This is a genomic window from Azospirillum agricola (genome assembly GCF_020005195.1).
GTDB lineage: Bacteria > Pseudomonadota > Alphaproteobacteria > Azospirillales > Azospirillaceae > Azospirillum > Azospirillum agricola.
Map to the genome: position 1 here is coordinate 374,014 of NZ_JAIFZR010000008.1, position 55,390 is coordinate 429,403.

The 55,390-nt window shown below is 69.6% G+C and carries 54 protein-coding genes (1 of these 54 cut by a window edge); 35 read left to right on the forward strand and 19 right to left on the reverse strand.

The genetic code is table 11. From position 1 onward, the window contains the following. Positions 1-90: 90 nt before the first annotated feature. Together JN22_RS34045 and JN22_RS34050 are read left to right on the forward strand one after the other, a co-directional pair. Positions 91-933, forward strand: a complete 843-nt coding sequence (locus JN22_RS34045; RefSeq protein WP_085558307.1) for an IclR family transcriptional regulator — start codon at positions 91-93, stop codon at positions 931-933. Positions 934-965: 32 nt separating this feature from the next. Beyond that, positions 966-2,165 (forward strand): alpha-hydroxy acid oxidase, encoded by a 1,200-nt coding sequence (locus JN22_RS34050; RefSeq protein ID WP_085558308.1) that lies wholly within the window; start codon positions 966-968, stop codon positions 2,163-2,165. Positions 2,166-2,171: 6 nt separating this feature from the next. Here JN22_RS34050 and JN22_RS34055 read toward each other — a convergent pair whose 3' ends face one another. The 3 genes from JN22_RS34055 to JN22_RS34065 all read right to left on the reverse strand — a co-directional run bounded on the left by JN22_RS34055 (position 2,172) and on the right by JN22_RS34065 (position 5,671). Beyond that, positions 2,172-2,807, reverse strand: a complete 636-nt coding sequence (locus JN22_RS34055) for a YitT family protein (RefSeq protein ID WP_085558309.1) — start codon at positions 2,805-2,807, stop codon at positions 2,172-2,174. A gap of 28 nt (positions 2,808-2,835) precedes the next feature. Further along, a complete protein-coding gene (locus tag JN22_RS34060; RefSeq protein ID WP_085558310.1) occupies positions 2,836-4,008 on the reverse strand; it encodes an amino acid aminotransferase in 1,173 nt (390 codons plus the stop codon). A gap of 190 nt (positions 4,009-4,198) precedes the next feature. Then, positions 4,199-5,671 (reverse strand): NAD-dependent succinate-semialdehyde dehydrogenase, encoded by a 1,473-nt coding sequence (locus tag JN22_RS34065; protein WP_179166335.1) that lies wholly within the window; start codon positions 5,669-5,671, stop codon positions 4,199-4,201. Between the two features lie 286 nt (positions 5,672-5,957). Here JN22_RS34065 and JN22_RS34070 point away from each other — a divergent pair, with 286 nt between their 5' ends. Beyond that, the gene (locus JN22_RS34070) at positions 5,958-9,344 is read left to right on the forward strand and encodes a PAS domain S-box protein (protein WP_085558311.1); all 3,387 of its coding nucleotides are present in this window, start codon (positions 5,958-5,960) and stop codon (positions 9,342-9,344) included. Positions 9,345-9,557: 213 nt separating this feature from the next. Further along, entirely contained in the window at positions 9,558-10,574 is a 1,017-nt protein-coding gene (locus JN22_RS34075; protein WP_085558312.1) for an aldo/keto reductase, read from the forward strand. Positions 10,575-10,661: 87 nt separating this feature from the next. Here the strand turns inward: JN22_RS34075 and JN22_RS34080 are convergent, their stop codons facing one another. From JN22_RS34080 to JN22_RS34105, 6 genes are read right to left on the reverse strand one after another with little or no spacing between them, the layout of a single operon-like run. Next, complete coding sequence (locus JN22_RS34080; protein ID WP_085558313.1) at positions 10,662-11,324, reverse strand: flagellar hook assembly protein FlgD; 663 nt, start codon at positions 11,322-11,324, stop codon at positions 10,662-10,664. Between the two features lie 15 nt (positions 11,325-11,339). After that, positions 11,340-12,752 (reverse strand): flagellar hook-length control protein FliK, encoded by a 1,413-nt coding sequence (locus JN22_RS34085; protein WP_085558314.1) that lies wholly within the window; start codon positions 12,750-12,752, stop codon positions 11,340-11,342. A 5-nt stretch (positions 12,753-12,757) separates the two neighbouring features. Then, positions 12,758-13,492, reverse strand: coding sequence for a MotE family protein (locus JN22_RS34090; protein ID WP_085558315.1), 735 nt, complete (start codon positions 13,490-13,492; stop codon positions 12,758-12,760). Positions 13,493-13,494: 2 nt separating this feature from the next. Beyond that, complete coding sequence (locus JN22_RS34095) at positions 13,495-14,187, reverse strand: DUF6468 domain-containing protein (protein WP_085558316.1); 693 nt, start codon at positions 14,185-14,187, stop codon at positions 13,495-13,497. After that, entirely contained in the window at positions 14,168-15,388 is a 1,221-nt protein-coding gene (gene fliM / locus JN22_RS34100) for a flagellar motor switch protein FliM (protein WP_223678038.1), read from the reverse strand. Before fliM ends, JN22_RS34095 begins: the two co-directional genes overlap by 20 nt. A 41-nt stretch (positions 15,389-15,429) precedes the next feature. Further along, positions 15,430-15,939: a flagellar basal body-associated FliL family protein gene (locus tag JN22_RS34105; RefSeq protein ID WP_085558317.1), complete on the reverse strand. Its 510-nt coding sequence runs from the start codon at positions 15,937-15,939 to the stop codon at positions 15,430-15,432. 224 nt (positions 15,940-16,163) lie between these two features. On the opposite strand from JN22_RS34105, the gene fliF reads away from it, so the two are divergent. From fliF to JN22_RS34150, 9 genes are all read left to right on the forward strand, one after another. Beyond that, entirely contained in the window at positions 16,164-17,897 is a 1,734-nt protein-coding gene (gene fliF, locus JN22_RS34110) for a flagellar basal-body MS-ring/collar protein FliF (RefSeq protein WP_085558318.1), read from the forward strand. Further along, a complete protein-coding gene (locus JN22_RS34115) occupies positions 17,897-18,565 on the forward strand; it encodes a FliH/SctL family protein (RefSeq protein ID WP_085558319.1) in 669 nt (222 codons plus the stop codon). Before fliF ends, JN22_RS34115 begins: the two co-directional genes overlap by 1 nt. 175 nt (positions 18,566-18,740) lie before the next feature. After that, entirely contained in the window at positions 18,741-19,055 is a 315-nt protein-coding gene (gene fliN, locus JN22_RS34120) for a flagellar motor switch protein FliN (RefSeq protein WP_085558320.1), read from the forward strand. A 28-nt stretch (positions 19,056-19,083) separates the two neighbouring features. Then, positions 19,084-19,905 carry a flagellar type III secretion system pore protein FliP gene (gene fliP / locus JN22_RS34125; RefSeq protein WP_179166355.1) on the forward strand — a complete coding sequence of 274 codons (822 nt, stop codon included), beginning with the start codon at positions 19,084-19,086 and terminating at the stop codon, positions 19,903-19,905. Positions 19,906-19,909: 4 nt separating this feature from the next. After that, complete coding sequence (locus JN22_RS34130) at positions 19,910-20,197, forward strand: hypothetical protein (protein WP_085558322.1); 288 nt, start codon at positions 19,910-19,912, stop codon at positions 20,195-20,197. A 9-nt stretch (positions 20,198-20,206) separates the two neighbouring features. After that, on the forward strand, positions 20,207-21,235 hold the full coding sequence (locus tag JN22_RS34135) for a flagellar motor switch protein FliG (RefSeq protein WP_085558323.1): 1,029 nt from the start codon (positions 20,207-20,209) through the stop codon (positions 21,233-21,235). Further along, a complete protein-coding gene (locus JN22_RS34140; RefSeq protein ID WP_085558324.1) occupies positions 21,235-21,954 on the forward strand; it encodes a hypothetical protein in 720 nt (239 codons plus the stop codon). Before JN22_RS34135 ends, JN22_RS34140 begins: the two co-directional genes overlap by 1 nt. Positions 21,955-22,105: 151 nt before the next feature. Beyond that, positions 22,106-22,849 carry a response regulator gene (locus JN22_RS34145; protein ID WP_085558325.1) on the forward strand — a complete coding sequence of 248 codons (744 nt, stop codon included), beginning with the start codon at positions 22,106-22,108 and terminating at the stop codon, positions 22,847-22,849. Between the two features lie 4 nt (positions 22,850-22,853). Next, positions 22,854-24,788 (forward strand): ATP-binding protein, encoded by a 1,935-nt coding sequence (locus tag JN22_RS34150; protein ID WP_085558326.1) that lies wholly within the window; start codon positions 22,854-22,856, stop codon positions 24,786-24,788. Positions 24,789-24,851: 63 nt separating this feature from the next. Here the strand turns inward: JN22_RS34150 and JN22_RS34155 are convergent, their stop codons facing one another. Continuing rightward, a complete protein-coding gene (locus JN22_RS34155) occupies positions 24,852-25,313 on the reverse strand; it encodes a hypothetical protein (RefSeq protein WP_085558327.1) in 462 nt (153 codons plus the stop codon). Between the two features lie 388 nt (positions 25,314-25,701). Here JN22_RS34155 and JN22_RS34160 point away from each other — a divergent pair, with 388 nt between their 5' ends. The 7 genes from JN22_RS34160 (at position 25,702) to JN22_RS34190 (ending at position 31,839) form a co-directional block, all read left to right on the forward strand. Further along, positions 25,702-26,523 carry a winged helix-turn-helix domain-containing protein gene (locus JN22_RS34160; protein ID WP_085558328.1) on the forward strand — a complete coding sequence of 274 codons (822 nt, stop codon included), beginning with the start codon at positions 25,702-25,704 and terminating at the stop codon, positions 26,521-26,523. Positions 26,524-26,781: 258 nt separating this feature from the next. After that, positions 26,782-28,575 carry a flagellin N-terminal helical domain-containing protein gene (locus tag JN22_RS34165; protein ID WP_085558329.1) on the forward strand — a complete coding sequence of 598 codons (1,794 nt, stop codon included), beginning with the start codon at positions 26,782-26,784 and terminating at the stop codon, positions 28,573-28,575. Positions 28,576-28,730: 155 nt separating this feature from the next. After that, positions 28,731-29,111: a flagellar biosynthesis regulator FlaF gene (gene flaF, locus JN22_RS34170; RefSeq protein WP_085558330.1), complete on the forward strand. Its 381-nt coding sequence runs from the start codon at positions 28,731-28,733 to the stop codon at positions 29,109-29,111. Next, a complete protein-coding gene (locus tag JN22_RS34175; RefSeq protein ID WP_085558331.1) occupies positions 29,101-29,535 on the forward strand; it encodes a flagellar biosynthesis repressor FlbT in 435 nt (144 codons plus the stop codon). Before flaF ends, JN22_RS34175 begins: the two co-directional genes overlap by 11 nt. A 2-nt stretch (positions 29,536-29,537) precedes the next feature. Beyond that, entirely contained in the window at positions 29,538-29,924 is a 387-nt protein-coding gene (locus JN22_RS34180; RefSeq protein ID WP_085558332.1) for a hypothetical protein, read from the forward strand. Continuing rightward, a complete protein-coding gene (locus tag JN22_RS34185) occupies positions 29,921-30,712 on the forward strand; it encodes a DUF1217 domain-containing protein (RefSeq protein ID WP_085558333.1) in 792 nt (263 codons plus the stop codon). Before JN22_RS34180 ends, JN22_RS34185 begins: the two co-directional genes overlap by 4 nt. A gap of 38 nt (positions 30,713-30,750) precedes the next feature. Then, positions 30,751-31,839: a hypothetical protein gene (locus JN22_RS34190; protein WP_085558334.1), complete on the forward strand. Its 1,089-nt coding sequence runs from the start codon at positions 30,751-30,753 to the stop codon at positions 31,837-31,839. A gap of 100 nt (positions 31,840-31,939) precedes the next feature. Here JN22_RS34190 and JN22_RS34195 read toward each other — a convergent pair whose 3' ends face one another. Continuing rightward, positions 31,940-32,539: a hypothetical protein gene (locus JN22_RS34195; protein WP_085558335.1), complete on the reverse strand. Its 600-nt coding sequence runs from the start codon at positions 32,537-32,539 to the stop codon at positions 31,940-31,942. Continuing rightward, complete coding sequence (fliI, locus tag JN22_RS34200) at positions 32,536-33,894, reverse strand: flagellar protein export ATPase FliI (RefSeq protein WP_085558336.1); 1,359 nt, start codon at positions 33,892-33,894, stop codon at positions 32,536-32,538. Before fliI ends, JN22_RS34195 begins: the two co-directional genes overlap by 4 nt. 123 nt (positions 33,895-34,017) lie before the next feature. Between fliI and JN22_RS34205 the strand changes: the two genes are divergently transcribed. The 8 genes from JN22_RS34205 to flhB all read left to right on the forward strand — a co-directional run bounded on the left by JN22_RS34205 (position 34,018) and on the right by flhB (position 40,535). Beyond that, entirely contained in the window at positions 34,018-34,410 is a 393-nt protein-coding gene (locus JN22_RS34205; protein ID WP_085558337.1) for a flagellar biosynthesis protein FlgG, read from the forward strand. A 32-nt stretch (positions 34,411-34,442) separates the two neighbouring features. Then, positions 34,443-34,862, forward strand: coding sequence for a flagellar basal body rod protein FlgC (flgC, locus tag JN22_RS34210; RefSeq protein ID WP_143269046.1), 420 nt, complete (start codon positions 34,443-34,445; stop codon positions 34,860-34,862). Positions 34,863-34,873: 11 nt separating this feature from the next. Then, positions 34,874-35,263 (forward strand): flagellar hook-basal body complex protein FliE, encoded by a 390-nt coding sequence (locus JN22_RS34215; RefSeq protein ID WP_085558338.1) that lies wholly within the window; start codon positions 34,874-34,876, stop codon positions 35,261-35,263. A 33-nt stretch (positions 35,264-35,296) separates the two neighbouring features. After that, positions 35,297-35,563 (forward strand): flagellar biosynthesis protein FliQ, encoded by a 267-nt coding sequence (gene fliQ, locus JN22_RS34220; protein WP_085558339.1) that lies wholly within the window; start codon positions 35,297-35,299, stop codon positions 35,561-35,563. A 3-nt stretch (positions 35,564-35,566) separates the two neighbouring features. Then, entirely contained in the window at positions 35,567-36,376 is an 810-nt protein-coding gene (locus tag JN22_RS34225; RefSeq protein WP_143269047.1) for a lysozyme family protein, read from the forward strand. A 122-nt stretch (positions 36,377-36,498) separates the two neighbouring features. Beyond that, the gene (flhA, locus tag JN22_RS34230; protein ID WP_085558340.1) at positions 36,499-38,592 is read left to right on the forward strand and encodes a flagellar biosynthesis protein FlhA; all 2,094 of its coding nucleotides are present in this window, start codon (positions 36,499-36,501) and stop codon (positions 38,590-38,592) included. A 91-nt stretch (positions 38,593-38,683) separates the two neighbouring features. Beyond that, complete coding sequence (locus JN22_RS34235) at positions 38,684-39,442, forward strand: flagellar biosynthetic protein FliR (RefSeq protein ID WP_085558341.1); 759 nt, start codon at positions 38,684-38,686, stop codon at positions 39,440-39,442. 10 nt (positions 39,443-39,452) lie between these two features. Beyond that, entirely contained in the window at positions 39,453-40,535 is a 1,083-nt protein-coding gene (gene flhB / locus JN22_RS34240) for a flagellar biosynthesis protein FlhB (RefSeq protein WP_085558342.1), read from the forward strand. Positions 40,536-40,559: 24 nt separating this feature from the next. On the opposite strand, the gene JN22_RS34245 is transcribed toward flhB, so the two are convergent. The 6 genes from JN22_RS34245 to JN22_RS34270 form a co-directional block, all read right to left on the reverse strand. Continuing rightward, a complete protein-coding gene (locus JN22_RS34245; RefSeq protein ID WP_085558343.1) occupies positions 40,560-41,084 on the reverse strand; it encodes an AAA family ATPase in 525 nt (174 codons plus the stop codon). Positions 41,085-41,098: 14 nt separating this feature from the next. Next, a complete protein-coding gene (pflA, locus tag JN22_RS34250) occupies positions 41,099-41,875 on the reverse strand; it encodes a pyruvate formate-lyase-activating protein (RefSeq protein ID WP_085558344.1) in 777 nt (258 codons plus the stop codon). A 3-nt stretch (positions 41,876-41,878) separates the two neighbouring features. Then, a complete protein-coding gene (pflB, locus tag JN22_RS34255) occupies positions 41,879-44,164 on the reverse strand; it encodes a formate C-acetyltransferase (RefSeq protein WP_085558345.1) in 2,286 nt (761 codons plus the stop codon). 92 nt (positions 44,165-44,256) lie between these two features. Beyond that, a complete protein-coding gene (locus JN22_RS34260) occupies positions 44,257-44,478 on the reverse strand; it encodes a hypothetical protein (protein WP_143269048.1) in 222 nt (73 codons plus the stop codon). A 16-nt stretch (positions 44,479-44,494) separates the two neighbouring features. Then, positions 44,495-45,319 carry an aldo/keto reductase gene (locus JN22_RS34265; RefSeq protein WP_085558346.1) on the reverse strand — a complete coding sequence of 275 codons (825 nt, stop codon included), beginning with the start codon at positions 45,317-45,319 and terminating at the stop codon, positions 44,495-44,497. A gap of 42 nt (positions 45,320-45,361) precedes the next feature. Continuing rightward, a complete protein-coding gene (locus JN22_RS34270; RefSeq protein ID WP_085558347.1) occupies positions 45,362-46,555 on the reverse strand; it encodes an MFS transporter in 1,194 nt (397 codons plus the stop codon). Positions 46,556-46,681: 126 nt separating this feature from the next. Here JN22_RS34270 and JN22_RS34275 point away from each other — a divergent pair, with 126 nt between their 5' ends. The 6 genes from JN22_RS34275 to JN22_RS34300 all read left to right on the forward strand — a co-directional run bounded on the left by JN22_RS34275 (position 46,682) and on the right by JN22_RS34300 (position 52,592). After that, positions 46,682-47,581, forward strand: a complete 900-nt coding sequence (locus tag JN22_RS34275) for a LysR substrate-binding domain-containing protein (RefSeq protein ID WP_085558348.1) — start codon at positions 46,682-46,684, stop codon at positions 47,579-47,581. Positions 47,582-47,678: 97 nt separating this feature from the next. After that, on the forward strand, positions 47,679-48,998 hold the full coding sequence (locus tag JN22_RS34280; protein WP_085558349.1) for an ABC transporter substrate-binding protein: 1,320 nt from the start codon (positions 47,679-47,681) through the stop codon (positions 48,996-48,998). Next, the gene (locus JN22_RS34285) at positions 48,995-50,350 is read left to right on the forward strand and encodes a di-heme oxidoreductase family protein (RefSeq protein WP_211099750.1); all 1,356 of its coding nucleotides are present in this window, start codon (positions 48,995-48,997) and stop codon (positions 50,348-50,350) included. Before JN22_RS34280 ends, JN22_RS34285 begins: the two co-directional genes overlap by 4 nt. A gap of 174 nt (positions 50,351-50,524) precedes the next feature. Next, entirely contained in the window at positions 50,525-50,830 is a 306-nt protein-coding gene (locus JN22_RS34290) for a hypothetical protein (RefSeq protein ID WP_085558351.1), read from the forward strand. A gap of 428 nt (positions 50,831-51,258) precedes the next feature. Continuing rightward, positions 51,259-52,425: an ATP-binding cassette domain-containing protein gene (locus JN22_RS34295; RefSeq protein ID WP_179166356.1), complete on the forward strand. Its 1,167-nt coding sequence runs from the start codon at positions 51,259-51,261 to the stop codon at positions 52,423-52,425. Then, positions 52,383-52,592 carry a P-loop NTPase family protein gene (locus tag JN22_RS34300; protein WP_143269049.1) on the forward strand — a complete coding sequence of 70 codons (210 nt, stop codon included), beginning with the start codon at positions 52,383-52,385 and terminating at the stop codon, positions 52,590-52,592. The genes JN22_RS34295 and JN22_RS34300 overlap by 43 nt, the downstream gene beginning before the upstream one ends. Before the next feature lie 27 nt (positions 52,593-52,619). On the opposite strand, the gene JN22_RS34305 is transcribed toward JN22_RS34300, so the two are convergent. Then, positions 52,620-54,629, reverse strand: a complete 2,010-nt coding sequence (locus JN22_RS34305; protein ID WP_085558354.1) for a TonB-dependent receptor plug domain-containing protein — start codon at positions 54,627-54,629, stop codon at positions 52,620-52,622. Between the two features lie 286 nt (positions 54,630-54,915). Here JN22_RS34305 and JN22_RS34310 point away from each other — a divergent pair, with 286 nt between their 5' ends. Continuing rightward, positions 54,916-55,390: the 5' portion of a GNAT family N-acetyltransferase gene (locus tag JN22_RS34310; protein ID WP_085558355.1), read on the forward strand. The gene runs 62 nt beyond the window's last position; only the first 475 of its 537 coding nucleotides appear in the window; its start codon is at positions 54,916-54,918; its stop codon lies off the right edge, out of view.

Sequence of the window (55,390 nt, forward strand, 5' to 3'; positions counted from 1 at the left end):
GGCTTTTGGCCGGCCGGATGCTATGACCAGGACGGGACACGCATCCCCGCCGGCCTTCGGGTGGTCCGGCGACGATGAGGAGAAGGGACGATGCCGAAGCTGAGCAAAGCGACGACCGCGCCGGAGGTGACGGAGGCGCCCGCCAAGGCGGATCCGCGCGACTCCTCCCTGTTCGTCGGTTCGGCGGAGAAGACCTTCCAGATCCTCCACGCCTTCGACGGGCCGCACCGGCAGATGCCGCTGTCGGACATCGCCAAGACGGCCGGCCTCGACCGCAGCGCCGCCCAGCGGATGGTCTACACGCTGGAGGTGCTCGGCTACCTGCGCCGCGTCCACGGCACGCGCAACTACGCGCTGACGCCGAAGATCCTGCAATTCTCCTACAATTACCTGCGCGCCAACGACGTGATCGAGAAGGCGTCGCCCTATCTGCTGGAGATCAGCCGCAGCGTCGGCGAGACCGCCAACCTCCAGGAGCTGGACGGCCACGAGATTGTCTTCGTCGCCCGCTTCCCCGGCCGGCATCTGGTGAACATCGACATCATGGTGGGCAGCCGCCTGCCGGCCTATTTCACCGCTTCGGGCACCGCCATCCTGTCGCGCCTCTCGATGGACGAACGCGAGGAGATCCTGTCCCGCACCGTCCTGCGGCCGCAGACGCCCTACACCGTCTATGATCCCGGCCGGCTGCGCGAGCGCGTGCAGGAGGCGGCCGAGAAGGGCTACGCCATCATCACCAACGAGACGGTGATGGGCGACATCTCCGTCGCCGCCGCCATCACCGACGAGCACGGACGCGCGGTGGCCGGCCTGAACATCTCGGTGCCGACGACCCGCTGGACCCCGGAGCGGGCCGAGCAGGAGCTGGCGCAGCATGTCCAGGTGGCGGCGACCTCCATTTCCATCAACAAGTTCGGCGGCTATCAGAGATAGGCCGCCGGACGATCCATGAGGTTCGGGAGCCCATGCCGCGCTTCGACGCCTGCCTGAACATCGACGAGCTTCGCCGCGTCGCCCGCCGCCGCCTGCCGCGCGGCCTGTTCGAGTACATCGACCGCGGCACCGAGGACGAGGCTTCGCTGCGCGCCCTGCGCCGCTCCTTCGAGGATGTGCCGCTGGTGCCCCGCGTGCTGGTCGACACCAGCGGCCGGACCCTGCGCACGCCGCTGTTCGGCGTCGAGCGGCCGCTGCCGTTCGTGGTGGCGCCCACCGCCGCCGCCGGGCTGGTGCGCCATGACGGGGAGGTGCTGCTGGCGCAAGCGGCGAAGGCGGCCGGCGTGCCCTTCTGCGTCTCCACCCAGTCGATCACCAGCGTCGAGGCCATCGCCGCCTCCGGCGCCGAACTGTGGTTTCAGCTCTATGTCTGGCGCGACCGCACCCTGACCCATGACCTGCTCGAGCGCGTCGCGCGTGCCGGTGTCGGGACGCTGATCCTGACCGTGGACACGGCGGTGTCGCCCAAGCGCGAGTACAACCAGCGCAACGGCTTCGGCGTTCCCATCACGCCGTCGCTGCGCGGCGGGCTGGACGTGGCGAGCCATCCGGTGTGGCTGTGGACGGTGCTGCTGCGCTATCTGCGGACCGGCGGCTGGCCGGGCTACGCCCATTACCCGGCAGAGTTCCACACCCGCATCACCGACGCCGCGGCGAGCGACCGGGTGAAGCTGTGCGACCGGGTGGACTGGAGCGACGTGGCCGAGCTGCGCCGCCGCTGGAGCGGACGGATCATCCTGAAGGGCATCCTCAGCCTCGCCGACGCGCGCCGGGCGGCAGAAGCCGGGATGGACGGCATCGTCGTCTCCAACCATGGCGGGCGCAACCTCGACGCGGCGCCGGCGCCGCTCTCGGTCCTGCCGCGCATCGCCGGGGAGGTCGGGCACCGGCTGACGGTTCTGGCCGACAGCGGGGTGCGGCGCGGCAGCGACGCCGCCAAGCTGCTGGCGGCGGGGGCCGCCGGGGTGCTGCTCGGCCGTTCGATGCTCTACGGGCTGGCGGCCGGCGGACCGGCCGGGGCGGAACACGCCCTGGCGTTGCTGGGCGACGAACTCAGCCGGACCATGGCCCTGCTGGGTTGCCGGAGCGTCGCCGACCTGCGGGCCTGCCGGTTCGGCGCCGTGGAGGCGGCCGGAGAGCCGGCGGTGCGTCCGCTCACGCCCGTCAACTGATGCCCGTCAACTGATGCCGAGGTAGCGGCCCGGCTTGTGGTTGATGGCGAGGATCAGATTGACGATCGCCGCGCCCACCACCGACAGCAGCAGCCGGTCGGGCGCCAGCACGAAGAAGGCTGCCGCCAGGATCCACAGATCGACGGCGAGCTGGAACCAGCCGGCGCGGATGCCGTGGCGCTCCTGGAGATAGAGCGCCAGGATGTTGATGCCGCCGAGCCCGGTGCGGTGGCGGAACAGCATCAGCAGTCCGGTCCCGCACAGCCCGCCGCCGACGATCGTCGCGTAGACCGGGTCGAGGTGGGACAGGGTGATCCAGCTTTCGGTCAGGCGCGAGAACAGCGTCACCAGTCCGACGGCGACGAAGGTGCGCAGCGTGAAGCGCCAGCCCAACCGCTTCCAGGCCAGCGCGTAGAAGGGCAGGTTGATCAGGAAGAACAGCGTGCCGAACTCAAGGCGCGTCATGTAGCTGAGCAGCAGCGACACGCCGGCGATGCTGCCGGTCAGCAGCATCGTCTTGGTGTAGAGCATCATGCCCAACGCGATGAACAGCGTGCCGAGCAGCATCGCCAGCGCATCCTCGTAGAGCCGGTGGCGCTCGCCGGGGGCCTGGACGCCCGGCGCGGTGATCGTGTTGGACATGGGCCGTGCTCCGGGTCGGCGCAGGGGATCAGCGCAGGGCGGCGAACTTGGCCACGACGCTTTCCGCCTCCGCCGTCTTGAGCCCGGCGATGTTCACGCGGCCGGAGGTCGGCATGTAGATCGCGTGCTCCGAGCGCAGCCGCAGCACCTCGGCTTCGCTCAGCGGCAGCAGGGAGAACATGCCCTCCTGCGTCTCGATGGCCTGCAAGGCGGGCGCGACGCCGCGCAGCCCGGCGGCGAGGATGCGCCGCAGCCCCTGGATGCGGGCGCGCATGCCGTCCAGCTCGTCGATCCAGTCGCGGGTCAGCGCCTCGTCGCCCAGGATCGTCCGCACCACGGCGGCGCCGTGGTCGGGCGGCATCGAATAGCTGGTGCGGGCGAGCGCCATCAGGTTGGAACGGGCCAGATCGGCGGCGGCCGGCGCGGCGGCGACGGCGAAGATGGCGCCGGTCCGCTCGCGGTAGAGGCCGAAGGACTTCGACGACGAGACGGCGACCAGCGATTCCGGCACCGCGGCGACCAGGTGGCGCAGGCCGGCGGCGTCCTCGTCCAGCCCGCGGCCGAAGCCCTGGTAGGCGAGATCGATCAGCGGCAGCACGCCGCGCTTTTCCAGAGTTTCGGCGATCGCCGCCCATTGGTCGGCGGACAGCGGGGCGCCGGTCGGGTTGTGGCAGCTTCCGTGCAGCAGGGCGACGTCGCCGGCCCCGGCCCCGTCGAGCGCCGCGATCATGCGGTCGAACAGCACGGTCTGGCTGGCGCTGTCGAAGAAGGGATAGGTCGCCACCTCCAGCCCGGCGGCGGCGAAGATGCCGGCGTGGTTGGGCCAGCTCGGCATTCCGACCCAGATGCGCCGGGCGCCGCCGCGCAGCGCGAGGTCGGCCGCCAGCCGCAAGGCGCCCGAGCCGCCCGGAGTCTGCACCCCGGCGGCGGACAGCCGCGCGCCGGCCCCGCCGCCGACCAGCCGCCACAGCCGGTCGAGGTAGAGGGTGTCGCCCTCCAGCCCGAGGTAGGACTTGCTGTCCTGGCTGTCGAGCAGGATGCGCTCGGCCACCTTGACCGCCCGGAAGACGGGAGTCCGCCCCTCCTCGTCGCGGTAGACGCCGACACCGAGATCGACCTTGCCGGGGCGCTGGTCCTGCCTGTAGAGGCCGATCAGGGCGAGCAGGGCGTCGTCGGGCTGGCGGGTAAGGGCGCTGAACATGGTCGGGTCGTCCGGTCTTGCGGCGGGAAGCGGGGAGGGATCGGTTGCGCCCGATCCTCCACCTTCGGGCGGTCCGCCACAACGTCAATGTTCGCAAAGGCGGATCGCAAAGGGGACGAAGCGGGAGCGGGCCGGGCGGGGCCGCCGCGATGCGGCCCCGCGTCATCCGTCCCTCCGTTCCCCCGTTCTTTCAGGGGGCCGTGTGCAGGTGCGTGACGAACTTGGTGGTCAGGTAGCCGTCGAAGGTCTCCGACCCGCCCTCGCTGCCATAACCGCTGTCGTTCACGCCGCCGAACGGCGTCTCCGCCAGCGCCAGCCCGAAATGGTTGATCGACACCATGCCGGTCCGCAACCCTTGGCTCACCGCGTGGGCGGTATCGGCCGAGCGGGTGAACAGGTAGGCGGCGAGCCCGAAGGGCAGGACGTTGGCCCGGCCCAGCACCTCCTCGGCGCTGTCGAAGGGAGTCACGATGGCGAGCGGACCGAAGGGTTCCTCGCGCATCGCCCGGATGGTCCCGACGGCGCCATGGATGACGGTCGGTGCGTAGAAGAACCCGTCGCCCTCCAGCCGGTGCCCGCCGGTGGCGATGGCGGCACCCTGGGCGCGGGCGTCGGCGACCAGCGCCTCCATGGCCTCGACCCGGCGGCCATGGCAGAGCGGCCCCATGACGTTGCCCTCCTCCAGCCCGTTGCCGACCCTGGCGGCGGCGAGCCTGGCGGCGAAGCGCTCCAGGAAGCGGTCGTGCGCGCCCTTCTGCACGAAGAAGCGGGTCGGCGAGACGCAGACCTGTCCGGCGTTGCGCAGCTTGAACGCGGCCAGCGCATCGGCCGCCGCGTCGATGTCGGCGTCCTCGAAGACGATCACCGGGGCGTGGCCGCCCAACTCCATGGTGGTCCGCTTCATGTGCTGTCCGGCCAGCCCGGCCAGCAGCTTGCCGACCGGGACCGAGCCGGTGAAGGTCACCTTGCGCACCGCCGGATGCTCGATCAGCGTGCGCGACACCGCCCCCGGCTCGCCCCAGACGAGGTTGAGGCAGCCGGCCGGCAGTCCGGCCTCCTCGAACAGCCGGCCGATCGCCATCACGGCCGACGGCGTGTCCTCCGGCCCCTTGAGGACCATGGTGCAGCCGGCCCCCAGCGCCGCGCAGACCTTGCGGACCGCCTGGCTGAAGGGGAAGTTCCAGGGGGTGAAGGCGGCGCACACCCCGACCGGCTCGCGCAGGACCGACTGGCTGATCCGCGGGTTGCGGGCCGGGATGATGCGGCCGTAGATGCGCCGGCATTCCTCGGCGTGCCAGTCGGCGTGCTCGGCCGAGCCGCGCACCTCGGCCAGCGCCTCGGCCAGCGGCTTGCCCTGGTCCAGCGTGATGGCGCGGGCGATGGCGTCGGCGTTGGCCCGCACCAGATCGGCGAAGCGGCGCAGCACCGCCGAGCGGGTCATCGGCGAACTGGTGCGCCATTGGGCGAAGGCGCGCTCGGCGGCGGCGACGGCGCGCTCGAGGTCGGCCGGGGTGGCGTGCGGCAGGTGGCCCAGCAGGGCGCCGGTCGCCGGGTTGACGACCTCCTGCGTGGTCCGACCGTCCGCGTCGAGCCAGGCGCCGTCGATCAGCAGGCCGAGGGAGGGATAGGCGGGGACGGCGCTGTCGGTGTGGGTGTGCGGCACGGGAAAGGATCCTTGTGCGGTCGGGGTGCGGGTCTGGGAAAAAGAGACGCTTCCGGCCGATCTTAACCGATCGCCACCCGATAAAACCGCAGTCCGTTGCCGCCCAAGTGTTTTTTCGCCCCCGCCACGGCGCTTGCCAGCGGGTTCACCACGGTGGTACCGCCGCTCCGCCGCCGCCTCCCCCTGAACATCCGCCGCCGGAAGCTGTTTGTGATCCTGACAGCCCGAAGATTGTCCGTGCGGCCCCCGGGCGCGCCTCCGGGGGCCGGTGGGGGACACCGCGCCGATGAGCCTGCTGATCCGCCTCGTGGTTCTGGTGATCCTGGCGATGGTTCCGGCCGTCGCGATCCAGGTCCACAACGAGCGCGGCCTGCGCCGGGAGCGGGAGGCGGAGATCCACCAGCAGGCCGAACGGCTGCTCGCCCTCATCCAGGCGGAGCAGGCGCGGATGATCGAAGGCATCCGCGCGACGCTGGTGGCGGTGCGTCAGACCCGCTTCGCCCGCGAGGAGGACATTTCCTCCTGCCAGGACTACATGGAGCGCCTGCGGCCCGACTTCCCGGCTCACCTCAACCTTCTCGTCGTCGACCGCGACGGGACGATCCGTTGCGGCACCGCCCCCGGCGCCGTCGGACGGACGGTCGCCGACCGCGTCTACGTCCAGGCGGCGCTGCGCGGCAGCGGCTTCGCCGTCGGCGAGTACATCGAAAGCCGCGCGACCGGCCGGGCGGTGCTGCCCTTCGCCTTGGCGTTGCGGGACGCGGACGGCCAGCCGTCCGGTGTCGTCGCCGCCACGCTCGACATCGGCTGGTTCGAGGAACGCCTGCGCGCCATGCCGCTGCCGGCCGCCGCCGAGATCGTCGTCGCCGACCAGGGCGGGCATGCGCTGGTGCGGCTTCCGGCGCGGCCGGGAACGGCCGGCCGGCCGCTGTCCCCGCCCTATCTGGCGCTGATGACCGCCGCCCCCGGCACGGTGGAGATGGCGGACGAGGACGGCGTGACGCGCATCGTCGCCCATTCCTCCCTCGATTACGCCCCCAAGGAGCTGTACGTCACGGTCGGCCTCGACAAGGCCGCCGTCGCCGCCTCGCTCGACGGCGCGACGCGGCGTTCGGCGGGGATGCTCGGGCTGGGCTTCGCGCTGCTTCTCGCCACCGTCGTGATCGGAAGCCGCCGGTTGATCCTGAAGCCGGTCGCCACGCTGGTCGCGACGATGCGGCGCTGGCGGGCCGGCGACTGGTCGGCGCGCGCGCGGCTGCGGGGCGGCTCGGAGATCGCGACGCTCGGTCATGCCTTCGACGCGATGGCCGACGAGCTGGAGCGTCAGGTCGGCCAGCGCGAGCGGGTGGAGAGCGAGCTTCGCCGCAACACCGAACTGCTCGATCTGGTGATGGAATACATGCCGGCCGGCGTGTTCGTGATGGCGGCGGATGGCCGGATCATCCGGCAGAACGCGGCCGCGACGCGCATCTGGGGCGGCGAGCGCAAGGTCGGCGTCGACCGCTACGGCGAGTACAAGGCCTGGTGGTCCGACAGCGGCGAACCGGTCGCGCCCGACGCCTGGGCGGTCGTGCGGGCGGTCCGCGACGGGGAGACCCGGTTGGGCGAGATCATCGACATCGAGGGGTTCGACGGCAGCCGCAAGACGATCCGCAACTCCGCCGTGCCCCTGCGCAACGGCGACGGCGCCATCGTCGGCGCCGTCGCGGTGGTCGAGGACATCACGGAGAGGCTGGAGGCCGAGCGCCGCCTCGAGCGGAATCTGACGCTGCTCGACACCATCCTCGAATCCTCGCCCGATCCGATCTTCGTCAAGGACCGGGAGGGGCGCTACCTCGTGGCGAACTCGGCCGCCGCCTTCGTGTTCGGCATGAGGCGTCGGGATCTCGTCGGCGCGGCGGAGCGGGATCTCGCGGAGGCCGGAACCGCGAGGACCCTCCTGGAGCATGACCGCCGGATTATGGAGAGCGGGCAGGCCGAGACCATCGACGAAACGGTGTTCAGCAAGGGGCACGGCGGCCTGCGCCATTACCTGTCGACCAAGACCCCGCTGCGCGGGGACGGCGGGCGGGCGATCGGCATCATCGGCATCGCGCGGGACATCACCGCCCGCAAGCTGGCCGAGATGGCCCTGCGCGCCAGCGAGGAGCGCTACCGCGGTCTGGTCGAGACGCAGACGGAGATGATCTTGCGGATCGGCGTCGACGGGCGCCTCACCTTCGTGAACGACACCACCTGCCGGACGCTGGGCCATTCCCGCGCCGAGTTGCTCAACGCCCGCTGGACCGAGTTCGCCCATTCGGAGGACATCGAGACGATCCGGACCGCCATCGAGCGGACGCGGACGGCGCCGGACCACCGCGCCACCGTGGAAGCCCGCATCCGGACGGTGAAGGGCTTCCGCTGGTACGCCTGGGAGGGCTACGCGCTGTTCGACGAGAAGGGCGTCTTCGTCGAGAAGCAGTCGGTCGGTCGCGACGTCACCGAGCGCAAGGCGATGGAGGACGCGCTGCGGCGGACCAAGGAGGAGGCCGAACGCGCCAAGGAGACGGCCGAGCAGGCCAACCTCGCCAAGTCGAAGTTCCTCGCCGCCGCCAGCCACGACCTGCGCCAGCCGATGCAGTCGCTGTTCCTGTTCTCCGCGGCGCTCGCCCCCCATGTGACGAGCGAGCGGGGCCAGAGCACCCTCTCCTTGCTGGAGCGCGGGCTCGATACGTTGAAGGCGCTGCTCGACAGCCTGCTCGACGTGTCGCGCCTGGACGCGGGCGGGGTGCAGCCGCAGATCGCCGACCTGCCGCTCGACCGGATCGTCGAGGACATCGAGGTCGCCTGCACGCCGGTGGCCGCCGCCAAGGGGGTGCGGCTGACGGTCGAGCGCTCCTGCGGGGTGGTCGTCCGCTCCGACCCGACGCTGCTCGGGCGCATGATCCGCAATCTGGTCGAGAACGCGGTCCGCTACACCGAACGGGGGGAGATCCGGGTCGGCTGCGACGTCGCGGGCGGCTGGGTCCGCGTCGCGGTGAGCGACACCGGCATCGGCATCCCGCCCGAGCATCTGGAACACATCTTCGAGGAGTTCCATCAGGTCGGCAACGTCGAGCGCGACCGCAGCCAGGGCCTGGGCCTGGGACTGGCCATCGTGCGGCGGCTGTCGAGTCTGCTCGATCACCCGGTCCACGCCCGGTCGGTGTTGGGCCGAGGGTCGTGCTTCTCCATCGACGTGCCGCTCGGGCGGGCCGGGTCGCCTGGGCCGTCCTCCGGCCCATCGCCCTGCGCACCGGCGGCGGCGGTCGGGCAGGGGATGCTGGCGCTGGTCGTCGACGACGACGCCATGGTGCTGACCGGGCTGCGCACGGTGCTGACCGGCTGGAACTACGAGGTGGCCATCGCCGGGTCGGGGAACGAGGCGCTGGAGCGTCTGCGGGCCCTCGGCCGGCCGCCCGACATCGTCATCGCCGACTACCGGCTGCGCGACGGCGAGGTCGGCACGGCGGTCATCCAGCGGATCCGCGACGCCGTCGGGCAGCCGGTTCCCGGCATCATCCTCACCGGCGAGACCGGCCCCGAGCACCAGCGGGAGGCCGCCCGCCACGACCTGGGGCTGGCCCACAAGCCCGTCACGCCGCGCCAGCTCCACAGCGCCCTGGAACGGCTGCTGGGAGCCGTGCGCTGACACCCGTGTGCCGACACGGGGCCGGCTTGCGGTCCTGTCGCGTTGTCAGGCGGCGAGTTCCGGTTTCCTGCCGAGGGCGCGGGTGGCGCTGCGGCGGCCGTCCACGCCGACCGGCGGCTCGCCGGCGATGGAGCGGCGTATTCCGGAACAGGGATTGCGCGCCACCGCCGGTGCGCGCTTTCATGGCGGCGCGTGAACAGGGGAGGACCGACCATGGTTGAGTACCGATATCTTGGGCGCAGCGGCCTGAAGGTGGCGCCGCTGTCGCTGGGCACGATGATGTTCGGCGGCCAGACCGACGAGGCGACGTCACGCCGCATCATCGCCAAGGCCAAGGCGCAGGGGTTCAACTTTCTCGACACCGCCGACATCTACAACCAGGGCCGGTCGGAGGAGGTGGTGGGGCGCGCCATCACGGCCGACCGCCATGACTGGGTGCTGGCGACCAAGGTCGCCAACCCGATGGGCACGGGGCCGAACCAGTCCGGCCTCTCCCGCAAATGGATCGTCGAATCGGTGGAGAACAGCCTGCGCCGGCTGGGCACCGACTACATCGACATTCTCTATTTCCACCGGGCGCCCTTCGACCAACCGCTGGACGAGGCGGTGCGCGCCGTCGCCGATCTGGTGCGGGCCGGCAAGCTGCGCTATTTCGGCGTCTCCAACTTCCGCTCCTGGCGGATCGCCGAGGTGGCCAATCTGGCCGACCGTTGCGGCATCGACCGGCCGGTGGCGAGCCAGCCGCTCTACAACATCGTCAACCGCACCGCCGAGGTCGAGCAATTGCCGGCCGCCGCCCATTACGGCATCGGCGTGGTGTCCTATTCGCCGCTCGCGCGCGGCGTGCTGACCGGCAAATACGCGCCCGACGCGGCCCCGGCCCCGGATACCCGCGCCGGCCGCGCCGACAAGCGCATCCTGGAGACCGAATGGCGGCCCGAATCGCTGGCCGTCGCCCAGGAGATCCGGCGCCATGCCGAGGGGCGCGGGATTTCCGCGGCCGATTTCGCGCTTGCCTGGGTGTTGAACAACCGCCTGATCACCGCCGCCATCGCCGGCCCCCGCACGGAAGCGCAGTGGGACGCCTATGTGAGGGCGCTCGATTACCGCTTCACCGCCGATGACGAGGCGCTGGTCGACCGTCTGGTGGTCGCCGGCCATGCCTCCACGCACGGCTTCAACGATCCGGGCCATCCGGTCGAGGGACGGGTGCCGCGTTCCACGGCCTGACGTCGGCATCGACTGGAAAACCGCCATGGCGAGCCGGGCGGTAGCGGCGGGCCGGGCTTGCGGCTCCGCCGCGCCCGGCCCGCGGCGTTACGACGCCGATAGGATGGTGTCGGCGCCGACGGTGGCGCCGCTCTTCAGGACGAACTGGGTGGCGCCGTCGACCGCGCGCACCTCGGCCACCGTGTCGGAGATCACGCTGGCGGTGTCGAGCGCCTTGCCCTCCTTGTCCTTCGCCGTGATCCGCACCGTGTAGAGGCCGTCCGGCGCGGTGGCGCCGCCGCTGGTCTTGCCGTCCCAGCTGAAGGTCTGACGGCCGGTCTGCAAGGCGCCGGAGGCGGTCTTGACGACGGCGCCGGCGCTGTTCAGCACCTCGATCTTCACGCTGGCCGGGGTGCCGCTGACGGTGTAGGCGGTTTCGGCCTTGCCGTTGGACAGCGGCAGCGTGCTGGTCGCCGCCTCCACCTTGCGGCCGAGGAAGGCCATGTCCATCCGCATGCCGCTGCTCTTCAGCGTGTCGAGCACCTTGGTCAGCGTGTCGTTGCTCTTCATCGACTGCTCGACCGTGGAAAGCTGGGCGAGCTGCGTCATGAACTGGGTGGCGTCCATCGGCGCCAGCGGGTCCTGGTTGCGGAGCTGCGCGGTCAGCAGCTTCAGGAAGGACTCGTAATCGACGGTCGCCTTCTTCGTATCGTCGGTCGCCGTCTTGGCGGCTGTGCCGGTGAGGGTGGCGGCGGCGCTGGTGGTGGTCATGGGAGCGGTCCCTTATCAGATGGTGACGTCGACCAGCCCGTCGATCGGGCGCAGGGCGCGTTCGGGAGGCGTCTCGGCGGCGGCGTCGGTCAGCGACGAACCGCGCCAGGGGCTTTGCGACCCGCCGCCGTTTCCGCCGCCCTGGCCGAAGGCGGCGAAGCCGCGCGACTGACTGTCGCCTTGCAAGGAGAATTGCAGGTTGGCGTTGTCCAGCTTCAGCCCGGAATCGCCCAGTGCCTTTTCGAGCTGCTGGAGATCGCGGCGCAGCAGGGCCAGCGTGTCGGCGTTCTCGGCCTGGACCGAAAGCGTCACCTGCCCGTTGTTGACGTCGGCGACGACGCGGACCCGGCCCAGCTCGGCGGGGGCGAGGTCGATGTGGAACTCGCCGCCTCCGGCCTCGGCGACGCGGACCAGTGGGGCGGCCAACTGCGCCATCACGGGGGTGTGCGCCGCCGCCACGCGGCTCGACGCGGCGGCGGCGTACTGGGTGGCCGCCTGCCCGTGCAGGGCCGGCAGCGCGTCGAAGCCGGAGGATGCCGCGTTGCCCGGGGATGGGGTTGAGGCGGGAAGCTCGGCTGTCGGGTTGCCGTTCGTCTGAGGCTGTGCGTTGCGCGCGGCCTGTCCGGGCGCCTGCTGCTGGGCCTGCTGCTGGAGGATGGCGGACGGATCGGGCTTGCCGGCATCCGGCGCCGCGCGTCCGGCGGATCGTCCGGCGGATCGTCCGGTTCGGCGTGGATCCGCGTTGCCGTCCGTGGTGGGTTCCGGTGTTTCGGCGGTCTGCGGTGTCGCCGACACGCCGGCTTGCGCCGTCGCGGCCGGGATCGCAGCGGGCGTCGTGGCCGCCACCGCCGCCGGTTGCGCGGCCGCCGATGCGTCCGGCGCGACCGGAGGTGTGGCGGCCTGCGGCGCCGCCGGATTTGCCGGAAGGCCGGCGTCCGGCACGCCCTGCGGCGTTGCGGCGGCCGGCGCCTGTCCTGCGCCGGCCTTGTCGGAAGCCCACTGGCCAAGGGCGTCGGCGAGAATGGCGGGCGGTGCGGCGGGTGTTTCCGGCGCCTCGCTCAACAGGGGCGCGGCTCCGCCGTCCGGAGTGACCGTGGCGGCGTCCGCAGTGCCGGGCACGAGCGTCGGGCTTCCGGTTTCCGGCGGGACGGGACGGAACGGCGCGGCCAGCCAGGGCACCATCACCGGTTCGGTGGTGTCGGTGACCGTCGCCCTCGCGATGCTGTCCGCCCGGGAATCCTTGGGACGGTCCTTGGAGCCGGTGCGGGAGGGGGGATCGTCCGCGGCCTCGTCGCCGGCCGCCTCGTCGAGGAGGTCGGCGAAATCCTTGTCCTGCCGCTCGTCGTTCGCCGATGAAGGCGACGAGGCCGCGGCGGGGGAGGCGGCGGGGCGCGGCGGGGCCTTGATGACCTCGGGCAAGCTGGTCATGGCGCTCAATTCGTCAAAGTGGGGCGTGCCGTGACGGCGGCCGTCGTGGTGGGGGCGGCCTTGCGGTCGCCGGGCAGGGCGCGCCGCTGGAGGATCAGCCGGGTGACCTCGCGCGCCTTGGCGTCGGCCATCTCGGCCAGGATCGGCGCGGTGCGCCGCTCGGCGATGCGGTCGAGGACATCGACGACGATGTCGGTTTCCAGGTCGTTCAGGATGCGGGCGGCGTCGCGCGGCTTCATCGCCTCGTAAATGGCGACCATGCGGCGCAGATCCTCCTGCTGGAGGTTGGAACGCTGGGCCATCAGCGTCTCGACCTCGCGCTTCACCTCGGCGAGCCGCTGGATCTGCGTACCGACGCGGGTCTCGGTGGCGGCCAGAACGGCTTCGGCCTCGCGCAGGCGGTGCTGGCGGGTGGCGGTGTCGGCCTTCTGCTCGCCGATCGCCTCGCGCAGCAGCGGATCGGTGCAGTTGGGCGGCGCCAGCGACACCGGCGGCGGCGGCGTGGTGTCGGCCAGCGCCAGCGCGGGTTGAGACGGCGGCGGCGCGGTGCCGGGAGGCGGGGCGGCGGGGTCGGGCGGAGCGGCGGTCTTCAGGTCGGTCGCCCAGGGGCGCTCATGGCCGCCGAACTCGCGATCGAACTGCTGGGCGATCACCGGGAAACCGTCCATCAGCGCGCCGAGCTTCAACGGCAGCACCATCAGCACGGCGACCAGCGTGATGGGGAGAATGCGCGGGATCATCGTCAACCCTCCGAACCGACGGTGCGCAGGCGCGCGTAGAAGGCGCCGACCGCCATCTGGCGCTGCGGCTCGACCTGGGGCGCCGCTTCCGTGGGCGTCGGGGCGGCCGGGACCGCCTGAGCCGCTGCCGGAGCGGCCATGGACGTGGGGGCCGGCGCGGCGTCCGGCGCCAGGTCCTGCGCGCCGGGACGCTGCGGCAGGTCGAGCGGACGGAACTCCCCGCCTTCGGGTGCGGCGGGAACGTTTTCCGGCTCGTCCAGGGAGGCCACGAGCCGGCGTTCCTCGACCGGCGCCACCGCCGGTGCGGCGGCGGGTGCCGTCGCCGGGCGCGGCCGCGCCGGCCGCATGGCGCCCTCGTCCAGGCGGCGCAGCAGGGCGCGGGCGTGCTGGACCGACTCCTCCATGCGCGTCGCGGTGCGCTCGCAGGACCCGAGGATGAGCGTCATGTCCTCCTTGACGTCCTTGGCGCGGTCCAGCTCGTCGGCCAGCCGGGTGGCGATCTCGGTGGCCGAGGCGACCAAGCGCTTCATCGAGGCGTCGGTGTCGTCGATCGACTTGGAGAAGGTCGTGACCAGCGCGTTGATTTCCGACTGGCCGGTGCGCAGCATCTTCAGCCGCTTGTTGACGACCACCAGATAGACCGTCGCCGTCACCAGCAACACCGCCAGGGCCGCGTCAATGAGAAAGGAGACCATCGATCAGCTCCTGCTTGGTGTCGAGGTCGGTGTCGATCTTCACCGCGATGTTGTCGTTGCGCTGCCCCATGTGGCCGGCGAACAGCGGGATGGTCTTGCTGAAGACCAGCACCGTTGAATCCGGGTTGATGCGCAGCTTCAGCGACTCGCCCTTCTGCCAGGCCAGCACCTCGCCGAGCGGGACCTTGGTCTCCGCCAGCACGGCGACCAGCTCCAGCTTGGAGCGCATCAGCTCGTTCTTCAGGTGGTTCTCCCACACGGTGTCGTGGCCGAATTTCTCGCCCATGAACATCTGCACCAGCTTGCCGCGCACCGGCTCCAGCGTGGAGTAGGGGATGACGATGTCGATGTGGCCGGTGCGGCGCTCCACCTCCACGGCGATGCGCACGCGGATGACGGCGTTGGTGGCGCGCGTGATGGTGGCGAACTGCGGGTTCACCTCCAGCCGGTCGAAGACGAAATCGACCTGGGCCAGCGGGTCGAAGGACTGCCCCAGATCCTGCAGGATGACCTTCATCATGCGCTCGGTCATCTTGCGCTCGATGGAGGTGTAGGCGCGCCCGTCGATCCGCCCCGGCCGCGCCCGCCGGCCGCCGAGCAGCACGTCCATCATGCAGTAGATCAGGGCGCTGTCGATGGACACCAGCATCTGGTTGTCCCACTGCTCGGCCCGCGCCACGCCGATCAGGGCCGGCAGCTCGATGGTGTCCTGGAAATCGGTGTAGCGCAGCCATTCGATGCGCATCAGCGACGCCTCGACGTTGGTCGAGGCGAACTGGCGCAGCGAGGTGTTCAGCAGCCGCACCATGCGGTCGAACACCACGTCGAGCATCGGCAGCCGGTCCTTGTTGACCGTGGTCGAGCTGACCAGCCGTTCGATGGCGCTGAGCGCCGCGTCGTCGTGCGACGGCGCGCCGAAATTCAGCAGCCGGTCGATCTCCTCCTGGTTGAGGGTCTTGGCCTCGCCGGAAAAGCCGGCCAGCGCCGCCTTGGCGGCGTCGGTGTGGGCGATCTCCGGGCTGCTCTCGGCGGGTGCGGCCGACAGACCCCAGGCGGCGTCGAGGTCGGCGTCGGCCCAGTCGTCCTGGCCGTTGGCATCCTGGCCGTCGGCGTCCTGGCGGCCTTGCGGCGGAGCGCTCATCGACGGCTGGTTCGACCCGTGGGTCTCGCCGGGCTGCGGGGTGGCGGGGGGGTTCGTCATCCGGGCCTCTGGGGTTCGCCTCTGGGGTTCGATCGCGGACGCTATTGCGTGAGCAGGCTGCGCAGCAGGACGTCCGCGACGGCGTCCCGGTTGCTGTTCGGTTCGGAGGCGATGAGGTTGAAGCGGCGCTTGATCTCGGTGCGCAGCCGATGGAGCCCGGCCGATCCCTCCAGATCGTCCTGGTCGAGGTTGCGCAGAAACTCCTGAAGGGCGTCGTTCAACTGCGGCATGGCCTTCTCCACCCGCGCCCGGTCGCCCGGCGCCACGGCGAGGCTGAGGCCGATCTTCAGGTAGCGCGACGGGGTGTCCTTGCGCAGGTTGGCGATCACCTCCGGCATGTCGATCACGCTCTGGTCGGTGGGATTGCTCTCGACGGCCGGCGGCGTCCACAGCCGCCGCACCCCTTCGGTGCCGGCGGACATCCAGTAGCCGCCGAGCCCGGCCGCGACGACGGCGCAGAAGGCCGCCGCCCAGGCCAACAGACGGGCGAGCGGCAGGACGAGCACGAGGACGCGGCGCGGCCCGCCGATGCCGTTCAGCATTTCGACCATGCGTTCCGCTCCACTGCTGCAAACCGTGTATTCATCCGGTCATGCCCGTTTGAGATTGCCGAAAATTTTAGTCGTCCCATCAGCTTCTACAGTTTTAGAGACTTTGCTCTTGCCGCTTCCCCGGTTTTTTACTCCGCTTAAAAGTCGCGCCGTTAGCGTGTGTCCGGTGCGCAGGGCGAAGACTAGGCCCCCCGATTTTCGGAAACTTTAAAGGTGCGGCGAACGTGGACAGTCTGCTCGACACTTTGCGGTCGCTGGGACGTGGCCGCCTTCTGGTGCTGGCCGGGACCGGCATCGGCATGGTCCTCGCGGTCGCCGGCATGGCGATGCTGCTGTCGCGGCCGCACATGACCGCGCTCTACAGCGGGCTGGAGCCGGCCGAGGCCGGCCGCATCGTCAAGGCGATCGAGGCGATGGGCATCCCGGTCAACCCGACCTTCGACGGCACCACCATCGAGGTGCCGCAGGCCGAGGCGTCGCGCCTGCGCATGGTGCTGGCGGAGCAGGGGCTGCCGTCGCGCGGCGGCGTCGGCTACGAGCTGTTCGACACCGACAAGCCGCTCGGCATCACCAGCTTCATGCAGCGGATGAACCGCCTGCGCGCCATGGAGGGCGAGCTGGGCCGCACCATCGAGACGCTGTCCGGCGTCGAGGCGGCGCGCGTCCACATCGTGCTGCCGGAGCGCGAGGAGTTCTCGCGCAGCGCGCCCAAGCCGACCGCCTCGGTGGTGGTGCGCATGCGCGGCCGCGCCGGGCTGGAGCGCAAGCAGGCGCTGTCGATCCGCCATCTGGTGTCGGCCGCCGTCCCGAATCTGAAGCCGAGCGCCGTCACCGTGATGGATTCCTCCGGCGAGCTGCTGCTGAGCGAGGACGACGGGCCGGGGCTGGCCTCGGCGCGCACCGACGGGTTGCGCGTCGCCGCCGAGACGCGGGTCGCCCGCGCCATCGAGCAGATGCTGGTGGCGCGGCTCGGCGCCGGCAACGTCCGCGTCCAGGTCGCCGCCGACGTCGAGACCAAGCGCGAGGTGGTGCGCAGCCAGACCTTCGACCCCAACAGCCAGGTCGTCCGCTCCACCCAGACGGTGCAGGAACAGGAGCGCAGCAGCGACAGCAACGGCGAGCCGCCGGTGACCGCCGAGCAGAACCTGCCGCAGCGTGACGTGCGGGCCCAATCGCAGGGCCAGCAATCCTCCAACGACAACAAGCGCCAGGAGGAGACCGTCAACTACGAGATCTCCAACGTCGCCCGCGAGACGGTGGTCGAGCCGGGCGACGTGCGCCGCCTCAGCGTCGCCGTGCTGGTCAACGGCACCTGGAAGACCGCGCCCGACGGCGCGAAGCAGTACGAGCCGCGCTCCCCCGAGGAGTTGCAGCGCCTGACCGAGCTGGTGCGTTCGGCCATGGGCTTCGACCAGCAGCGTGGCGACCGGGTGACGGTGGACAATCTGGAATTCGTCGAACTCGCCCCCGACCTGGGGCCGCGTGCCCTGTCGGACGAGATCACCGAGACGCTCAGCCGCAACATCATGACGCTGATCCAATGGATCATCCTTCTGGTGCTGTCGGCCCTGCTGATCCTCGTCGGCCTGCGCCCGCTGATCCGCCGTGTCTTCCCGGCTCCCGAGCCGGCCCCGGTCGAGGCCGCGGCCGCGGCGCTCGCCGGGCCGGCGGGCGGCGCCATGCCCCAGCTCACCGGCCCGGCCGTGGCGGCGGGCGCCGCCGGGGCGGCCGGCGCCGGCGGTGCCGGCAGCATCGAGGGCGAGGGTGGCGCCCCCGGCCTGGATGCGGCGGCGACGCCGCTCGGCATCGAGGAGGCCATGGACCAGCTCATCGAGCTGCGCACGGTCGAGGGGCGGGTCCGCGCCTCCTCGATCCGGCGGCTCGGCGAGATGGTCGACCAGTATCCGGACGAGGCCATCGATATCCTGCGCTCCTGGCTCTATGAGGAGGCGGCGTGATGAGCGCCTACCCGCGCTATCGCTTCGACCACAGCTTCGGCACCCGCGTCGCGGCGGTGAACCCGCCGCCGGTCGTCCAGGAGCCGCCGCCGGATCCGCAGGACGTTCCCCGCCATTCCGAACGCGCGCTCCAGGCCGCTCTTGCCGAGGCGCGCAACGCGGGGCGGGCCGAGGGGCTGTTGCAGGGCCGGCAGGAGGGCGAGGCGTCGGCGGCCCGGCGGATCGAGGCGGAGACCGCCGCGCTGCTCGACGCGCTGGCGGGCCGTCTCGACGGTCTGGCCGGCGCGCATGATCTGCTGCTGGAGCGGCTGGAGGCGCAGGGTGCCGTGGTGCTGGTGGCGCTGGTGCGCCGCCTGACTCCGCATCTGCTCGACAGCGTGGCCCGCGCCGAGGTCGAGCGGCTGGCCGGCGATGCCCTGCGCGCCGCCGGCGGCGCCCCGGTTCTGCGGCTGTCCGTCCATCCGGATCTGGGCGCGGCGCTGGAGGAGCGGCTGGCCCGCCAGACCGTCTTCAAGGGCCGGCTGGAAATCGTCCCCGACCCGGTCCTGGCGCGCGGCGCGCTGGACGCGTCGTGGGAGGCCGGTGGCCTGCGCCGCGACCCGGAGGCGCTGGAAGCCGCCCTGTCCGATCTGGTCGACCGGACCCTGTCCGTGCTGACGCCGCCATGAACGCTCTTTCCCGCCCCGGGAGAGGGTTCACCGGAGGCGGGGAGGGTGAGGTGTTATCGGTTGTGCGGCTGATCCCCCCGCCGGCCCCTCATCCTTTCCGCTGACGCGGACCCCTTCCCTCTCCCGGAGCGGGAGAGGATGGGCACGCCATCCCGACACCAAGCGAGAACGCACCATGCCCCCCCTGAACCTCGACATCCTGGACGACGACAACAAGAGCCCCGAGAAGGGCTACGACGGCCCGATGAACGCGATCTACAACGTCCCGGTGGACGTCCAGGTCGTGCTCGGCCGCACCAGCATGCTGGTGGCTCAACTGCTGAAGCTCGGGCGCGGCGCCGTGCTGGAACTGGAGCGCAAGGTCGACGAGCCGGTGGAGGTGCTGGTCAACCACCGCCTCGTCGCCCGCGGCGAGGTGGTCATCGTCGAGGACCAGCGCCTGGGCGTCACCCTGACCGAGATCGTGCGCACGGATCTGGACCTGGATTGAGCGGGGTGCGATGAACGGAGACCGGCCGATGACCCGCCGCGCCGCACAAGCCCCGCTGCTTCTGCCGCTCCTGCTGCTGGCCGCCCTTGCGTGGCCCGTGGCGGCGGTCGCGGCGCCCTTCGACCTCAACCTCGACACGCTGGGGTCCTTGGGGGAGGCCGGCAGCCTGTCGGGGCGCATCGTCCAGGGCATCGTCCTGCTGACCGTGCTGAGCGTCGCGCCGGGGCTGCTGATCATGGTGACCTGCTTCACCCGGATCATCGTCGTGCTGTCGTTGCTGCGCTCGGCGCTGGGGTTGCAGCAGTCGCCGCCCAACATGGTGCTGGTCAGCCTCGCCATGTTCCTGACCTTCCACATCATGGGGCCGACCATCGACAGCGCCTGGCAGGAGGGCCTGCGCCCGCTGCTGAACGAGCAGGTGACGCCGGAGCAGGGGCTGGAGCGGATGGTCGAACCCTTCCGCGGCTTCATGACCGCCCATGTGCGCGAGCGCGACCTCGCCGCCTTCGCCGCCTTTTCCGCCCGCCCGGCCAAGCCGGACGACAGGACCGGCGCGGAGGGCAGGGAAGCCCCGGCGCCCAGGCCGGTGAACGCCGAGACGGTGGATCTGCGCCTGCTGATGCCGGCCTTCCTGCTGTCGGAGCTGCGCCGCGCCTTCGAGATCGGTTTCCTGCTGTTCCTGCCCTTCCTGGTGATCGACATGGTGGTGGCGGCGATCCTGATGGCGATGGGCATGATGATGCTGCCGCCGGTGATGATCGCGCTGCCTTTCAAGATCATCTTCTTCGTGCTGACCGACGGCTGGTTCCTGATCGCCGGCAGCCTGATCCGCTCCTACGGCGCGGGGTGAGGCGATGGATCCCGCGCCCCTCTCCCCCGACGTTCCGCCGTCCCTCGACCGGCCGTCGAGCCTCGCCGACAGCCTGCTGGCGCTCGCCCGCCGGCGCGGCGTCGTGGTGGCCGACGACGGCTCCGTCGCCGGGCTGCTGGCGGCCATCGAGCCGCGCCCGCTGATCCCGCATCCGCTGCTGCTGGTGGCCGGCGCGGTGATGGCGGCGGCCTTCCGCCATGACCGCGCGCTCGGGAGACCGCCCGGCGACGCGCCCGACCATCATTCCCCTTCCGCCGACTGTTCCTTCTGAGGTGCCGCCATGGGAACGCCGATCAAGATCCGCGAGAACTACAAGAGCCTGAACGGCGCCGAGAAGAGTGCCATCATCTTCCTGGCGCTGGGCGAGGAGCGCGGGTCGCGCCTGATGGAGCGGCTGGACGAGGACGAGATCCGCATCGTCAGCCGGGCGATGGCGACGCTCGGCAACGTCACCTCCAGCCTGGTGGAGTCGCTGCTGCGCGTCTTCACCGAGCGCTTCGCCAACACCGGCTCGGTCGTCGGCTCCTACGACAGCACCGAGCGGATGCTGAACCGCTTCCTGCCGTCCGACCGCGTCACCGAGATCATGGGCGAGATCCGTGGTCCCGCCGGCCGGACGATGTGGGAGAAGATGTCGAACGTCAACGAGGGGGTTCTGGCCGCCTACCTGTCCGGGGAATACCCGCAGACAGCCGCCGTCATCCTGTCGAAGATGCGCGCCGACCACGCCGCCAAGGTGATCGTGCTGCTGCCGACGGCGGTGCGCGCCGAGGTCATCGAGCGCATGATCCAGATCGAATCGGTGCAGCGCGAGGTGCTGCTCGACATCGAATCCATCCTGCACAGCGAGTTCATGGCGAATTACGCCCGCACCCACGGCAATGATTCGCTGGAACGCATGGCCGACATCTTCAACCGCATCGACCGCGAGACTCTGACCGAGATCTTCTCGGAACTGGAGCCGGCGCTGCCGGAGCCGACGCAGCGCATCAAGCAGCTCATGTTCACCTTCGAGGATCTGATGCGGCTCGACCGTGTGTCGTTGCAGACGGTGATCCGCCGCTGCGACACCGGCCAGCTCGCCATCGCGCTGAAAGGCGCCCAGGCGGTGCAGCGCGACCATTTCCTGTCGGTGCTGTCGGAGCGCGCCCGCCTGATCCTTCAGGACGAGATCGAGAACATGGGGCCGCTGCGCATGCGCGACGTCAACGACGCCCAGGCCGAGATCGTCGCCATGGCGAAGACGCTGGCCGACGACGGCACCATCGTCATCCCGCAATCGGACGACGCCGACGCGGTCGTCTACTGATGGCTGGCCGCGACCTCGTTCCACTGACCCCTCCGCTTCCGGCGACGCTGGCCGAGCGTTTCCGGGCGGCGTCCGGCGCCGGCCGGGCGGGAGGGGCCGGGGGGCGTGATGAGGACGCGGCCGCAGTGACTCTGCGGGTGCTGGAGCTGCTGGAGACGCTCGACCCGGAGCGGGCGGCGCTGGCACGCGGCTGCCTGCCGCGCTGCGATTCCACCTTCGGGGCCGGGCTGGCGCTGTTCCTGGCGGTGACGGCGGCGGGGTGCCGGGACTGGATCGGCGGGGATGCGGCGGCGGACCTGGAGGCGCTCGACGGCGGGCTGCTGCTCGACGAGTGCGACCGCGCGCTGACGCCGCGCTTCCAGCCGGTGGAAGGGCGCGTCTGGCGGGTGTCGCGGGTGCCGCTGCTCGGAAGCCCGGCCGGGCTGCTGTGCGCCACCAGCGTCGATGACGGTCTGGCCGATTCCTTCACCGTGGTGCTCCAGGCGCGGCCGGCGCGGCTGGGGGCGGTCCAGCTGATGGCGACCGTCGCCGGTCGCAAGCTCGACGTCACCCTGCGCGCGGCGACCGGCCTGCCGGCAGCGTTGCTGGCCGAACTGCACGAGAGCTTCCGCGCGACGCTGGCCGATTGCGGACTGGACGGCGCGCTGACCGTCGGACCGCTGGCCGGCGCCTGGCTGGGGCTGGACGACGACGCGCTCTCGTCCGACCTTGCGTTGTAGGCTGGTCGGCTTCGTCCCGTAGAACGGCACTTATTTAAAATGGCGTTAAAATTTGAGGAAGTGAACAAAACATCCCATTGCGCCGGTGTGGTTATAGGCCGTAGTTGCTTGGACACAATCCGTCGTGACCGTAGGGCGAAGGGGGGCCGTCATGCCACCAAGCACCGAACATGGCCAGCCGGTCATCCTGCTGGCCGACGATGATTCCTTCATGCGGTCGATCGTTGCCAATCTGGTCCGCACCTCGCTGCGTTACGAGGTCGTCATCGCGGCGTCGGGGCGCGACGCCATCGACCGGCTGGGCGCGTGGTCGCCGCCGGTGTCGCTGGCGCTGCTCGACTTCGTGATGCCGGACGGCAACGGGCTCGAGGTGGCGCGGGCGATCCGCAGCGGGCTTGGCCGGGTGCCGCGCGATCTGCCGATCGCCATGCTGACCGGGCGCACCGATTTCGAACTGGTGCGCGCGGCGATGGAGCTGGACGTCAACGCCTATGTCGTGAAGCCGGTGACCAGGGAAACCCTGTTCCAGCGGCTGGAGCGGGCCTGGACCCTGCCATTCGACCTCAAGCCCGCCGAGGTCTACCGGAAGGTCGAAATCCCCAGCCCCTTCGGGCCGGAGCGCGTGCGCAAGCCGGCGGCCCCCGTGCCGCTGCCGACGCCGCCCACCCCCCACCCCTGCGAACCGGCGGCGCGCAGCGCGCGGGTCGAGACGCGGGTGGCCGACCTCACCCCCGGCGTGATTCTGGCCGCCGCCGTCCGCGGCAACAACGACGGCTCGATCATCCTGCCGGCGCACATCCGGCTCGACCGCGCGCTGATCGCCCGCCTGTCCGACCTTGCCGAGATTGGCATGATCCCCCCCGCCGTCTTCGTGATCGCCCGGCAGGAGGGGTAGGGCGGTGGATCCGTTCCTGATGCCGGCGCCGGGGCCGGCGGTGGGCGTCGATCTCGGCGAGCTGCTGGGCGCGGCGCCCATCGGCGTGCTGATCCTCGACGCCGACTACACGATTCTCTACCACAACCAGCGCGTCGTCGACATTCTCGGCGTCTCGGGCGACGCGCTGTCGGCGGCGGTGGCCGCCATCCTCAACGGTCCGATCCTGGCGCATGGGCTGGACATGCGCGACATGGCCGTGGACACCGTCCGGCCGGACGGCGAAACCCGAACCCTCCAGCTTTCCTTCGGCTTCATCGCCCACGGCATGGATGACGCGACGATCGTCTGGGTCTATGACGTGACCGAAATGCAGCGGGCGCGCGTCGAGGCGGAGCGGTCGGCCCGCTACCGTTCGTCCTTCCTTGCCACCATGAGCCACGAGATCCGCACGCCGATGAACGGCGTCGCCACCATCGCCGATCTGCTGGCCGACACCGGCCTGGACGGCGAGCAGCGGGAGATGGTGCGGACGATCCGCGGCTCGGCCGACGCGCTGCTGACCATCCTCGACGACGTGCTCGATTTCTCGAAGATCGAGGCCGGAGCGATGGAGACGGAGGATCGTCCCTACGCTCCCGCCTCGGTGCTCGACGGCATGGCGGCGATCCTGCGCCCGAAGGCGGCGGAGAAGGGGCTGCGTCTGGATCTGGAGGTCGCCGCGGCCGTTCCGGGCTGGGTCGGTGGCGACGGCAACCGGGTGCGTCAGATCCTCATCAACCTCGTCGGCAACGCCATCAAGTTCACAAGGCGCGGCGGGGTGACGGTGCGGCTGTCGGTGCCGGCGCCGGGCCGCCTGCGCGGCGAGGTCGAGGACAGCGGCATCGGCCTGTCCGGCGAGCAGCGGCTCAGCCTGTTCCGCCCTTTCATCCAGGCCGACGCCAGCGTCGCCCGCCGCTTCGGCGGCAGCGGGCTCGGGCTGTCGATCTGCCGTGGCCTGATTGAGCTGATGGGCGGCACCATCGATGTGGTCAGCACGCCCGATGTCGGTTCGCTCTTCTGGTTCGAGATCGACGCCCCGGCGCGCGAGGCGCCGCCGCGCGCCGCCGGTCCGGCGCGCGAGGGGACGCGGCGGGACTGGCGGATGCCCGACCGCGCCGAGGCCGAGGCCGCCCGCGCCGTGGTCCTCTGCGTCGAGGACAACCCGACCAACCGCTTCGTGCTCGACCGCGTCATGCGCCGGCTCGGCATCCAGCACGACAGCGCCGTCAACGGGGCCGAGGCGCTCGCCATGCTGCGGGCCGACCGGCACGGGCTGGTGCTGACCGACCTGCACATGCCGGTGCTCGACGGCTACGGGCTGGCCCGCGCCATCCGCGCCTGCGAGGAGGCCGACGGCGTGGCGGAACCCTTGCCGATCCTGGCGCTGTCCGCCGACGCCGTGCGTGGCACCGCCGAGGAGTGCGAGGCTGTCGGCATGGCCGGGCATCTGACCAAGCCGATCCGCATCGACGCGTTGGACGAGGCCATCGCCCGGTATCTGCCGGCGGCTCACCGGCTGCGCCGGGCGGGCGGGGCCGAACCGGGTGGGACCGCCGTTGCCGCCGCTCCGAAACCGGACGCCGCGACGCTGCCGCTCGACCTGACGCTGCTGACCGATCTGGTCGGCGACGATCCCGACTCCATCCGGGCGGCGCTGGAAAGCTTCCGCGATTCCGCCACCGAGCTGATGGCCGGAATCGAGAAGGCCGACGATCTGCAGGGGGCGATGATCGCCGCCCACTCGCTGAAGTCGGCCAGCCGCTGCGTCGGCGCCCTGGGCCTGTCGCAGGCCGCCGAGTCCCTGGAGACGGCGCTGCGCGAGGGGAGCGCGGATGCGCCGGCGCTAGCGCTCCGCGTCGGCGAGTGTTTCGCCGACAGCCTCCGCGTCGTCCGCGCCACCATCGAACAGCACACCTGACGAGCCACGGGCGCGACGCGGCCCGACGGCGATCCAGGCGACGATTCCGGTGGGACGGTCCGCTCAGATCGGCGTGGCGGCCGGGCGTTGAAGCGCCGGAGCCACCGGAGTCGGCATGCCTGGCGGCGGTGGAGGCGGCGGCAGGGCCTGCAACGCCGCCCGCGCGCTCTCGCGCAGCGCCGTCAGGTCGGGTTCCGGGAAGCGTTGCAGCAGGGTGGCGTAGGACGCCCGCGCCACTCCCGGACAGCCGATGATCGCGAACATCTCGCCCTGACGGAGCAGAGCCGCCGCCTCGTCGGTTCTGCGGTGGCCGGTGATCGAGGATGCGATGGCGTACCAGCGGCCGTAGGCCGCCCACATCCCCTGCACCGCATCACTCTCACACTGCGCGACAGCCAGAGCTTTTTCAAAGGCTTGCCGATAGTCGCTGTCGGGCGACTGCGGCAGTTGGACGCAGCCCGGCAGCAGCATGGCCAAAGCAGCGGCCAGACGGCTCGGAATGGTGACTCTGTCCGTTCCGCGCATGGAACCCCTCCCGAAGGTGATACGCCCCAAGAAAAGACGATTACGGTTAAACCGGCGTTCACGTTTGTGGCGGGCGGTTACGGAAATACCAACGGCATTAACCATTGATCGTTCGTAAAGAAGCGATTTGGAACGGCGTTAACTTGACATTCATACGAATTTCGACAGTAAAACGGGAGATAGATAAAAATTTAGTCAGCATTGAAGGGTTTATAGATCCTTAAAAGGACGTAAAATCGCCCAATGACATATATCATTCCAGGTACCCCAACCTGTTGACAGATGGCCGTTCGATGGGTTCTTTTGTGCCTGTGATAAGGGTGAGACACGGTTAAAATTAAATAAAAGGCAATGCTTCGCCCTTGCTTGCCACGCCATGGAGAATCCAATGCAAACGCTGCTGATAGAGCCGGGGGACCTGATCGCTGAAGCCATCGGGAAGCAACTCGATCTTAGTAAAATTAACCATGACCGGATCGACCTGGATGGGCTTCAGGATCTGCTGAACGGCCATGGGCGGATCGAGATCAACCATGATGCGATCATCATCGGGGATGTCGGCGACACGGCGGCCTGCGTGGCGATGCTGCGTGCCCATCAGGTGACGGCGGCGATCATCTGCCTGATCGAGCGCCGCTGCGCCACCACCACCGCCGCCATCCTGCGGGCCGGCGCCGACGACGTCCTGGTCAAGCCGGTGATCAGCACCGAGATCCGGGCGCGCCTGGAGGCGATCCGCCGCCGCTCCTACGGGCTGACCAGCAACGCCGTGTCGGTCGGCCGCCTGACCGTCTTCCTCGACGGCCGCGATCCCGAGGTGGACGGCGAGCGTCTGCGCCTCAGCCAGCGCGAGCACGCGATCCTGTCGGTGCTGGCCCTGAACCACCGCCGGGTGGTCTCCAAGGAGCACATCTACGAGGAGGTCTACGGCCTGTCCGGTTCGGACCCGCTCGACAAGGTGATCGACGTCTACATCTGCAAGCTGCGCAAGAAGATCGACATGGCGACCGGCGGCGGCCGCTACATCGAGACCGTCTACGGCCGCGGCTACAAGTTCGAGGCGCCGCCCGACCACGTCGCTCCCGACATGGCGTCGCTTCTGCTGGAGCGGCTGTCTCAGACGGCGGCGCGCAACGCCGGCCGGCTGCCGATCATCCCGCCGGTCGCCCCGGCCAACCAGCGCGCCGCGGCGCGGGTCGCCAGCCGCTGACCGTCAACCGCCGGCCGTCAACCGGCGTGAAGATCAGGTCCGGAAAAGAACGCCTTTCTCCAAATTTTTCGAAAACGACTATCTTTCTTCAAGAAACACCGCCCCGAGCGAACGGCATCACTTTTTTACCTCGGCTTAAACCGGGTTGGTCATCCTTAGCTTCGCCACTCGCGCTCCCGCGACTTGATCGGGAAGGCCCGCGCGACATCGGCCCCGGCGTCAGAAAGGCGCCATGCATCTCGCGAAGTGGAGATACCCATGGCCTCGATTATGACCAACGCCTCGGCGATGACCGCGCTGCAGACGCTGCGCAAGGTGACGAGCGATCTGGAAGGCACCCAGGACCGCATCTCGACCGGCCTGAAGGTGAACGTCGCCAAGGACAACGCCGCCTACTGGTCGATCTCCTCGACCATGAAGTCCGACGTCGCCGGCTTCAAGGCCGTCTCCGACGCTCTGGGCCTCGGCACCTCGACCGCCGTCAACGCCTCGAACGGCGCCGACAGCGTGAAGAACATGCTGACCGCCATGAAGCAGCGCATCGTCGCCGCCCAGTCGGACGGCACCGATCCGAAGTTCCTTCAGGCCGAAGTCGACCAGTACATCCAGCAGATCGAGGGCGTCGTCGCCTCGGCCTCGTTCAACGGCGACAATTGGCTGAACGTCAACTATTCGCCGGACGGCTCGGCCAAGGATCTCAACGTCGACGTTCTGGCGACGCTGAGCCGCAGCGAGAACGGCGTGACGCCGAGCTACATCAGCTTCACCCGCCAGGACATGCGGTCTGATTCGATCCTCGGCAAGGCGACGATCGAGCAGAAGATCGACTCCACCGTGGCCGCCAAGGCCTCGCAGGTGTTCGACATCGGCACCTCGAGCGGCGTCTACATCGACGGCCAGAATCTCGGCCTCGACAAGCTGACCTTCAAGTTCACCAGCGAAGCGCTGACCGTGAACTACCAGCAGAAGGAAGTCGTCGGCGCCGGCACCTCGGTCAACGGCGACATCGTCGCCCTGACGCTGAAGCCGATCACCACCGACATCACGGTCGATCTCAGCGCCATCAAGTACACCACCGACCAGGCGACCACCGAGGCCCTGATCACCACGGCGATCAACGACGCGATCGCCAAGCAGACCTACGCCTCGATGCTGCCGTCGATCATCGACCAGACCAAGACCCTGGCCGCCGCGAGCCAGCGCCAGGCCCTGGTGGATTCGGCCTACGACGTCGCCTACACCAAGCACCTCGCCCAGACCGGCAAGGCGACCGACTTCGAAGGCGCCAAGGCCTACGGCGACGCGGTCAAGCTGGCCATCGGCGCCGCCTACGACCGTGGCGACACCGCCTACAACGCCAAGCTGACGGACGGCACCACTGACCTGTTCACCGCCGCCCTCGACCTCAGCGGCGCGGCCGCCGGCCTCACGCTCGGCCTCGGCAGCGCGGCGTCGACCGCGGCGGTGACCGCGGCGACCTCGGCTCCGGGCCTGCTCGGCGGCACGGCGCCGACCGACTACGCGACCGCGAACGCCCTGCTGAAGGACCGCACGGTCAAGTCGGCCTTCGCCACCATCGACGGCAAGCGTCAGCTCCAGTTCACCGTCGGCGCCGGCTACAAGTCCGCCACCACCTCGGCCGACATGACCGCCGCCACCAACATCGTGGCCGACACCAACTACAACTCGAAGATCGAGGGGTTGTGGGTGCAGACGAAGGAAAGCGACGCCTTCGGCGGTCTGGCCGAACTGAAGCAGCTCGACGTGCAGAACAACGCGACCCGTTCGCTGGAAGCCATCGACAGCATGCTGACCAAGGTGATCGTGAAGGCCGCGGCCGTCGGCTCGATCGAAAACCGCATCGGCATCCAGACCGACTTCCTGTCCAAGCTGACCGACGCGGTCAACAAGGGCATCGGCCTGCTGATCGACGCCGACATGAACGAGGAATCGAGCCGCCTGCAGGCCCTCCAGGTCCAGCAGCAGCTCGCGACCCAGGCGCTGTCGATCGCCAACCAGGGTCCGCAGAACATCCTGTCGCTGTTCCGCTAAGCCTTGGGCGGGCCGGGGCCTTCCCTTCGGGGCGGGCGCCGGCCCACTCTCCCTTTTGGGGCCGGAGGCCGGCGGGCGGCCGGCGGTGCCCGCCGCCGCGCCGGCTTTCGACGCAGACCAACCCACCGACGGTGAAACCCTCAAAAGGTGCGACCATGAGCATCGCCGCCTACCAGCAGACCATCCTCGAATGCGAGGATCCGCGCCGGATCGAATACCGCCTGTTCCTGCGCATCACCCTGGCCCTGGAGCGCCACCGCGACGCCAACTGGCAGTCGGAGGGGTTGAAGGACGCCCTGTGGCGGAACATGGAGCTGTGGGGCTGGCTGCGCGCCGACCTGCTGGACGACGAGAACGGCCTGCCCGAGAAACTCCGCGCCGGCTTGGTGTCGCTGTCCTACACGGTCGACCGGCGGACCCGCGAAATCCTGCGGGGCGGTGGCGGAGTCGACCTGCTGATCGACATCAACCGGGCGGTCATGCAGGGGCTGCAGGGAACGCCGCAGCCCGCCCTGGAGGTCGCCGATGTCGCTTAAGCTCCGGCTGAAGCCGCTGGAACGGGTGGTCATCAACGGCTGCGTCGTGCAGAACGACAACCGCCGCTACACGCTGACCATCAGCAATTTCGCCCAGATCATCCGCGGCAGCGACATCATGCAGGACGAGGAGGCGACCACTCCGGCGCGCCGCTGCTACTTCGTCATCCAGAGCATGCTGCTCGATCCCGCCGCCGCCGGCACCCACACCCCGGTCATCACCGGGATGATGGCCGATCTCTACGCCGCCTTCGTCCGTCCGGACGTCCAGAACCACATCATGCAGGCGATGGGCTACGTCGCGGAGCGCGACTACTACAAGGCCCTGAGCAGCCTGCGCCCGGTCCTCGACTATGAGAACACCGTTCTGGGGCGCCCGAAGGCGCGGCCGCCGGGCCAGAGCGAACAACACGTCGCGGGGTGATCATGGCAAAGCCCTTGGATGGTGTCGGCGGAGCCGGCACCGAGCGCGGCATCACGAGCGCCGACGTGATCGCCGAGGCGCGCCAGCGCCAGATGGACCGTCTGAAGGCGGCCCAGGCCGCGAACGACAAGCCGGCCGAGGTCGTCGAGGGCGCCGACAAGGGGCAGCAGGCGGGCATCCCGCCGCGCAACCCGCCGCGGGACGACATCCAGCCCTACCGGGTCCAGCTCGATCCCGAGACCCAGCGCCTTCACACCGAGGTCCTGGACACCGAGACCGGCCGGGTCATCATGCGCATCCCGCCGACCTACGTCGAACCCGACCTCCACGCCGAGGAGGCGTCGGCCGGAGAGGATGGTGAAACACCGGAGCGGGAGGTCAAGGCATGAGCACGATCCAGGACTACCGGCAGATCGTGCGCAACCAGGACCGCATGGAAGGGGCGCTGCGCAAGCGCGGCGACATCCAGCGGAGCATCGCCTATTTCGAGGCCAACATCGGCAAGATCACCTCGGCCGATGCCCTCCTGAAGGACGACAAGCTCTACCGCTTCGTCATGGAGGCCTTCGATCTCGGCAGCCAGACCTTCGCGCGCGGCCTGATCAGGAAGGTCCTGAACGAGGGCGTCACCGACGAGAAGGCCACCGCCAACCGGATGAGCGACCCCAAGTTCAAGGAGATGGCGACGATTCTCGGTTTCAAGGAGAATGGCGGCGCCGCCCTGAAGGAACCGAAGATCGTCCAGGCCATCGTCGAGCGCTTCATCGACGTCAAGATGGAGGTCCAGGCCGACGAGACCAACCCGGCGGTCCGTTTGGCGCTCTATTTCCAGCGCCGGGCGCCAAGCATCAACAACTGGTTCCAGGTGCTGGGCGACGCGCCCTTGCAGAAGGTGGTGTTCACCGCGCTGAACATCCCGGACGGCGCCGCACTCCAGGACATCGACCGGCTCGCCGAGAAGCTGGCCAAGAAGTTCGACATCAAGGACTTCAAGGACCCGGCGAAGGTGCAGAAGTTCCTCGACCGCTTTTCCGTCATGTACGACATGCTCAACGGGTCGTCGGACAACGGCGCCGCCACTGCGCCGTCGATCGGGATCTCGCGCAGCGGACGCGCCTCGATCATCACCATTGATCCGTCCATCACGATGTCGCTGCTGAAGTTCCCGCGCTTCTGACGCAAGGGCGGGTTTCGCCAGCGTGGGGAGTTCTTGCCGTGGAGGTGGAAAACAGGGCGCTGCGCAACAGCATACGGCCGCCGGCGACGACCGGCGCCGGGCCGGTCGGCCTGGCGCGGGCCAGGGCGGGCGAGGGGCGTGATTCCCTTCACATTCTGCCGCTGTCGATCATCCCGCTGGAAACGCCGGGCCTGCGCCACGCCCGGCTGATCAAGAACGTCCGGCTGGAAACCGTCGCCGAGGTCTTCAACGACGCGCAGACCGGCAGCGGCCAGATCGGACTCGACCAGCTGCCGGCCTGCTTCGGAATCGATGGTCCGGCAATGCGCCGCGACCTGCGCAAGATCATGCAGATTGCCGAGGCCGCCAGCTTCGACGTCTACAGCCTGCGGCTGGAGCTGCGCCGCCTGAAGATCGACGTCGACGAGGCCGACGCGCTCCGCCTGTCCGACGCCAAGCGGGCCGAGCTGACCGGCTACATGCAGGTCTTCACCCGCCCGCTGATCGAGCATGTCTACGGCTCCGACGGCGTGCGTGTCAGCAGCATGGAAAGCCTGATCCGCATGTTCGCCGAGCCGGACATCGAGGAGGCGCGGCGCCGGCTGCAACTGACCGCCGACCGGCTCGACATCCCGCTGACGGAGATTCCGGCCTTCCTGGAGGAATACGCCGACATCTTCCTGTCGCTGGCCTATTTCAAGCGCTGCCTCGACGACATCGTGCCGGACGTGCAGGGCTTTCTCGCCTGGATGACCGAGCTGCACCAGGCCAGCGAGGTGCGGCGCGATTTTCGGCAGGGGCGTCTGCTCGACGAGATCGGGCGCGATCTGACCGACATCGCCACCTCGATCACCGGGCGCTTCGAGAGCTTCGACAACCGCTCGCGCGATTTCTGGCGCAACATCAACGCCGAGAGTTTCCGCGCCATCCGCGACCTGATCGTGACCCACCATCTGACCATCGGCGGCGTGCTGTGCGGTCTGGCGGTGAAGATGAATCTGTGGAAGGCGCGCTTCTCGCGCGGCGGCGGGCCTGTGCGCCGGCTGGAGTTCATCCGGTCGGAAATCCTGCCCGGCCTGTCGCACATCAAGGCCATCGAGCAGGCGTCGCGCAACAGCTTGCGGTGACGCCTGCGGCTTTGGGTGAGCGGCCTGTCCGTCGCCATCCCGGTGAAAGCGGGGATGGCGGGAAGCAGGACCGGAAGACGGCTGTCTGCCGAAGCCGGCCTCACAGCCGGACGGCGTCGGCGCGGCCGGCATCCGTCGCCTGGAGCGCGTAGAGCTTCGCCAGCGTCTGCGGCGCCGGGCTTTCCTCCGGGCGTAGCGTGGCGGCGGCGGCCGCTTCCGGAACGGCGGCCTTGCGCCGCAGCGCCTCGACCATCGACGCGGCGGAGGGCAGGGGGACGTCACCGCCGTCGCCCTCTCCCTTCAGCCAGGGCAGCGGAGCGGCGCCCGCCACCGTGGGGGCCGCCGTGGCGGGCGCCTCCCCGCCGATGTCGTCGGCCAGCGTTCCGAGATGGCCGAGCACGCTGTCGCCGGTGATCTCCTCGAAGACCACCATGGCGGCGCTGCCGATCAGGCCCGCCGGACCGCCGAACAGGAAGCCGCCGGCCAGCCGCGCCGGGATCGAGATGCTCTCGCCGGTCGCCTCGCGGTAGACCGACGACACCACCGGCAACTGCTGAAGCGGGTTCACCACGTCGAGCAGATCCTCGAAGCCGACCTCCATTTTTTCGGCGAGGTTTTCCTTGGGTTCGGGCGGCTTGGCCGAAACCCTGGCCTGGGGCGGCGGCAGGGCCTGGGCGGCCAGTTTGGTGTTGACGCTCATGTCGGGGCTCCGGTCGTCGGGAGAAGGGCTGCGAGCTGCGTGAAGGTGTCGGGGGTGGCGGTGCGGTCGTCCTTGCCCTGGCGCAGGAAGGCGTCCAGCCGGGGGTGCAGGTCCATGGCGGCGTCGGTGTCCGGGTCGGTGCCGCGCTTGTAGGCGCCGAGCCGGATCATCTCGCGCATGTTGTCGTAGGTCGCGGCCAGCGCTCGGGCGCGGCCGACGACCCGGTTCTCGTCGGGGCTGTGGCAGCCGGGCAGGGTGCGCGAGACGCTGCGCAGCAGATTGACCGCCGGGTAGCGGCCCTGTTCGGCGATGCGGCGGTCGAGCACCAGATGGCCGTCGAGGATGCCGCGCACCGCGTCGGCGATCGGCTCGTCATGGTCGTCGCCGTCGACCAGCACGGTGAAGATGGCGGTGATGTCGCCGCCGCTTCCACCATCGTCCGGACCGGGGCCGGCGCGCTCCAGCAGGCGGGGCAGCTCGGCGAAGACGCTGGGCGGGTAGCTCTTGGAGGTCGGCGGCTCGCCGGCGGCGAGCCCGATCTCGCGCTGCGCCATGGCGAAGCGGGTGACGCTGTCCATCAGGCACAACACATGTAGCCCCTGGTCGCGCAGTTCCTCCGCCACGGTCAGGCAGAGCAGGGCGGCTTGGCGGCGCATCAGCGGCGGCTCGTCCGAGGTGGCGACGATCACCACCGAGCGCGCCAGCCCTTCGGCCCCGAGATCGTCCTGGATGAACTCGCGAACCTCGCGGCCGCGCTCGCCGACCAGCCCGATGACGATGGCGTCGGCCTCGGCGTGGCGGGCGAACATCGACAGCAGGGTCGATTTGCCGACGCCCGAGCCGGCGAAGACGCCAAGCCGCTGGCCACGGCACAGGGGCACGAAGCTGTCGATCACCCGGATTCCGGTGTCGAGCTTCTCCCCCACCCGGCGGCGCGCGCAGGCGGCCGGCGGCGGCTGGCGCAGGCTGCGCGCGTGCTCGCCGTTGCGCAAGGGGCCGTGCCCGTCGATCGGCTGGCCGAGCGCGTCGATCACGCGGCCAAGCCAGCCGATCGACGGCCGCAGCGTGAAGGCGGTGTCGTTGGTCGTGGCGGCGCAGCCCTCCGCCACGCCCTCGATGTTGTCGAAGGCCATCAGCAGGGAGCGGCCGTTGCGGAAGCCGATGGTCTCGCACAGCACGCGGCCGCCGCGCACCGTCTCGGCGTGGCACTTGTCGCCGACCGACAGCACGCGCTGAAGCCCGTCGACCTCCAGTGTCATGCCGGCGGCCGAGCGGATTTCGCCGCGCCAGCTCACGGTCGGCATCCGTTCGATCTCGGCCGCCAGGGTCGCCAGGGGGGCAGGGGGGGCGCGCATGGGCGCTGTCTCCATCCATCCTCGTTGTCCGCATCCTAACGGGAGGATTTTAAATCCGGTTTTAAACGGCCGGGTTCACCTTGCCCCTGACTTCGCGCCGCCACGCGCTGGAATGAGGGCGTCATGGATTTTAGCAAAATCGGTCTCTTTCAACTCGCCGGAACCCGCCTCGATTACTTGGCGCAGCGGCAGAAGCTGATCGCCGAGAATGTCGTGAACGCCAACACGCCCGACTACACGGCGCGCGACCTGAAATCCTTCGACGCGGTGCTGAACGGCGTCCGGCCGGTCGAGACCGCGCGCACCGCCGCCCTCCATCTGACCGGCGGCAAGCCGGTCACCGCCTTCCGCGAGGCCGGCAAGCAGGATCTGTGGGAATCGACCCCGTCCGGCAACGCGGTGTCGCTGGAGCAGGAGATGAGCAAGGGCAGCGAGACCCGCGACGCCTTCGCCCTGACCACCAGCCTGTTCCAGCGCAACGTGCAGATGCTGCGCATGGCTTGGCGCAACGGCTGATTTTTTTGGGCTGATCCGGAAGGAGGACCGCCATGATGAACGACGCCTTGGGCGCGACCCTGAAGATCGCCACAGCCGGGCTCCAGGCCCAGTCGACGCGGCTGCGGGTGGTCGCCGAGAATCTCGCCAACGCCGATTCCACCGCCGTCACCAAGGGTGGCGACCCCTACCGCCGCAAGACCGTGTCCTTCGACAGCGCGATGGACCGCGCCCTCGGGGCGGAGGTGGTGAAGGTCAAGCAGATCGGCCGCGACCGCAGCGATTTCCGGCTCGACTACGACCCCTCGCACCCGGCGGCCGACGACAAGGGCTACGTCAAGCGTCCCAACGTCCAGACGCTGATCGAGATGATGGACATGCGCGAGGCCGGCCGCTCCTTCGAGGCCAGCATGAACGTCATCGAACAGTCGCGCGCGATGATGAACCGCGTCGTCGACCTGCTGCGCGGCTGAGGAGCCTTTCCATGATCGATATGCCCATCGGCCGCGTCGCCGCCGCCTACGCCGCCAACCGCAGCCCGGCCGTCACCGGCCTCGCGCCCGGCGGCCTCGCTCCGAACGGCTTGGCCGAAACCAAGGCGACCGCCTTCGGTGCCTCGGGGGTGTTCGGCGCCGACGCGGTGGCCGCCACCTCCGAGACCGATTTCGGCGCCTTCCTCGACAAGCAGATCGCCCAGGCGGTCGACACGCTGAAGGAGAGCGAACGGGTGTCGATGTCGGCCGTCGCCGGCAAGGCCAGCGCGCAGGAGGTGGTGCGATCGGTGCTTGCCGCCGAAATGACGGTGCAGAGCGTCGTCGCGATCCGCGACAAGATGGTCCAGGCCTATCAGGAGATCATGCGGATTTCCGTGTGACCTCCGCGTGATCGGGAAACGGGAGCCCGTCGCATGAACCAGGCCGATGTGCTGGAGGTGCTGCGCAGCGGCATCTGGACGACTCTGGTCGTCGCGGCGGCGCCGCTGCTCGTCGCCGTGGTGGTCGGCGTCGCCATCTCGCTGATCCAGGCGCTGACCCAGGTGCAGGAGATGACGCTGACCTTCGTGCCCAAGATCGTCGCCATTCTGGTCGTCACGGTGCTGGCGCTGCCTTTCATGTACGGCACGCTCGCCACCTATGCCGAGCGGCTGACCGATCTCATCGTCGCCATCGAATAGGCCATGCCGGCGCGGCTGCTGATCCCGCTGGCCGCAGCGCTGCTGGCGGGCGTTCCCGCCCAGGCGGCGGCCCCGGCCGCCGGTTCCTCCTCCATCGGAACCTGGAGCACCGCGCTCTACGCGGCGCCCAAGCCCCCGCCGCCCGAACGTGAACGCTCGCGCGGGCCGCTGCCGCCGGAAGCCCAGTGCATCGCCGCCATTCTCGACGCCGAGCGCGCGGCCGGCATCACCGACCATCTGCTGCTGGCGATGGGGTTTACCGAATCCGGCCGCCGCACCGAGGACCGCCTGTTCACCGCCTGGCCCTGGACCGTCAACACCGAGGGGCGGTCGCATTACTTCCCGACGCGCGACGCCGCCATCGCCTTCGTGCGCGAGGCGCAGGGGCGCGGGGTGCGCTCGATCGACGTCGGCTGCCTCCAGGTCAATCTGCGCTGGCACCCCGACGCCTTCCCCGACCTCGTCACCGCCTTCGATCCCGTCGCCAACGCCCGCTACGCCGCCGGTTTCCTCGGCGCGCTGCGGCGCGACCACGGATCGCTGGAGGCCGCCATCGCCCGTTACCACTCCGCCCAGTCGGAACGCGGCGAAGCGTACCGCCAGCGGGTGTCGGGCAATCTGCGCTGGGTCGCCGGCGCGCTCGGCTATCTGGAGACGCTGGCCGCCGGCCCGCAGACCGCGAGCGCGAACGCGAGCGCCGGAACGCACGCGGCTCCGGTGTGGACGGCCGCCGAGCGCGGCCATCTCGCCTTCCTGTCCGGCCTGTTCGCCAGCGGCCCCACCCAGCCGCTGCTGCCGGAAGCCGGGCGGTGAGGCCCGAAGCTTCCGACGCCCGGTCTTAAATCCGGGTTTTACCGGGCCTGTCTACGCTTCGCCCATCCGCCTCCCGCCGTGCCTTCCACCGCCGCGCCCCCTTTCGCAAGCTTCGGAACACCATGACCTTAACCGATCACGTCCGCAGCCGGTTCGGGATCCTCGGCGACATCGGGCTGGCGAACCGCGACGTGCTGTTCGCGGTCGGCATCCTGCTGGTGCTGGCGGTGCTGTTCCTGCCGGTGCCCTCCTGGTTCCTCGATCTCGGGCTGGCGCTGTCCTTCTCGATCAGCGTGCTGATCCTGATGGTGTCGCTGTGGATTCCGCGTCCGCTCGACTTCTCGTCCTTCCCGACGGTGCTGCTGGTCGTCACCATGATGCGGCTGGCGCTGAACATCGCGTCCACCCGGCTGATCCTCAGCGAGGGGCACAACGGCCATGGCGCGGCCGGCCATGTGATCCAGGGCTTCAGCCAGTTCGTGATGGGCGGCAACTTCGTCATCGGTGTGGTGATCTTCTGCATCCTGGTGATCATCAACTTCGTGGTCATCACCAAGGGCGCCACCCGCATCGCCGAGGTCGGCGCGCGCTTCACGCTCGACGCCATCCCCGGCAAGCAGATGGCGATCGACGCCGACCTCTCGGCCGGCATGATCGACGACACCGAGGCGCGCCGCCGCCGCAAGGAGCTGGAGGACGAGAGCACCTTCTACGGCGCCATGGACGGCGCCTCGAAGTTCGTGCGCGGCGACGCGGTGGCCGGCCTGATCATCACCGTCATCAACGTGCTGGGCGGCATGGCCATCGGCATGGCCCAGAAGGGGATGAGCTTCGAGCACGCCGCCGGGGTCTACACCACCCTGACGGTGGGCGACGGTCTCGCCACCCAGATCCCGGCGCTGATCGTTTCGCTCGCCGCCGGCTTGCTGGTCACCAAGGGCGGCAACATCGGTTCGGCCGACAAGGCGGTGATCGACCAGCTCGGCGCCTATCCCAAAGCGCTGATGGTCGCCTCCGGCCTGCTCGGCGCGCTGGCGCTGATGCCGGGGCTGCCGGTCGCCCCGTTCCTCGCCATCGGCGCCGCCTTCGCGGCGCTCGGCTGGTACATGCCGCGCCGCCGGGCGCGCGCCGCCGCGCTGGCCAAGCTGGAGGAGAGCCGCAAGCCGCCCATCGCCCCTCCCGAAGAGCCGGTCGAGGAGATGCTGAAGGTCGACGACGTCAAGGTCGAGGTCGGCAACCATCTGGTGCCGCTGATCCTCAACAAGAACGGCCCGCTGACCAGCAAGGTGAAGACGCTGCGCAAGCGCTTCGCCACCGAGTTCGGCTTCATCCTGCCCTCGGTGCGCATCAAGGACAGCAGCTTCCTGGCGCCCAAGAGCTACGTCATCAGCGTGATGGGGGTCGAGGCCGCCAAGGGCGAGGTGCGGCCCAAGCATCTGCTCGCCATCGACCCGACCGGGGGCGAGGTGCCGGACATCGCCGGGGAATCGACGCGCGAGCCGACCTTCGGCCTGCACGCCAAATGGATCGACCCGGCCCGCCACGAGGAGGCGGCGGCCAAGGGCTACACGGTGGTCGATCCGGAAAGCGTCATCACCACCCACCTGACCGAGGTCATCAAGGACCATCTGCCGATGCTGATGACCTTCGCGGCCTTGCAGAAGCTGATCGAGGGGCTGGGGCGCGAGTACCAGAAGCTGATCAACGACATGGTGCCGAGCCAGATCTCGCTGGTGGTGCTGCAACGGGTGCTCCAGGCGCTGCTGGCCGAGCGGGTGTCGATCCGCAACCTGCCGACCATCGTCGAGGCGATCGCCGAGGCGGTCGGCTGGACCCGCCACATCACGCTGATCACCGAGCATGTGCGGATGCGGCTGGGCCAGCAGATCTGCCAGGGGCTGGCCGGGCCGGACGGCTTCGTTCCGGTGATCGCGCTGACGCCGCGTTGGGAGCAGGCGTTGCTGGAGAACATCGTGGTGGAGGGCGAGGACCGCCGCTTCGTCATGCCGCCGAGCCAGGTGCAGGAGTTCCTGACGGCGGTGCGGCTGAAGATCCAGAAGCACGCCACCCCGCAGGTCTGGCCGGCGCTGCTGGTCGGCGCCGAGGTGCGGCCCTTCGTGCGCTCGCTGCTGGAGCGTGTCAGCCCGATGACCCCGGTGCTGAGCCACGCCGAGCTGCACCGCAAGGCGTCGCTCAAGACCATCGATCAGGTGTGAGGGGCGATGGACGAGCGCTTTGCACCTCCTCCCTCCCAGTCATCCCCTCTCCCCGGGGGGGAGAGGGGGAGGGCGCGAAGGCGGCAGAACCATGGATCCTCTGACCAACCTGCTGACGCTCGAAATCTACCGCGGCTTCCTCGTGCTGGTGCGGGTGGCGGCGGCCGTCGGTTTCCTGCCCGGTTTCGGCGAGGTCGCCGTGCCGATGCGGGTGCGTGCCGCCGTCGCGCTGATCGTCACGCTGGTGCTGCTGCCGAGCGTCGAGGGGCTGCCCGACCGCACGCCGGCCGAGCCGACCGAGATGCTGCACGCCTTCGCCGGGGAGATGCTGGTCGGCGCCTATCTCGGGCTGGGGGCCAAGCTGTTCATGGCGGCGCTGCAAACCACCGGCGGCGTTGCCGCGCAGGCAATCGGGCTCAGCAACCCCTTCTCGCTCGACGCCGCCGGCTTCGAGGGCGGGTCGGTGCTGTCGGGCGTGCTGCTGATCGGCGGGCTGGCGCTGATGTTCGCCTCGGACGTCCATTACCTGATGATCGGGGCGCTCGCCCGCTCCTACGGCTCCTGGCCGGTCGGCGAGTTTCCCGACATTGGGATGCTGGCCGGGCGCTTTTCACAGCTCATCGCCACGACCTTCCGGCTGGCGGTGGGGCTGGCGGCGCCCTTCATCCTCTACGGGCTGGTGTTCAATCTGGCTCTGGGCCTGGTCAACCGGGTGATGCCGGCGATGCCGGTCTTCTTCGTCGGCACGCCGATCCTGCTGGTGGCTGGGCTGGGGCTGTTCATGATGACCGCCGGGGCCATGCTGACCGGTTTCGTCGCCGCGCTCGGCGGTTGGCTGTCGGGATCGTGAGGGCTGGGCGATGGCGGACGAGGACGATTCCCAGAAGACCGAGGAACCCACCGAGAAACGGCTGCGCGAGGCGGAGGAGAAGGGCGACGTTCCCCGCGCCCGCGACATCGGCCTGCTGTCGGCGATGGTGGCGGCCTGGATGATCGTGCTGATGGCGGCGCCGGGTGCGGCGTCGAAGCTGTCGATGCTGCTGCTGCCGCTGATCGAGAATCCGGACGACTTCCGGCTCGACGGCACCGCCTTCGACGTGCTGCACGGGCTGCATTGGCTGATCCTCGGCACCGGGGCGGCGCTGCTGCCGGTGCTGGGCATTCTGGCGGCGGGCGTGGTGGTGTCGGCGCTGGGCCAGGGCAAGTTCCTGTTCACCACCGAACGCATCCGGCCGAAAATCTCGCATCTGTCGCCGGCGGCCGGGCTGAAGCGGATCATCTCGCGGCAGGCCCTGGTCGAGTTTCTCAAGAGTCTGATCAAGCTGATCATCATCGCCGCCGCCGCGTGGCACACGCTGGCGCCCTACATCGCATGGACGGAGGATACTGTGGGCATGGACGTCGCCGGTTTGCCCGTGCTTTTGCGGGACGTGACCCTGCGGCTGCTGCTGGCGGTCCTGCTGGCGACCGTGCTGATGGCGGTCGTCGATGTGCTGTGGAACCGGCTGGAGTGGCGCAAGCGCCTGCGCATGAGCTTCCAGGACATCAAGGACGAGCACAAGCAGGTCGAGGGCGACCCCCATCTCAAGGCCAAGCTGAAGGAGATCCGGCGCTCGCGCTCCAAGACCCGGATGATGGCGAATGTGCCTCGCGCCACCGTGGTCATCACCAACCCGACCCACTTCGCGGTGGCGCTGGAGTATGACCGCGGGCGGATGGCGGCACCGGTCTGCCTCGCCAAGGGCGCCGACCTGATCGCGCTGCGCATCCGTGCCCTGGCGCAGGAGCACGGCGTGCCGATCGTCGAGAATCCGCCGTTGGCCCGCGCGCTGCACGCGACGGCGGAGGTCGACGCGACCATTCCGCTCCAGCACTATCAGGCGGTGGCCGAGGTCATCACCTACGTGCTGAAGCTGAAGGGCGGGCTGGCCCGGCGTGGATGAGGAAAGCCACGCTCCCTTGAGACGTCAGGATCTCCGCGGATCGGCGGACGACACGGCGTCCAATATCAACTCAACGCTTCGTGCAACCGGCAGCTGTGCGGTGTCGAGCCGCAGGCATGGACGGTCCCAGCGTTCATAGGCGCGCGCTGCAACCTGTTCCCAGCTCGGCAAGGCCAGACCTTCGACATCGGGAGGCCGGGTTTCCACCCGTCGGCGGTGGATTTCAAGGTCGGAGCAGACTGTTTCGACCTCGATGACTCCGGCACCGGCCGTAACCGCGACGGCGCGATAGGCGTCCCGCGTGATCTTGAGCGGGTTGACCGAGTCCACGACGACGGACCGGCCCAGGCGCAGATTGTCGGCCGCGACCCGGTAGGCCGTCATGTAGCCGGCCGGTCCGATGTCCGCGTCCGGCGGCAGGATGCCGGACGACCGGATTGCCTGTTCGATGGAATCGATGCGCAGATAGACCGCTGCGAGACGGGCCGCCACCGGCTGGGCGATGGTGCTCTTTCCGGTTCCGGGCAGCCCCGCGAAGATGACAAGCATGAACCCGGTCCTTCCTACGGCACGTTCAGCCCGGCGTCGCGGAACAGGGCGCGGACCTGCGCGGTCAGGGCCTGGTCGGGCGGCTGGGTGCGCGCCAGCGTGTAGGGCCGGCCGAGCGCCTGCCATTTGTGCTCGCCCATCTTGTGGAAGGGCAGCACGTCGACGCGCTCGACGTTGCCCAGCCCGGCGGCGAACTCGGCGAGGCCGGCGATCTGGCCGAGGTCGTCGGTGAGGCCGGGGACCAGCACATAGCGCAGCCACACCGGCTTGCGCATCAGTGCCAGCCGCTCCGCGAACTCCAGCGTCGGGCGCAGCGGGGCGCCGGTCAGCTCCCGGTAGGTGCTTTCCTTGAACGCCTTGATGTCCAGCAGCACCAGATCGACGTCGGCCAGCAGATAGTCGTCGGCGTGGTTGCCGAGGAAGCCGGAGGTGTCGAGCGCGGTGTGCAGACCCATCGCCTTGCAGCCGCGCAGGATCGCCGCGCAGAACTCCGGCTGCACCAGCGGCTCGCCGCCGCTCAGCGTCACCCCGCCATGGCCGTGGCGCAGGAAACCGGCGGTTGCCTCGATGTCGGCCAGAACGTCGGCCGCGTCGGTGCGCGTGCCGTCATGCATGTGCTGGGTGTCGGGGTTGTGGCAGTAGAGGCAGCGCAGCGGGCAGCCGGCGAGGAACAGCACGTAGCGGATCCCCGGACCGTCCACCGTGCCGCCGGTCTCGACCGAATGGACCCAGCCCGACACCGGCGGCGGGGAGGCCGCCGCCCTTGCCGTTGGGATGGCGATGCCGGTCATGGGCTAATGCTTGTCATGGAAGGTGCGGCTGATGACGTCGAGCTGCTGCTCGCGCGTCAGCTTGATGAAGTTCACCGCGTAGCCCGACACCCGGATGGTGAGCTGCGGGTACAGCTCCGGATGGTCCATGGCGTGCAGCAGCGTGTCGCGGTCGAAGACGTTGACGTTCATGTGGTGGCCGCCCTGGGCCATGTAGCCGTCGAGCATGCCGACCAGATTGGCGACCCGCTCGCCTTCCGTCGGCCCGAGCGCGCCGGGCACGATGGTGAAGGTGTAGCTGATGCCGTCCTGCGCGTGGGCGTAGGGCAGCTTGGCGACCGAGGCCATCGAGGCGATGGCGCCCTTGCGGTCGCGCCCGTGCATCGGGTTGGCGCCGGGGGCGAAGGGCTGGCCGGCCTTGCGCCCGTCCGGCGTGTTGCCGGTCTTCTTGCCGTAGACGACGTTGGACGTGATGGTCAGCACCGACTGGGTCGGCACCGCGTCGCGGTAGGCCTTCTGCTTGCGCAACGCGTTCATGAAGCTTTCGACCAGCCAGACGGCGATATCGTCGACGCGGTGGTCGTTGTTGCCGAAGGCCGGATACTCGCCCTCGACCGTGAAGTCGGTGGCGAGGCCGCGGTCGTCGCGCTCGACCCGCACGGTGGCGTGTTTGATCGCCGACAGGCTGTCGGCCACCACGCTCAGGCCGGCGATGCCGCAGGCCATGGTGCGCAGCACGTCGCGGTCGTGCAGCGCCATCTCCAGCCGCTCGTACATGTACTTGTCGTGCATGTAGTGGATGGCGTTCAGCGTGTTCATGTAGGCCTTGGCCAGCCACTCCATCATCGGCAGCAGCCGCGCCACCACATCGTCGTAGTCGAGCACGTCGCCGGTGACCGGGGCGAAGGCCGGGCCGACCTGCTCGCCGGAGATCTCGTCGCGCCCGCCGTTGATGGCGTAGAGCAGCGTCTTGGCGAGGTTGGCGCGGGCGCCGAAGAACTGCATCTGCTTGCCGATGCGCATGGCCGAGACGCAGCAGGCGATGCCGTAATCGTCTCCCCAGTAATCGCGCATCAGGTCGTCGTTCTCGTACTGCACCGAGCAGGTCTTGATCGAGGTCTCGGCGCAGAAGCGCTTGAAGCCCTCGGGCAGCCGTTCCGACCACAGCACGGTCAGGTTCGGCTCCGGCGCCGGGCCGAGATTGTTCAGCGTGTTCAGCGTGCGGAAGCTGGTCCTCGTCACCAGCGTGCGGCCGTCCAGCGCCATGCCGCCCAGGCATTCGGTCACCCAGGTCGGGTCGCCGGAGAAGAGCTGGTCGTACTCCGGCGTGCGCAGGAAGCGGACCATGCGCAGCTTGATGACGAACTGGTCGATCAGCTCCTGCGCTTGCGCTTCGGTCAGCGCGCCGTCCCTGATATCGCGCTCGATGTAGACGTCGAGGAAGCTGGAGACGCGGCCGAGCGACATGGCGGCCCCGTTGGCCTCCTTCACCGCCGCCAGATAGGCGAGGTAGGTCCACTGCACCGCTTCGCGGGCGTCGGCGGCCGGGCGGGTGACGTCGAAGCCGTAGGAGGCGGCCATGGCGACCAGCTCCTGCAAGGCGCGGAGCTGTTCGGCCAGCTCCTCGCGCAGTCGCAGGGTGTGCTCGTCGATCCGGTCGAGGGCGAGGCTCTCCAGCTGCGCGGTCTTGTCGGCGATCAGCGCGGCGGCGCCGTAGAGCGCCAGCCGACGGTAGTCGCCGATGATGCGGCCGCGCCCGTAGGAATCCGGCAGGCCGGTGATGACGCCCGACTTGCGGCAGCGCAGCATCTCGTCGGTGTAGACGTCGAAGACGCCGTCGTTGTGGGTCTTGCGCAGGGCGGGGAACACCGCCTCCAGCGTCGGCGAGGGGGTGAAGCCGTAAGCCTCCAGCCCGCTCTTGACCGTGCGCCAGCCGCCGAACGGCATGATGGCCCGCTTCAGCGGGGCATCGGTTTGCAGGCCGTGGATGATTTCCAGCTCGCGGTCGATGTAGCCCGGCGCGTGCGCGGTGATGGAGGAGACGCGCTCGGTGTCGGTGTCGAGCACGCCGCCCTTGGCGGCGCGCTCCGCCTTGAGCAGCTCGGCGACCTTGTCCCACAGGGCCCTGGTGCGGGGAGTGGCGCCGGCCAGGAAGCCGCCGTCGCCTTCGTAGGGGAGGACGTTGCGCAGGATGAAGTCGCGGACGTTGACCTCATGCCGCCACGCACCGGTGGCGAAGCCCCGCCAGGGATTGGCGGCGGAGGCTCCGGCCAGCGATGCGACGACCGATTCCGTCAACAGCGTGTCCATGATCGTGACCTTCCGGTTGAGAGCGGACCCAAGCGGGTGAGGGCTCGAATGCCGCGTCCAGGATGCGCCATCGTTCGTGAACCGGCATTGACTTAGAGCAGTTCCGCATCCGACACGTCATGACCGGGCTTGTCCCGGTCATCCACGTGCAACCTTATCCATGATGATTTGCGGCCGTGGATGCCCGGCATAAAGCCGGGCATGACGGAAAAGAACAGATGCCGGCCAACGAAACCCGCGAAATGCGAGTGGCCGACGACTTTCAAGCGCCAGGCAAAAACCTTGCCGGACACCAGTGGGACAAGCCCGGTCATGACGGAAGGGGGGAGCTCAATCCCAAACCGGAGCCAGCCCCGCCGGACTGACGATGCGGCCCTTCGGGTCGGCGAGGCCGTGGATCGCCGCCATCTCCTCCGGTGACAATTCGAAGTCGAAAATGGCGAAATTCTCGGCGGCACGGGCCTCGCCGACGGTCTTGGACAGGGCGACGACGCCCTCCTGCTGAACCAGCCAGCGCAGCACCACCTGCGCCACGCTCTTGCCGTGGCGGGCGCCGATGCCGGCGAGCACCGGATCGGCCAGCACCTTGCCGTCGGCCATCGCGTAATAGGCGGTCACCGACAGGCCGGCCTCGCGGGCGGCGGCCAGCACGGCGCCCTGGTCGAGATAGGGGTGGTACTCGACCTGGTTGGTGACGAGCGGCGCGTCGCTGAGGCGGATCGCCTCGGCCATCAGCGCCGTGCTGAAGTTGCTGACGCCGATGTGGCGGACCTTGCCGGCGGCGCGCACCGCGTTCAGCGCGCCGATCTGCTCGGCCAGCGGCACCGCCTCGTTCGGCCAATGCAGCAGCAGAAGGTCGATGTAGTCGGTGCGCAGCCGGGCGAGGCTCTCGTCGACCGAGCGCAGGAAATCGTCGTGCCGGTACTTGTCGACCCAGACCTTGGTGGTCAGGAAGATGTCGCCGCGCGGCACGGCGGAACCGGCGATGGCCTCGCCGACCTCGGCCTCGTTGCCGTAAATCTGGGCGGTGTCGATGTGGCGGTAGCCGATTCTGAGGACCTGCGGAACCATCCGCAGCACGTCCGCCTTGTCGACGCGGAAGGTGCCGAAGCCGAGCGCCGGGATGGTCGCGCCGTTGGCGGTCACGGTGTGCATGAAGAACTCCCTGAAGATTGCCCTGAAGATTGGATGATTGTGTCAGGCCGGTTGCAGGACAGGAGCAGCGCGGCGGGCTTCGCGGCGGTCGAGCGCCCCGCTGAGCAGGGTCAGCCCGAGCCCGCCGAGGACGAACAGCCCGCCCACCCAAGGTGTGGCGCCGAGCCCCAAAGACGAGTCCACGACCCGCCCGCCGAAGAAGGCGCCGGCGGCGATGCCCAGGTTGAAGGCCGCGATGTTGAGGGCCGAGGCGACGTCCACCGCACCCGGCGCGTGGCGCTGCGCCAGCTGCACGACGTAGAGCTGGAGGCCGGGCACGTTGGCGAAGGCCAGCGCCCCCATGCCGGCCAGCGTGACCAGCGCCGGGATCCTGGCGTCGGCGGTGAACGTGAAGACGAACAGCACGGCGGCCTGCAAGGCGAACAGCCAGGCCAGCGCCCGCACCGGCCTGTGGTTGGCCAGCTTGCCGCCGACGAGGTTGCCGACCGCGATGGCGGCGCCGTAAAGCACCAGCACGAGGCTGACGGTGGCGCTGGAGAAGCCGGTGATGGTTTCCAGGATCGGCGCCAGGAAGGTGAAGGCGACGAAGGTGCCGCCATAGCCGAGCGCGGTGATGGCGAAGGCCAGCAGCAGGCGCGGCTTGCCCAGCACGCGGAACTGGTCGGCCAGCCCGGCGGCTGGCGGCTGGCTGAGCCGGCCCGGCACCAGCGCGGCGACGCCCAGCCCGCCGATCACGCCGAGCAGCGAGACCGCCAGGAAGGTGGCGCGCCAGCCGAAATGCTGGCCGATCCAGGTGCCCATCGGCACGCCGGTGACGATGGCGATGGTCAGGCCGGAGAACATCATGGCGATGGCCGAGGCCCGCTTGTCGGCCGGCACCAGATCGGCGGCGATGGTGGCGCCGACCGAGAAGAAGACGCCGTGCGCGAAGGCGCTGAGCACGCGGGCGACCAGCAGGGTCTCGTAGTTGGGGCTGACGCCGGCCAGCAGGTTGCCGGCGACGAACAGGCCCATCAGCCCGAGCAGCAGCGGCTTGCGCCGCAGCCGCCCGGTCAGCGCGGTCAGCACCGGGGCGCCGATCGTAACGCCGAGCGCGTAGACGCTGACGATCAGGCCGGCCAGCGGCAGGCTGATGGAGAGGTCGGCGGCCACGGTGGGCAGCAGGCCGACGATGACGAACTCGGTGGTTCCGATGGCGTAGGCGCTGATGGCCAGGGCCAGCAAGGCGAGAGGCATGGGGGAACTCCAGCGTTCCGGTGAAGGATTGGCCCTTCAGATGCCTTGGGAACCGGGTTTACGGAATAGCCCATCTGTTCGTATCATTCCGTCATTGAATGACAAAATGCGGGACAAGGTGGTGGCATGAGCGATCCGCGCGCCTGGGAAATGCGGGTCTTCCTGCGGGTGGCGGCGCTCGGCAGCTTCAGCGCCGCCGGGGCGGAGATCGGCATGACCCCCTCGGCGACGGCCAAGTTGATCGCGCGGATCGAGGCGCGGCTCGGCGTGCGGCTGATCGAGCGTTCGACCCGCCGGCTGCGCCTGACCGACGAGGGGGAGCTGTACCGCGAGAAGGCCGAGATCCTGTTGGGCGAGCTGGACGCCTTCGACGCGGAGATCGTCGGCGGTGCCCGCAGCCCGACCGGGACGATCCGCGTCAACGTCTCGGTGCCGTTCGGACGGCATTGCGTGCTGCCGCTGCTGCCGGACTTCATGGCCGCCTATCCCGACATCCGGCTCGACCTGACGCTGACCGACGAGGTGGTCGACCTGCACGCCGCCCATGTGGATGTCGCGTTCCGCGCCGGGCGCCTGCCGGATTCGACGCTGCTGGCGATCCGGCTCGGCGACGTGCGGCGACGGATCGTGGCGTCTCCCGATTATCTGGCGCGCAAGGGAGCGCCACGGGCCGCCACCGACCTGGAGATGCATGACTGCCTCGGCTTCAACTTCCGCCGGGCGGCGGCGGTCTGGCCGCTGAAGTCGGGTGGCCGGCTGGTCGATCGCGAGGTGCATGGCCGGATCGAGGCCAACAACGGCGAGACGGTGCGCCATCTGGCGCTGCTCGGGCTGGGGCTGGCGCGGTTGGCCGAGTTCCACGTCCGCGACGACATCGCCGCCGGACGTCTGGTGACGGTGCTCGACGACGCCATGGTCGACAGCGAGGAGATCCACGCCATCCACATCGGTCGCGACCGCGCGCCCCGCCGGGTGCGAGCCTTCCTCGATTTCACGACGCCGCGTCTGCGGGCGATGCTGCAATAGTGCCGATCACGGCGTTACCGCTGTTGCCATAAGGGAATAACGGGTGTAGGGTTTTCGCTATATCTTACTGGATACAACAAGGGACAGAACACCCGCCATGCGCCCGATCTCCCGCCGAATCGCCGCTCCCTTGCTCGGTTCCGTCCTGATGTTGGGCTCCGGGACGGGCTGGGCGCTTGAGGATCGCGTGGTGGTGATGACCAGCTACCCGGACGAGCTGGTCCAGCGCTACGAACAGGCCTTCGAGCGCGCCAACCCCGGCACCGACCTGCAAATCCTCTGGAAGCCGTCGCGCGACGCCGCGGTGGAACTGGCCAAGCCCGACCAGGGCGGCGTCGACGTCTATTGGACGCCGTCGCTCGGCAGCTTTCCACGGATGCGCGACGCCGGCGCCTTCCGCCCGCTGGCGGTGGACCGCGCCGTCCTGCCGGGCGTCGTCGATGGGCAGTTCGTTTCCGACCGCCAGGGCTTCTTCGAGGCGTTCGAGGTGGCCGGTTACGGGCTGATCGTCAACCCGGCGGCGCTGGCCCGCGACGGGCTGCCGCAACCGGCGACGTGGCGCGATCTGGTGGCGACGCGCTGGAGGGGGCGGCTGGCGCTGCCGGTCGCCGGCCAGGTGGGTTTCTCCGGGGCGCTCTACGACATCCTGTTGCAGGCCGAGGGCTGGGAGGCCGGCTGGGCGCTGCTTGGCGAGGCCGCCGCCGACGCGACGCTGATCGGCAGCGGCGGGCAGGTCAGCGAGAGCGTGGTGAACGGCGAGGCCGACGTCGCCGTGACGGTGGATTTCTTCGCCCGCAGCGCCATCGCCAACGGCCATCCGGTGGCGCTGGTTTACCCGCCGCGCACCGCCTTCCTGCCGGCCCAGGTGGCGATCACCAAGACCGCCCCGCACCCGGATGCGGCGCGCGCCTTCGTCGATTTCGTGCTGTCGGCGCCGGGGCAGGCGCTGCTGTTCCACCCCGACATTCGCCGTTACCCGGTGCGTCCCGATGTCTACGCCCAGGCGCCGGCCGGGACGATCAACCCCTTCCAGCGGACCGGGGCCGAATCCTACACCTACGACATGGAGACGGGGTTGGGCCGCCATGGCCTGATCGCGTCCCTGTTCGAGAATCTGATCGCCGAGCGTCACGACCGGCTCAAGGCCCTGTGGGGCGCCATTCACGCCGCCGAAGCCGCCCTGGCTGCAAAGCCCGACCCGGAGCGCGCCGTTCTGGTGGTCCGGGCGCGGTCGCTGGCCGGTTTCGTGCCGGTGGCCGGCGGTGACGTCGACCGCCTTGCTTCGACCTTCCAGGAGCGCCGCTCCAACCGCAACCCGGAAGAACGGGCTGCCTTGCAGAAGGATTGGTCGGCCCGCATCGACGCCGCCCGGGCCGAGGCGCTGGACCTCGCCCGCCGGGCGCTGCCGACGCCATGATGAGACGCGCCTTCCTGCTCGCCGCCGCCCTGCTGGGCATCTCGGCGCCCTTGCGGGCCGATGAGGCGGTCACCGTGCCGATCCAGGGACGCGACGCCTTTTCCCGGCCGCTGCCGGGGCTCGACCCGGCGCAGCGTACCGCCTTCCACGCCGGCCGTTCGCTGTTCCAACAGGTGTGGACGGTCGGCTCGTCGGAGGTGCGGCCCGACCTCGACGGGCTCGGCCCCTTGTCCAACCGGCAATCCTGCATCGCCTGTCACGTCAAGAACGGGCGCGGTGAACCGCCGGAGGGGGAGGGCGATGTCTTGCGCTCGACCCTGGTCCGCCTGTCGGTTCCCGGCGGCAAACCGGGCGGCGCGCCGCCGCCGCACCCGGTCTATGGCGACCAGTTCAATCCCGATGGTATCCCCGGCGTGCCGGGCGAGGGCAGGGCGACGCTGATCTGGTCGGAGCGTGTCGAGCGTCTGGCCGACGGCACCCCGGTCGCCCTGCGCCGGCCGGAGCTTCGGCTGAGCGACCTCGCCTACGGGCCGCTGGGGTCGGAGGTGATGACCTCGGTGCGGATGGCGCCGCCGATCATTGGGCTTGGCCTGCTGGAGGCGGTGTCGGAGAGCGACCTGTTGGCGCTCGCCGATCCCGACGACCGCGACGGCGACGGGGTGCGCGGGCGGGCCAATCTGGTGTGGGACGCGGTGCGCGGCGCCTTTGCGCTCGGCCGCTTCGGGTTGAAGGCCAACCAGCCGAGCCTGCGGCAGCAGAACGCCGGTGCCTTCGATGGCGATCTCGGCCTGACCTCGACGCTGTTTCCCCGCCATGGCTGCACGGCGGCGCAGACCGCCTGCTTGGCCGCTGTGGCTGGGGCCGGACCGGAACTGGACGATGAGCAACTCGATCTGGTGACGCTCTACACCCGCACGCTCGCCGTGCCGGAACGGCGCGACGCCGACGACCCGCTGGTGCGGGTGGGGGAGGGGCTGTTCGCCGCCATCGGCTGCGCCGCCTGCCACACCCCGACCCTGCGCACCGGCCCGTCGCCGTCCCTGCCGCAGTTCGCCGGCCGCACCATCCATCCCTACACCGACCTGCTGCTGCACGACATGGGCGAGGGACTGGCGGACGGTCGGCCCGACTTCCAGGCGAGCGGCCGGCAGTGGCGGACGCCGCCGCTCTGGGGGCTTGGCCTGACAGCGGCGGTTGCCGATCGCGCGACCTACCTGCATGACGGCCGTGCCCGTTCGCCGCTGGAGGCCATCCTGTGGCATGGCGGTGAAGCGGAAACGGCCCGCGAGGCAGTGCGGCGGATGCCCTCCCTGAACCGCAAGGCGTTGCTGGCCTTCCTGGATTCCCTATGATTCGAGCGGAGCGGAAGACGCGCGCCGAGGGAATGTCAGGTTGTGCTTTGGCGATGCCAACAATCTTTATATTGCAGATTTTTGAATAAAATCCATTTGACTCCTGGTTTCCGCCGAATGCACGATTATTAATCAAGGCGATGTGTTTTCAAGACACGTGAAAAGGGTGAATCCATGACCGATGAAGTGGGCGTTGCTCTTCCGAACGCGGTTGACGTTCATGTGGCCTCCGAAGACGGCCTTCCGATTGTGTCGAATGCGACCGCGGTCGTGGTCACCGTGAACATCGGCGCGATCACGGTGAAGGTCAACGTTGACCGTGACCGACCGGCTTTCGTGGAAGGCGCCCATTACAGCGTCGGCGGCCAGTTGAACGGCAAGGGCGAGTTCTCCCTGCCCAAGGCGGTGTTCCAAGGTTATGGCTTTGGCCCCGAGGACCACGTGGCCACGTTCCTCGGCCAAGTCGTCGTGCCGAGGTAACACCACTCCGCGACCAGCCGATGGGAACGCCCCGCGGTGCCTCCGCGGGGCGTTCTGCCGTTTCCATGGGGCAATTTTCATGGGGTAGAGCCCTATGCGCGCCCCCCGACCCTCCACTGCGTCGTGAATCGATCGACGGGAGACCGTGTGGGGGTTTTGGCTCGACGCCGTTTTCCAAGCTGGCCGGCGAAGGCAGTGACAGGCTTCGCGCCCCACGCAGACGCCCGCACGTTCGGCCTCAAGCTGGAATCCGCCACCTTATGCCGGCGTCGGTGACTTTCGCCGGCACGGGAAACGAATTGGACAACCGCATCCAAGGCGCCCGGCGGAGACGCGCTGTTCGGCGGCTTGTGCGTCGCGCAACACCAATATATTCTATCGGATATAGCGTATCCGCCATCCGGGGATGGGGGCATGGAGAGCGAGCGATGAAGCCACCCATCGTCATACTGGGCAACGGAACGCCATGGCTGCGGTTGGGCCGCATCCATCTGACCGCCGGGCAATGCGGCCTGATCACCAGCCCGACCGGCACCGGCAAGACCACGGTGCTGCGGGCGCTCGCCGGCCTGCCGGGGCATGACGGACGGCCGACGGCGGTCGATGGCGGCATCGCGGTGCCGCTTGGGACCGCCTGCCCGGTCGCCTTCGTGCCGCAGCTTCCCGACGTTCCCCTGCGGTCCGGCTGCGTCGGCGCGGCGGTCGAGGCCGCCCTGCGCGGCCGTTCCCTGCCGGCCGGGGAGAGCCGGGCGCGGGCCGCCGCCGCCTTGCGCGAGGTCGGGCTGGAGGGTGCCGCCGGCCGTATGGTCGAAAGCCTGTCGATGGGCGAGCGCCACCGCTTCGCCATCGCCTTCGCCCTGGCGACCGATCCGGCGGTGCTGCTGCTTGACGAGCCCTTCGCCCTGCTGGATTCCGACGGGGTGCGGACACTGCGCTCCATCATCCGCCGACGCCTCGCCATGGGTCGAATCCTGTTGGTCAGCGAACACCGGCCGGAGCGGCTGACCGGCCTGCCCGCCGTCCATCTGCGCATGCCGTCTCCGGATGGCGCCGAACCGCCGACCCCGGACGAGGACACGACGACGGTGGGGGAGGGCCCCCGGCCGCAGGCGGCACCGCCGGTGCTGCACGCCGAGGGGCTGCGGATTCCGCGCAGCGATGGCACGCCGCTGCTCGACCGGCTTGCCCTGACGGTGCCGGCCGGGCGGCGGGTTCATCTCAGCGGCGTCAACGGAGCGGGGAAGAGCACGCTGCTGCGTTGCCTGATCGGCGCGGAGCCGTTGGAGGACGGCACGGTCACCGTCACCGAGCTGCGCAACCCGAGCCCGCGCGACCTGCCCGGCCGCGTCGGCTTCCTGCCCCAGGATCCACCGCGCCATTTCTTCGCGGAGACGGTGCGGACGGAGATCGGCTTCGCCCTGACCCGCGCCGGCCTGCGCCCGCCCGACCGCGCCGAACGGGTCGACCGGGCGATCGCGCAGTTCGGCCTGACGTCCCTGGCCGACCGCTCGCCGCAGAGCCTCAGCGCCAGCTCGTGGCGCTGGCCGGTCTGGTGGCGGGACGGCCCCGGCTGTTCCTGCTCGACGAGCCGCTGAGCGGGCTGGACCCGCAGCGCGCCGCCCATGCGCTGGCGGTGCTGGCCGCCGCCGCCCGCCGGGACGGTTCCGCCGTCCTGCTGGCGAGCCACGGTTCGCTGCCGGTGTCCGGCTGGGCCGACCGCAGCCTGCGGCTGGAGAACGGCCGCCTGCACGCCGTGGCGTGAGGCGGCCGCCTTTTCGGCCCGACGGAATCAGAAGCTGTAGCGCGCGGTGACGAACATCGTCCGCCCCGGCTCCGGGAAGCCGTCGGCCAGCGAGTAGTTCGCGTCGAACAGGTTCCGCACGCCGGCCGACAGCTGGGCGCTGGCGGTCAGGTCGTAGCTGGCCTGGAGGTTGGCCAGGACATAGCCGCCGTTGCCGAGGAACACGGTGCCCGCGGTGCTCTGGCTGTAGCGGCCGCTCGCCGCCTCGACGCTGGGAGCGACGCTGAGCTGTTCGGTCGGGCGCCAGTCGGCGTGCAGGAACAGCTTGTGGTTCGGCGTGCCGACCGCCTTCATGTTCGGGATGCTGGGGTCGGACAGCGAGCGGATGGTCAGCGTGTAGTTGCCGCCGACGTCCAGCGTCGGGGTCAGGCCGGTGGTGGCGGCGACCTCGAAGCCGCGGTAGAGGCCGGAGGCCATGTTGCGGCTCTGCGTCGTCGACTGGCCGTTGACGACGATCGGCGCGTTGGCGATCACGTCGCGCAGGCGGCTGAGGAACAGGGCGCCCTCGATGCGGGTGGAGCCGAAGCGTTCCGAGGCGCCGATCTCGTAGTTGATCGCCTTTTCCGGCCTCAGGTCGGGGTTGGAGGCGGCGCCGTTGAAGCGGGTGCTGAAGCGCTCGAAGATGCTGGGAAAGCGGCTGCGGGCGGAGACGCTGGCGTGCGCCTCGCCGGTTTGCGAGAAGCGGTAGACCACGGCGCCCTGGCCGTTGGTGGCGTTGCTGTCGGCGCGCCGGTAGTCGATCATCGCGCCGGTGGCGGTGCCGTTCCAGTCCTGCGCCTCGTGCAGGCGGCGCCAGTCGTGGCTGACGCCGAGCACGACGTCCAGCGCCTCGGTGGCGTGGAAGCTGTTCTCCAGCGCGACCGACCAAGTGTCCTCCAGGTCGCGCTGCTTGGGCTCCAGGAAATTGCCGGGATAGAGCCGCTGCCATTCCTTGTGGTCGTCGCGGCGGAAGTGCAGGGCACCCTTCAGGGTGTTCATCGGGATCAGGTCGGTGCCCAGCTCGACGCTGCCGCCATAGGCCTTGTCGTCGTAGTAGCTGCGGAAGGAGCGCGACGTGGCCTGCCGCGTCAGGGCCGGGTCGTCGAAGGAGTAGAGCCCGTTCTGGAACGTGTTGTAATAGAGCTTGGTCTTGGCGTAGGACGCGCTGCCCAGCCTGGTGTTCGACAGCCAGTAGACGCTCTGCAGGTCCCAGTAGGGCCAGCTCCAGTAGCGCTGGTTGGCGACGGCGTCGTTGATGTTCAGCGGGGCGCTCTTCTTGCCCGACTGCTTCTGGAAGTTGATGGAGTATTCGTTGGTGTCGTTCGGCGTGAAACCGGCCTTCAGGTTCATCGACCAGTCGGCGGTCTGCGAGTTGTCGCGGTTGCCGCCATTCTCCGACGCCACCGGCTTGAAGCTCTCCGACAGGCGGCTGTGGGTGGTCTCGGTCTTGGTGCCGCTGGCCTGTAGGTAGAAGCGCTCCTGCCGGGTCCCGGCCATGCCGTAGGTGGTGTAGCCGGCCAGCGCCCCCTGGTTGTCGAAGCTCAGGCCGGTGCGCAGTTCCGCCTCGGCGTCGCGGGTCGGCTTGCGGGTGACGAGGTTGATGGCTCCGCCCATGGCGCCCGGCCCGTCCAGCACCGAGGCGTAACCCTTCGACACCTGGATTTCCGACAGGTCGGGGGTCAGGAAACGTCCGAAATCGAGCCGGTTGTCGGCGGGCAGATAGATGCGCACGCCATCCATCATCACAGGAATGTGATAGCGGTCGAAGCCACGGATGTAGACCAGCCGTTCGTTGCGCTGCCCGCCGGTCGCCGACGACACCACGCCGGGAATCAGATCCATCGCCTGGTCGAGCGTCGGCTTGTTGAAGGCCCGCATCTCCTCCCCCGACAGGCTGGAACCGCCGATCGGCTGCCCGGCCGCCTGGGCCGACACGTTGATCTGGCCCAGCGTAAAGACGCCGGCCGCCGCGTTGACGGTGGCGTCGGCCGCCAGCGCCCCACCGCTGGCCAGTGCCATGACCGAACACGCGATATACAAACAGGAATTACGCATCTTGCCCCCTTCGATGACCGCATCTCTTTCCATCGCTGTGACAGGCCGACTCTCCACCCCCACCGCGGCTGCCATACGATATGTTCTTATGAATATATCGATTGTTCGCGTTCTGTCAAAAGGCCATATCGACTGAAAGGGGAATGTCTGGCCGCTTTCCGTACTGGTTGGGTGAAAGCTTTTTGTGTTCATCCATTTTCCAGGCAAGATCGCGCGGGTCCGGACGAGGCGATGGAAAAGGAGCGGGACAATGAGCAAACCGGTTCTGGAGACCGCCCGGCTGATCCTGCGCCCGCCGCGCCGGGAGGATTTCGACGGTTGGGCGGCCTGGAAAAGCGATGCGGAGGCGACGCGCTTCATCGGCGGGGGGATGGCCCGTCCGCAGGCGTGGCGGGATCTCCTGACCATGGCCGGATCCTGGTCGATCCAGGGCTTCGGCATGTTCTCGGTCATCGAGAAAGCCAGCGGACGCTGGGTCGGGCGGCTCGGCCCCTGGATGCCGGAGGGCTGGCCGGGATCGGAAATCGGCTGGGGCTTGACGCGCGACGCCTGGGGCAAGGGCTATGCGACGGAAGGAGCGACGGCGACCATCGACTGGGCTTTTGCGGCACTCGGCTGGACGGAGGTCATCCACTCCATCGATCCGAACAACGACCCGTCGAAGGCGGTCGCGCGGCGCCTGGGTTCCACTCTGCGAGGGGCGGGCCGGCTGCCGGTTCCCTTCG

Excerpts from the sequence above, each read along its gene's own strand:
- JN22_RS34045 (WP_085558307.1), top strand. The coding sequence starts at position 91 with ATGCCGAAGCTGAGCAAAGCGACGACCGCGCCGGAGGTGACGGAGGCG.
- JN22_RS34050 (WP_085558308.1), top strand. The coding sequence starts at position 966 with ATGCCGCGCTTCGACGCCTGCCTGAACATCGACGAGCTTCGCCGCGTC.
- JN22_RS34055 (WP_085558309.1), bottom strand. The coding sequence starts at position 2,807 with ATGTCCAACACGATCACCGCGCCGGGCGTCCAGGCCCCCGGCGAGCGC.
- JN22_RS34060 (WP_085558310.1), bottom strand. The coding sequence starts at position 4,008 with ATGTTCAGCGCCCTTACCCGCCAGCCCGACGACGCCCTGCTCGCCCTG.
- JN22_RS34070 (WP_085558311.1), top strand. The coding sequence starts at position 5,958 with ATGAGCCTGCTGATCCGCCTCGTGGTTCTGGTGATCCTGGCGATGGTT.
- JN22_RS34075 (WP_085558312.1), top strand. The coding sequence starts at position 9,558 with ATGGTTGAGTACCGATATCTTGGGCGCAGCGGCCTGAAGGTGGCGCCG.
- JN22_RS34080 (WP_085558313.1), bottom strand. The coding sequence starts at position 11,324 with ATGACCACCACCAGCGCCGCCGCCACCCTCACCGGCACAGCCGCCAAG.
- JN22_RS34085 (WP_085558314.1), bottom strand. The coding sequence starts at position 12,752 with ATGACCAGCTTGCCCGAGGTCATCAAGGCCCCGCCGCGCCCCGCCGCC.
- JN22_RS34090 (WP_085558315.1), bottom strand. The coding sequence starts at position 13,492 with ATGATCCCGCGCATTCTCCCCATCACGCTGGTCGCCGTGCTGATGGTG.
- JN22_RS34095 (WP_085558316.1), bottom strand. The coding sequence starts at position 14,187 with ATGGTCTCCTTTCTCATTGACGCGGCCCTGGCGGTGTTGCTGGTGACG.
- fliM (WP_223678038.1), bottom strand. The coding sequence starts at position 15,388 with ATGACGAACCCCCCCGCCACCCCGCAGCCCGGCGAGACCCACGGGTCG.
- JN22_RS34105 (WP_085558317.1), bottom strand. The coding sequence starts at position 15,939 with ATGGTCGAAATGCTGAACGGCATCGGCGGGCCGCGCCGCGTCCTCGTG.
- JN22_RS34115 (WP_085558319.1), top strand. The coding sequence starts at position 17,897 with ATGAGCGCCTACCCGCGCTATCGCTTCGACCACAGCTTCGGCACCCGC.
- fliN (WP_085558320.1), top strand. The coding sequence starts at position 18,741 with ATGCCCCCCCTGAACCTCGACATCCTGGACGACGACAACAAGAGCCCC.
- fliP (WP_179166355.1), top strand. The coding sequence starts at position 19,084 with ATGACCCGCCGCGCCGCACAAGCCCCGCTGCTTCTGCCGCTCCTGCTG.
- JN22_RS34130 (WP_085558322.1), top strand. The coding sequence starts at position 19,910 with ATGGATCCCGCGCCCCTCTCCCCCGACGTTCCGCCGTCCCTCGACCGG.
- JN22_RS34135 (WP_085558323.1), top strand. The coding sequence starts at position 20,207 with ATGGGAACGCCGATCAAGATCCGCGAGAACTACAAGAGCCTGAACGGC.
- JN22_RS34140 (WP_085558324.1), top strand. The coding sequence starts at position 21,235 with ATGGCTGGCCGCGACCTCGTTCCACTGACCCCTCCGCTTCCGGCGACG.
- JN22_RS34145 (WP_085558325.1), top strand. The coding sequence starts at position 22,106 with ATGCCACCAAGCACCGAACATGGCCAGCCGGTCATCCTGCTGGCCGAC.
- JN22_RS34155 (WP_085558327.1), bottom strand. The coding sequence starts at position 25,313 with ATGCGCGGAACGGACAGAGTCACCATTCCGAGCCGTCTGGCCGCTGCT.
- JN22_RS34160 (WP_085558328.1), top strand. The coding sequence starts at position 25,702 with ATGCAAACGCTGCTGATAGAGCCGGGGGACCTGATCGCTGAAGCCATC.
- JN22_RS34165 (WP_085558329.1), top strand. The coding sequence starts at position 26,782 with ATGGCCTCGATTATGACCAACGCCTCGGCGATGACCGCGCTGCAGACG.
- flaF (WP_085558330.1), top strand. The coding sequence starts at position 28,731 with ATGAGCATCGCCGCCTACCAGCAGACCATCCTCGAATGCGAGGATCCG.
- JN22_RS34175 (WP_085558331.1), top strand. The coding sequence starts at position 29,101 with ATGTCGCTTAAGCTCCGGCTGAAGCCGCTGGAACGGGTGGTCATCAAC.
- JN22_RS34180 (WP_085558332.1), top strand. The coding sequence starts at position 29,538 with ATGGCAAAGCCCTTGGATGGTGTCGGCGGAGCCGGCACCGAGCGCGGC.
- JN22_RS34185 (WP_085558333.1), top strand. The coding sequence starts at position 29,921 with ATGAGCACGATCCAGGACTACCGGCAGATCGTGCGCAACCAGGACCGC.
- JN22_RS34195 (WP_085558335.1), bottom strand. The coding sequence starts at position 32,539 with ATGAGCGTCAACACCAAACTGGCCGCCCAGGCCCTGCCGCCGCCCCAG.
- fliI (WP_085558336.1), bottom strand. The coding sequence starts at position 33,894 with ATGCGCGCCCCCCCTGCCCCCCTGGCGACCCTGGCGGCCGAGATCGAA.
- JN22_RS34205 (WP_085558337.1), top strand. The coding sequence starts at position 34,018 with ATGGATTTTAGCAAAATCGGTCTCTTTCAACTCGCCGGAACCCGCCTC.
- flgC (WP_143269046.1), top strand. The coding sequence starts at position 34,443 with ATGATGAACGACGCCTTGGGCGCGACCCTGAAGATCGCCACAGCCGGG.
- JN22_RS34215 (WP_085558338.1), top strand. The coding sequence starts at position 34,874 with ATGATCGATATGCCCATCGGCCGCGTCGCCGCCGCCTACGCCGCCAAC.
- fliQ (WP_085558339.1), top strand. The coding sequence starts at position 35,297 with ATGAACCAGGCCGATGTGCTGGAGGTGCTGCGCAGCGGCATCTGGACG.
- JN22_RS34225 (WP_143269047.1), top strand. The coding sequence starts at position 35,567 with ATGCCGGCGCGGCTGCTGATCCCGCTGGCCGCAGCGCTGCTGGCGGGC.
- flhA (WP_085558340.1), top strand. The coding sequence starts at position 36,499 with ATGACCTTAACCGATCACGTCCGCAGCCGGTTCGGGATCCTCGGCGAC.
- JN22_RS34235 (WP_085558341.1), top strand. The coding sequence starts at position 38,684 with ATGGATCCTCTGACCAACCTGCTGACGCTCGAAATCTACCGCGGCTTC.
- flhB (WP_085558342.1), top strand. The coding sequence starts at position 39,453 with ATGGCGGACGAGGACGATTCCCAGAAGACCGAGGAACCCACCGAGAAA.
- JN22_RS34245 (WP_085558343.1), bottom strand. The coding sequence starts at position 41,084 with ATGCTTGTCATCTTCGCGGGGCTGCCCGGAACCGGAAAGAGCACCATC.
- pflA (WP_085558344.1), bottom strand. The coding sequence starts at position 41,875 with ATGACCGGCATCGCCATCCCAACGGCAAGGGCGGCGGCCTCCCCGCCG.
- pflB (WP_085558345.1), bottom strand. The coding sequence starts at position 44,164 with ATGGACACGCTGTTGACGGAATCGGTCGTCGCATCGCTGGCCGGAGCC.
- JN22_RS34260 (WP_143269048.1), bottom strand. The coding sequence starts at position 44,478 with ATGACCGGGCTTGTCCCACTGGTGTCCGGCAAGGTTTTTGCCTGGCGC.
- JN22_RS34265 (WP_085558346.1), bottom strand. The coding sequence starts at position 45,319 with ATGCACACCGTGACCGCCAACGGCGCGACCATCCCGGCGCTCGGCTTC.
- JN22_RS34270 (WP_085558347.1), bottom strand. The coding sequence starts at position 46,555 with ATGCCTCTCGCCTTGCTGGCCCTGGCCATCAGCGCCTACGCCATCGGA.
- JN22_RS34275 (WP_085558348.1), top strand. The coding sequence starts at position 46,682 with ATGAGCGATCCGCGCGCCTGGGAAATGCGGGTCTTCCTGCGGGTGGCG.
- JN22_RS34280 (WP_085558349.1), top strand. The coding sequence starts at position 47,679 with ATGCGCCCGATCTCCCGCCGAATCGCCGCTCCCTTGCTCGGTTCCGTC.
- JN22_RS34285 (WP_211099750.1), top strand. The coding sequence starts at position 48,995 with ATGATGAGACGCGCCTTCCTGCTCGCCGCCGCCCTGCTGGGCATCTCG.
- JN22_RS34290 (WP_085558351.1), top strand. The coding sequence starts at position 50,525 with ATGACCGATGAAGTGGGCGTTGCTCTTCCGAACGCGGTTGACGTTCAT.
- JN22_RS34295 (WP_179166356.1), top strand. The coding sequence starts at position 51,259 with ATGAAGCCACCCATCGTCATACTGGGCAACGGAACGCCATGGCTGCGG.
- JN22_RS34305 (WP_085558354.1), bottom strand. The coding sequence starts at position 54,629 with ATGGCACTGGCCAGCGGTGGGGCGCTGGCGGCCGACGCCACCGTCAAC.